43 protein-coding genes (1 of these 43 only partly in view) are annotated in these 57,671 nt (G+C 47.6%); 13 read left to right on the top strand and 30 right to left on the bottom strand.

Annotated features, from left to right (window positions below):
• The 5 genes from AB4Z29_RS23690 to rpsN all read right to left on the bottom strand — a co-directional run.
• A protein-coding gene (locus AB4Z29_RS23690) for a carbohydrate ABC transporter permease (protein ID WP_441945448.1) crosses the window boundary here: on the bottom strand, nucleotides 1-501 show its 5' portion. It extends 342 nt beyond the left edge of the window; the window shows 501 of its 843 coding nt (coding positions 1-501); its start codon is at nucleotides 499-501; its stop codon lies beyond the left edge, outside the window.
• A 12-nt stretch (nucleotides 502-513) separates the two neighbouring features.
• The gene (locus AB4Z29_RS23685) at nucleotides 514-1,407 is read right to left on the bottom strand and encodes a carbohydrate ABC transporter permease (RefSeq protein WP_441945447.1); all 894 of its coding nucleotides are present in this window, start codon (nucleotides 1,405-1,407) and stop codon (nucleotides 514-516) included.
• 8 nt (nucleotides 1,408-1,415) lie between these two features.
• Complete coding sequence (locus AB4Z29_RS23680; RefSeq protein WP_441945446.1) at nucleotides 1,416-2,516, bottom strand: Gfo/Idh/MocA family protein; 1,101 nt, start codon at nucleotides 2,514-2,516, stop codon at nucleotides 1,416-1,418.
• A 468-nt stretch (nucleotides 2,517-2,984) separates the two neighbouring features.
• Nucleotides 2,985-3,320, bottom strand: coding sequence for a DUF3024 domain-containing protein (locus tag AB4Z29_RS23675; protein WP_441945445.1), 336 nt, complete (start codon nucleotides 3,318-3,320; stop codon nucleotides 2,985-2,987).
• 31 nt (nucleotides 3,321-3,351) lie between these two features.
• Nucleotides 3,352-3,621, bottom strand: a complete 270-nt coding sequence (rpsN, locus tag AB4Z29_RS23670; RefSeq protein WP_441945486.1) for a 30S ribosomal protein S14 — start codon at nucleotides 3,619-3,621, stop codon at nucleotides 3,352-3,354.
• A gap of 228 nt (nucleotides 3,622-3,849) precedes the next feature.
• Here rpsN and AB4Z29_RS23665 point away from each other — a divergent pair, with 228 nt between their 5' ends.
• Nucleotides 3,850-4,839 carry an ABC transporter substrate-binding protein gene (locus AB4Z29_RS23665; protein WP_441945444.1) on the top strand — a complete coding sequence of 330 codons (990 nt, stop codon included), beginning with the start codon at nucleotides 3,850-3,852 and terminating at the stop codon, nucleotides 4,837-4,839.
• Nucleotides 4,840-4,994: 155 nt separating this feature from the next.
• Nucleotides 4,995-6,611 carry a helix-turn-helix domain-containing protein gene (locus AB4Z29_RS23660; RefSeq protein ID WP_441945443.1) on the top strand — a complete coding sequence of 539 codons (1,617 nt, stop codon included), beginning with the start codon at nucleotides 4,995-4,997 and terminating at the stop codon, nucleotides 6,609-6,611.
• Nucleotides 6,612-6,618: 7 nt separating this feature from the next.
• Here the strand turns inward: AB4Z29_RS23660 and AB4Z29_RS23655 are convergent, their stop codons facing one another.
• The gene (locus tag AB4Z29_RS23655; protein ID WP_441945442.1) at nucleotides 6,619-8,334 is read right to left on the bottom strand and encodes an ABC transporter ATP-binding protein; all 1,716 of its coding nucleotides are present in this window, start codon (nucleotides 8,332-8,334) and stop codon (nucleotides 6,619-6,621) included.
• A 251-nt stretch (nucleotides 8,335-8,585) separates the two neighbouring features.
• On the opposite strand from AB4Z29_RS23655, the gene AB4Z29_RS23650 reads away from it, so the two are divergent.
• The gene (locus AB4Z29_RS23650) at nucleotides 8,586-9,668 is read left to right on the top strand and encodes a Gfo/Idh/MocA family protein (RefSeq protein WP_441945441.1); all 1,083 of its coding nucleotides are present in this window, start codon (nucleotides 8,586-8,588) and stop codon (nucleotides 9,666-9,668) included.
• A 221-nt stretch (nucleotides 9,669-9,889) separates the two neighbouring features.
• Here the strand turns inward: AB4Z29_RS23650 and AB4Z29_RS23645 are convergent, their stop codons facing one another.
• From AB4Z29_RS23645 to AB4Z29_RS23630, 4 genes are all read right to left on the bottom strand, one after another.
• Complete coding sequence (locus tag AB4Z29_RS23645) at nucleotides 9,890-10,066, bottom strand: hypothetical protein (RefSeq protein WP_183560276.1); 177 nt, start codon at nucleotides 10,064-10,066, stop codon at nucleotides 9,890-9,892.
• A 103-nt stretch (nucleotides 10,067-10,169) separates the two neighbouring features.
• Nucleotides 10,170-10,712, bottom strand: a complete 543-nt coding sequence (locus AB4Z29_RS23640) for a hypothetical protein (protein ID WP_183560278.1) — start codon at nucleotides 10,710-10,712, stop codon at nucleotides 10,170-10,172.
• A gap of 30 nt (nucleotides 10,713-10,742) precedes the next feature.
• Nucleotides 10,743-11,489, bottom strand: coding sequence for a GTP pyrophosphokinase (locus AB4Z29_RS23635; protein ID WP_441945440.1), 747 nt, complete (start codon nucleotides 11,487-11,489; stop codon nucleotides 10,743-10,745).
• 54 nt (nucleotides 11,490-11,543) lie between these two features.
• A complete protein-coding gene (locus tag AB4Z29_RS23630; protein WP_441945439.1) occupies nucleotides 11,544-11,954 on the bottom strand; it encodes a MarR family winged helix-turn-helix transcriptional regulator in 411 nt (136 codons plus the stop codon).
• Between the two features lie 112 nt (nucleotides 11,955-12,066).
• Here AB4Z29_RS23630 and AB4Z29_RS23625 point away from each other — a divergent pair, with 112 nt between their 5' ends.
• Complete coding sequence (locus AB4Z29_RS23625) at nucleotides 12,067-12,531, top strand: MarR family winged helix-turn-helix transcriptional regulator (protein ID WP_441945438.1); 465 nt, start codon at nucleotides 12,067-12,069, stop codon at nucleotides 12,529-12,531.
• A gap of 72 nt (nucleotides 12,532-12,603) precedes the next feature.
• On the opposite strand, the gene AB4Z29_RS23620 is transcribed toward AB4Z29_RS23625, so the two are convergent.
• The 7 genes from AB4Z29_RS23620 to AB4Z29_RS23590 all read right to left on the bottom strand — a co-directional run bounded on the left by AB4Z29_RS23620 (nucleotide 12,604) and on the right by AB4Z29_RS23590 (nucleotide 22,276).
• Nucleotides 12,604-14,226, bottom strand: coding sequence for an MDR family MFS transporter (locus tag AB4Z29_RS23620; RefSeq protein WP_441945437.1), 1,623 nt, complete (start codon nucleotides 14,224-14,226; stop codon nucleotides 12,604-12,606).
• Between the two features lie 313 nt (nucleotides 14,227-14,539).
• A complete protein-coding gene (locus AB4Z29_RS23615; protein WP_441945436.1) occupies nucleotides 14,540-15,664 on the bottom strand; it encodes an NADH-dependent flavin oxidoreductase in 1,125 nt (374 codons plus the stop codon).
• 152 nt (nucleotides 15,665-15,816) lie between these two features.
• On the bottom strand, nucleotides 15,817-16,482 hold the full coding sequence (locus AB4Z29_RS23610; protein WP_441945435.1) for an SDR family NAD(P)-dependent oxidoreductase: 666 nt from the start codon (nucleotides 16,480-16,482) through the stop codon (nucleotides 15,817-15,819).
• Nucleotides 16,483-16,612: 130 nt separating this feature from the next.
• A complete protein-coding gene (locus AB4Z29_RS23605) occupies nucleotides 16,613-18,025 on the bottom strand; it encodes an MFS transporter (protein ID WP_441945434.1) in 1,413 nt (470 codons plus the stop codon).
• Between the two features lie 84 nt (nucleotides 18,026-18,109).
• Nucleotides 18,110-18,565 carry a MarR family winged helix-turn-helix transcriptional regulator gene (locus AB4Z29_RS23600; RefSeq protein WP_441945433.1) on the bottom strand — a complete coding sequence of 152 codons (456 nt, stop codon included), beginning with the start codon at nucleotides 18,563-18,565 and terminating at the stop codon, nucleotides 18,110-18,112.
• Between the two features lie 493 nt (nucleotides 18,566-19,058).
• Nucleotides 19,059-20,933: a discoidin domain-containing protein gene (locus AB4Z29_RS23595; protein WP_441945485.1), complete on the bottom strand. Its 1,875-nt coding sequence runs from the start codon at nucleotides 20,931-20,933 to the stop codon at nucleotides 19,059-19,061.
• Between the two features lie 563 nt (nucleotides 20,934-21,496).
• A complete protein-coding gene (locus AB4Z29_RS23590) occupies nucleotides 21,497-22,276 on the bottom strand; it encodes a squalene/phytoene synthase family protein (protein ID WP_441945484.1) in 780 nt (259 codons plus the stop codon).
• A gap of 295 nt (nucleotides 22,277-22,571) precedes the next feature.
• Between AB4Z29_RS23590 and AB4Z29_RS23585 the strand changes: the two genes are divergently transcribed.
• On the top strand, nucleotides 22,572-23,579 hold the full coding sequence (locus tag AB4Z29_RS23585) for an ABC transporter substrate-binding protein (RefSeq protein WP_441945432.1): 1,008 nt from the start codon (nucleotides 22,572-22,574) through the stop codon (nucleotides 23,577-23,579).
• A gap of 214 nt (nucleotides 23,580-23,793) precedes the next feature.
• Here AB4Z29_RS23585 and AB4Z29_RS23580 read toward each other — a convergent pair whose 3' ends face one another.
• The gene (locus tag AB4Z29_RS23580) at nucleotides 23,794-24,270 is read right to left on the bottom strand and encodes a UPF0158 family protein (RefSeq protein ID WP_441945431.1); all 477 of its coding nucleotides are present in this window, start codon (nucleotides 24,268-24,270) and stop codon (nucleotides 23,794-23,796) included.
• A 276-nt stretch (nucleotides 24,271-24,546) separates the two neighbouring features.
• Here AB4Z29_RS23580 and AB4Z29_RS23575 point away from each other — a divergent pair, with 276 nt between their 5' ends.
• Nucleotides 24,547-26,682, top strand: a complete 2,136-nt coding sequence (locus AB4Z29_RS23575) for a fibronectin type III domain-containing protein (RefSeq protein ID WP_441945430.1) — start codon at nucleotides 24,547-24,549, stop codon at nucleotides 26,680-26,682.
• 200 nt (nucleotides 26,683-26,882) lie between these two features.
• Here the strand turns inward: AB4Z29_RS23575 and AB4Z29_RS23570 are convergent, their stop codons facing one another.
• Nucleotides 26,883-27,881 (bottom strand): type I glyceraldehyde-3-phosphate dehydrogenase, encoded by a 999-nt coding sequence (locus tag AB4Z29_RS23570; protein WP_441945429.1) that lies wholly within the window; start codon nucleotides 27,879-27,881, stop codon nucleotides 26,883-26,885.
• Between the two features lie 250 nt (nucleotides 27,882-28,131).
• Between AB4Z29_RS23570 and AB4Z29_RS23565 the strand changes: the two genes are divergently transcribed.
• From AB4Z29_RS23565 to AB4Z29_RS23555, 3 genes are read left to right on the top strand one after another with little or no spacing between them, the layout of a single operon-like run.
• Nucleotides 28,132-28,338, top strand: a complete 207-nt coding sequence (locus AB4Z29_RS23565; protein WP_441945428.1) for a helix-turn-helix transcriptional regulator — start codon at nucleotides 28,132-28,134, stop codon at nucleotides 28,336-28,338.
• The gene (locus AB4Z29_RS23560) at nucleotides 28,335-28,766 is read left to right on the top strand and encodes a hypothetical protein (protein ID WP_441945427.1); all 432 of its coding nucleotides are present in this window, start codon (nucleotides 28,335-28,337) and stop codon (nucleotides 28,764-28,766) included. Before AB4Z29_RS23565 ends, AB4Z29_RS23560 begins: the two co-directional genes overlap by 4 nt.
• A 48-nt stretch (nucleotides 28,767-28,814) precedes the next feature.
• A complete protein-coding gene (locus AB4Z29_RS23555) occupies nucleotides 28,815-29,189 on the top strand; it encodes a winged helix-turn-helix transcriptional regulator (RefSeq protein WP_441945426.1) in 375 nt (124 codons plus the stop codon).
• Between the two features lie 62 nt (nucleotides 29,190-29,251).
• On the opposite strand, the gene AB4Z29_RS23550 is transcribed toward AB4Z29_RS23555, so the two are convergent.
• The 7 genes from AB4Z29_RS23550 to AB4Z29_RS23520 form a co-directional block, all read right to left on the bottom strand.
• A complete protein-coding gene (locus AB4Z29_RS23550; protein WP_441945425.1) occupies nucleotides 29,252-30,328 on the bottom strand; it encodes an SDR family oxidoreductase in 1,077 nt (358 codons plus the stop codon).
• A 253-nt stretch (nucleotides 30,329-30,581) separates the two neighbouring features.
• On the bottom strand, nucleotides 30,582-31,205 hold the full coding sequence (locus tag AB4Z29_RS23545; RefSeq protein WP_441945424.1) for a hypothetical protein: 624 nt from the start codon (nucleotides 31,203-31,205) through the stop codon (nucleotides 30,582-30,584).
• Between the two features lie 144 nt (nucleotides 31,206-31,349).
• Complete coding sequence (locus AB4Z29_RS23540) at nucleotides 31,350-33,032, bottom strand: glycoside hydrolase family 2 protein (RefSeq protein WP_441945423.1); 1,683 nt, start codon at nucleotides 33,030-33,032, stop codon at nucleotides 31,350-31,352.
• A gap of 11 nt (nucleotides 33,033-33,043) precedes the next feature.
• Nucleotides 33,044-35,362 (bottom strand): AraC family transcriptional regulator, encoded by a 2,319-nt coding sequence (locus AB4Z29_RS23535; RefSeq protein ID WP_441945422.1) that lies wholly within the window; start codon nucleotides 35,360-35,362, stop codon nucleotides 33,044-33,046.
• 94 nt (nucleotides 35,363-35,456) lie between these two features.
• On the bottom strand, nucleotides 35,457-36,986 hold the full coding sequence (locus AB4Z29_RS23530; protein ID WP_441945421.1) for an extracellular solute-binding protein: 1,530 nt from the start codon (nucleotides 36,984-36,986) through the stop codon (nucleotides 35,457-35,459).
• Between the two features lie 39 nt (nucleotides 36,987-37,025).
• Nucleotides 37,026-37,925, bottom strand: coding sequence for a carbohydrate ABC transporter permease (locus tag AB4Z29_RS23525; RefSeq protein ID WP_441945420.1), 900 nt, complete (start codon nucleotides 37,923-37,925; stop codon nucleotides 37,026-37,028).
• A complete protein-coding gene (locus AB4Z29_RS23520) occupies nucleotides 37,925-38,890 on the bottom strand; it encodes an ABC transporter permease (RefSeq protein ID WP_441945483.1) in 966 nt (321 codons plus the stop codon). The genes AB4Z29_RS23525 and AB4Z29_RS23520 overlap by 1 nt, the downstream gene beginning before the upstream one ends.
• Before the next feature lie 278 nt (nucleotides 38,891-39,168).
• Here AB4Z29_RS23520 and AB4Z29_RS23515 point away from each other — a divergent pair, with 278 nt between their 5' ends.
• Nucleotides 39,169-39,615, top strand: a complete 447-nt coding sequence (locus AB4Z29_RS23515) for a MarR family winged helix-turn-helix transcriptional regulator (RefSeq protein ID WP_441945419.1) — start codon at nucleotides 39,169-39,171, stop codon at nucleotides 39,613-39,615.
• A gap of 66 nt (nucleotides 39,616-39,681) precedes the next feature.
• On the top strand, nucleotides 39,682-40,497 hold the full coding sequence (locus AB4Z29_RS23510; RefSeq protein WP_441945418.1) for an NmrA family NAD(P)-binding protein: 816 nt from the start codon (nucleotides 39,682-39,684) through the stop codon (nucleotides 40,495-40,497).
• Between the two features lie 295 nt (nucleotides 40,498-40,792).
• Here the strand turns inward: AB4Z29_RS23510 and AB4Z29_RS23505 are convergent, their stop codons facing one another.
• The 4 genes from AB4Z29_RS23505 to galA all read right to left on the bottom strand — a co-directional run bounded on the left by AB4Z29_RS23505 (nucleotide 40,793) and on the right by galA (nucleotide 52,824).
• The gene (locus tag AB4Z29_RS23505) at nucleotides 40,793-44,461 is read right to left on the bottom strand and encodes an NPCBM/NEW2 domain-containing protein (protein WP_441945417.1); all 3,669 of its coding nucleotides are present in this window, start codon (nucleotides 44,459-44,461) and stop codon (nucleotides 40,793-40,795) included.
• Nucleotides 44,462-44,770: 309 nt separating this feature from the next.
• Nucleotides 44,771-47,896 carry an S-layer homology domain-containing protein gene (locus AB4Z29_RS23500; protein ID WP_441945416.1) on the bottom strand — a complete coding sequence of 1,042 codons (3,126 nt, stop codon included), beginning with the start codon at nucleotides 47,894-47,896 and terminating at the stop codon, nucleotides 44,771-44,773.
• Between the two features lie 249 nt (nucleotides 47,897-48,145).
• Nucleotides 48,146-50,407, bottom strand: coding sequence for a hypothetical protein (locus AB4Z29_RS23495; protein ID WP_441945415.1), 2,262 nt, complete (start codon nucleotides 50,405-50,407; stop codon nucleotides 48,146-48,148).
• A gap of 47 nt (nucleotides 50,408-50,454) precedes the next feature.
• On the bottom strand, nucleotides 50,455-52,824 hold the full coding sequence (gene galA, locus AB4Z29_RS23490) for a beta-galactosidase GalA (RefSeq protein WP_441945414.1): 2,370 nt from the start codon (nucleotides 52,822-52,824) through the stop codon (nucleotides 50,455-50,457).
• A 203-nt stretch (nucleotides 52,825-53,027) separates the two neighbouring features.
• Between galA and AB4Z29_RS23485 the strand changes: the two genes are divergently transcribed.
• Both AB4Z29_RS23485 and AB4Z29_RS23480 read left to right on the top strand, forming a co-directional pair.
• Entirely contained in the window at nucleotides 53,028-55,100 is a 2,073-nt protein-coding gene (locus AB4Z29_RS23485; RefSeq protein ID WP_441945413.1) for a right-handed parallel beta-helix repeat-containing protein, read from the top strand.
• A 31-nt stretch (nucleotides 55,101-55,131) separates the two neighbouring features.
• On the top strand, nucleotides 55,132-57,468 hold the full coding sequence (locus AB4Z29_RS23480; RefSeq protein WP_441945412.1) for a helix-turn-helix domain-containing protein: 2,337 nt from the start codon (nucleotides 55,132-55,134) through the stop codon (nucleotides 57,466-57,468).
• Nucleotides 57,469-57,671 lie beyond the last annotated feature (203 nt).

Below are 57,671 nucleotides of genomic sequence, written 5' to 3'. Positions count from 1 at the left end.
CGTGAGGAAAAACTGCCGGAACAAGAAAATGTAATAAGCTCCGCCAAGCCATGCCGGTACGATAAGCGGCAGCCATGTATCGATCCAATGCAGCTTTGCAAAAAGCACATAGGATGGAATCATCATTATAGATGGAGGAATCATCAAAGTAAGCAATACAATCGGAAATAGCTTGTCTCTGTATTTGGTTGCAAAACGCGAGAAGCCATAGGCAACAATAGAGCTTGATATCACTGCTCCAAGTGCGACAAAAATCGATATCGTGAATGAGTTTTGTATCCATTTCCACATGAGCGGCTGTACGGTAAACAGTCGATCGAACGCTTCGAAGGTCAGTTGCTCCGGAAACAAGGATGGAGGAATCTTATAGGTTTCCATCTTCGTCTTCATCATCGTGGAGAGCATCCAGACGAGAGGCCCTGCAAATACCATCAGCGTTGCGCACAGCAAGAAATATTTCAGCGCGGTACCGCCTAGGCTCGTTTTTTGTCCGCCATTCATATATGTTCCCCCCTATTTCTCGCCTTCGTAATACACAAAGCGGTTTGATAGCTTCATGAGGACAAAAGTGACCAGCGCAATTAACGCGAATAAAAAGATAGACTGCGACATGGCCATGCTAAACTTCAAATCCGTAAAAGCCGACTTGTAAATGTTATACACGAACGTATATGCCGCGTAGTTAGGGCCGCCTTTTGAAAGCAGCAATGCCTCGGTAAACATTTGAAAATTGTACATCGTCTGAATAATGATAACGAAGAGGATTGATGGACTGATCATCGGCAGTGTAATGGAGAAAAATCGTCTCAATCGGCTGGCCCCGTCAATATCTGCCGCTTCATAAAGGTGCATCGGAACGTTCTTGAGCGCCGCTAGAAAAATGAGGACGCCACTGCCGGATATCCAAACCTGCAGTAATATAATAACCGGCTTAATCGTATGCTCGCCGCCGATCCAATCCGTCTTCCCCATTCCGAGCAGGCTGAGACCTGCATTCAGAATGCCGAACTCCGAGTTGAATACAAGCCTCCATATAATGACCGTTGCAACGATTGGCACTAAGGTCGGCAAGTAATAAAAGGTACGAAATATGGCAATGCCCCGTACATTGAAATTGAGCAAGAGCGCTAGAATCAGCATGCCTGCCGTTACGATCGGAACGCCGAAGACGACGAAATACATGGTGTTGAGTAAGCTTTTCATAAATATAGGATCATCAATCATATGGATGAAATTGCTGAGACCTACAAAATCATATTCGACTGCTCCTGGCAGCTTCGCATCTGTAAATGAATAAAAGACCGAGGTTCCAAACGGAATTAAGAAAAAGGTAATAAAACCGATGATCCACGGCATTATGAACAGAAAAAATAACAATGTGTCATACTTCCTCAAACTCTTCATCATGACACCCCTTAGCTCATTAGTTCTTCCAAATAGACATACCGTTCTTCAATAATCGATTTCTCCGCGGCTAGGGCAATTAGCAATGCATCCCGCCCAATCTGTGCGGTAGCGAACGGCTGCGTTCCTTCCTTCAAACAAGCAATAAATGCTTTACGCTGGGTTTGTCCACCTGTATGCCCGCCCATGATCGAGTCAGAGGTCACGTCAATCTCGAGATGGTCCTTTGTCAAATCCTCACCGCCGACAATATCAATGGTCTTATCGTTTTTGGCTACCATTTGACCTCCATTTTCCCCGATTAACCCAATTTCAAGTCCGTCTCCCATTAAATTTCTTGGTTTTAAGTACATGCACAAGCCCAAGTTGGCTTTGCTTCCGTTGTCGTAATCGATCGTGATAAAAGCATGGTCGACGATCGATGGGTCAGAAATGCTTTTAGCAGGGTAATGACTGTACGAATTCGTTATCTGATTCTCTTGACCTTGCTTCATTACATGCTGGCCGCCTGAAGCAAATACGCGTACCGGCTTCGCCTTGATCATCCAGTTGAAAATATCAAAGTGATGGCAGTCCTTCTCTACGATTGCCCCGCCTGATTTCGATTTATCATAAAACCAGTCAGCTGGCGGGAACGGATCACGAAACTCCTTGCACCACATCATCTTCACGTCTCCAAGGCGCCCTTGCTCAAGCTCCTTGGCCATTCTGCGGTACAAATTGGAGTAGCGATACACAAGTCCGATTTGCAAAATGCGCTGATTGTCCTCTGCCGCTTTGATGATCGCATCGCAATCCTCCAACGTATGGGCGACCGGCTTCTCCAGAAAAACATGCTTGCCTGCTTCCAAGAACGCAACCGCAACTTCTCTATGCAAATAGTTGGGCACGCTGATTACAACTGCATCCAAATCCTCTTTATGAAGAAGCTCGCGATAGTCCGTATACACGATCGGCTTGCTATTCTTTAGTTCAACCATTGTTCGTGCTACATTGGCTTCATTCATGTCGCATATATACAACACCTCGCACTCTTCCAGCAAATCAAAGCCGATGCAATGATGCGAGCCCATATCGCCTACACCGATAAATGCCATTCTAATCTTACTCATGTCCGCACTCTCCGTTGTCATAATTTTGYGCCAATCCATCTCAAGAAGCATCGATGTCAGATAAGCTAACCAACTTCATTTCATGTTCTGATAGTAATGCAAATTTTTCATGTTGTCAACATTTTTTTGGCTAATTTATCATCATAATTTGCGGCAAATATTCAAAAACCGTTTATATGCGGTTTTACCGACACTTTATCTAGGTTTAATTTCTTTAATCCTTTTACTTTCAACTGTTTGCATGGAACATATTGAAAATGTAAGCTTTTTCATTTGCCGCAATTTTGTCCATGTAATATCCGCGTTACATTTGAGTATTTGTTGTAATTGTTGCAAATAAGCGTCGTATCCAAGCAAAAAAAGCCGGCATCCACGTATAGGATACCGGCTTTTTGCTATATTTCTTTCCTGAACTGGATGTGCTATATTCAGAGCTTACAGTACAATAGCAAGACTGGAACAGATAAACTATGACTTCCAGAAAAGGCCTTCCTGATCCATCTCAACCCATTCTAGCTGCTGCTCGAAATCTTCGCTTGGGGAAATAACTTCAACAAATGACCATTTATTGTCCTCGTTTTTCGCGTAAACCTTCCATTTTTGCGATTCTAGACGAAACTGTACAATGTCGATGCGATCCCACTCGTTCCGTTTAGCTGTGGGACGCTCCTCGGCAAGCGTCAATTGATTGCCTACAATCTCATGCCGCAGCCTGACGGATACGCGCAAATCCCCTGGCACCTTCTGCTCGATATAACCATCCATTATTGAAGCAAGTCGTTTAACTGTAAAAGGATCCAGCATCCTTCACCCACCTCTTAAAACATCATGCTGCCTACCAGCTTGCTTTCTTTACGCCAGGAATTTGCCCGGCATGCGCCAGCTCTCGGAATTTAATCCGGGATACTTTGAATTTGTTTAAGAAGCCATGAGGACGGCCTGTAAGCTCACAGCGATTGTGCAAGCGAGTAGCCGAGGAATCCCTTGGCAGCTTCTGCAGTGCCGCGTAATCGCCTTTTACCTTCAGTTCTCTTCTTAGGTCAGCATATTTGGCGACTAGTGCTTGCCGTTTCCGTTCTTTCACTACCTTCGATTTTTTCGCTATCTTTTTCGCCTCCTTATTCGTAATAATTACTAATTAAATATAACAGAAATGCTCAGCTTTGCAACCCTTACTTTCCTTATTGAAGCATGATGCATGTAAAGCGGCTTGGACAAAACCAAAAGGCTTCCTTTATTTTGTCCATTGAGTCTGATACGGATATCCATTACGATTGTTTTACACCGATAATGATTCTCATTATCTCAAATATTTTTCCGGAGGAGAACAACTATGTATCGAGGATCCAAAACTGTCGCTTTATTGAGCACTTTCGCATTAATGGGGGCATTATTGCTAGGCTGTGGCAGCAGCAACACCAATGAAAGCAACACGGCTAGTCCTACCGCTGAAACGACGGAAGCGCCTGCTGCAACTGAGGAAGCTGCAGCTACGACCCGTATGTTCACCGACTGGTCAAAACATGAGGTCGAAGTTCCCGTAGCACCACAGCGCGTCATTTATCACGGGGAAACGACAGGCGATTTGCTTGCCCTAGGCGTTAAGCCAATTGGCATTATGGTAGATGCCATTAAAGGTACTGTCATGGAAAATCAGCTTCCGGACGTTGAAGATGTCGGCTTTCCGCTAAGCGTAGAGAAATCCTTGTCGCTGAAGCCTGATCTCATTATTTTCTCCAATTCCGACGAACAACAATACGAAGCAATCTCGAAGGTTGCTCCAACTGTAACCTTTAACACGTTCGACAAGCTTGATGTGCGGATGCGCTTTTTAGGCGATCTATTCAATAAAAAGCAAGAAGCTGAGGATTGGCTGGCCGCACATGCAGTCAAAATGTCCGAGATGTGGGCAGAGCTGCACGCGAACGGAGTGAAAGAAGGCGAGACAGCTTCTGTGTTCACCATGTATCCAGGCAACCGTCTATTTATTATGGCAGGTGCAGGACTTCCGCAATTCTTGTATGAGGAAGGCGGCTTCAAGCCAACGCCGATCATTCAAGATTTAATCGATAAAGAAACAGGGTTCGCCGAAATTTCCGCCGAGCTGCTGCCTCAATACGCCGCTGATCGCATCTTTATTCTTAATCCTGTTGATCCTGCAGCTCAGGAATCCACTAGCGATCTGCTCAAAAGCGAAATTTGGCAAAAGCTCCCGGCCGTTCAAAGCGGTCAAGTATACAACTTTGATATTTTGAAAGCAGGCAGCGACGCTATGTCCAGGGAATGGTTAACGGGAGAGTTGCCGAACGTTCTATTAAAATAGTAAATAATAATGAACCGAAAAATGAATTGAAAAAGTAAGTTCTGTTTTAAACAAAATCCAGAAGAAGCTCTTCAGCTCTTGTTGAAAAGCTTCTTTTTTTTGTTTATAATGAATTTAATTGATAATAATTCTCATTACCGAAAAGAGGCTACATCATGTCTACAGCATCGCTAGCTCGTCTTCCACTCCGCTCCTTGCTCTTTCACTATATAAATGTTGACTTGCTCGACTATGCTTCAGACGCAGTTCTAGCCGAAGAGACGACTTCCAGCTATATGCTGTTTGTATTCAAAAGCGGCAGCGGCACGCTTTATACGGATACATACAGTGCTTTCTTCTCGCCTGACAGCACTTTCCTGCTCTCGCCTTCCACAGCTTATCAGCTCGAGAGCATGGAAGATTGCAAGATCGAATATTACCGAGTCTCCTTTCGCATCTTCCATATTGAAGGCGGCCAGGCAGCCCCTTATGTGAAACCGCTTTTTCCGGAACGCCAAGAGCTGCGCATATACCCGCAAACACAGTGGAATGATCTGCTCAACCAGCTGTATGTAGGACAGACAAGCCAGGATGACCTAGAAGCGCACCGTCAGCAGCTTCAATTCCAAAAGATCATTGCATTTCTGCTCGAGCATAATTTGCAGGTTGACCAGCTGCAAAGCTCTGCGCAAACGGTCGAGCAAACGATTCAATACATGCAAACCAACTTCCAAGATCATATAACCGTCAAGCAGCTCGCTCACATGGCCAATGTTCCTTCTTGGCAGTTTACGTCTATATTCAAAGAGCTGACCGGCAAAAAACCGCTCGATTATTTGACAGAGCTGCGGATCAATAGGGCGAAGGAGTGGTTAACGCATACGGAAAGCACGCTCAGGGAAATAGCCGAGCGCGTCGGCTTCACAGACGAATATTATTTCAGCCGTCGCTTTCGGTTTATGACGGGCTTCTCGCCAAGGCAATATGCCATCTCCATGAGCCAAAACATTCTCGTCAAAGATTGGAACGGCCATGAAGTCCGTATCCCTTCGCAACCGAGCCGGGTTCTCTATTGCGGTGAGACGATTGGCGACATGAACATGCTGGGCATCCCCATAATCGAGAACCATACTTTCTGCAAGGAAAAGCCGCTCAGTCAAGAGCTGGCATCCAAGCTATCGCCGGACTTGATCATTTTCGATCATTATGACGAAACGCTATATTCGCAAATCTCGCAAATTGCGCCAACCCTTTCCTATAATTCCCGCGGTTCGCTGGATGACAGGCTGTTAATGCTCGGCGAGTGGTTTGGCAAAAAAAAAGAAGCCCAACAATGGCTTCTTCATCATAATAGCAATACTTTACTGATGTGGCAGCAGCTACGGACGCTTATACGTCCAGAGGAGACCGCTTCTGTGTTTGTTTTCCACAGGGGGAAACGCTTATTCGTTATGGGCAATATCGGTCTATCCTCGATCCTCTATCATCCTGATGGCTTCCGTCCTGCCGGAAAGGTCCAACAGATTATGAAGTCAGGCAGACCCTACAAGGAAATTACGTCCAAAACCATTCATCAATATGCGGGTGACCGGGTGTTCATGATGCTTCCGCAAAGTCCTGACTCCAAAGCAGCTATGGAGGAGCTGATGAACAGCCCCGTTTGGCTTAATCTCCCTGCAGTGAAAAATGGTTTCAGCTATTTGCTTGATGAGCAGGATTGGAACATTGAGGATGCTGCAGCCAAAGACAAACTGCTCTCCCTTCTTCCACAGATTCTTACTCAATCCTCTTAGCTTCCTGCTAAGTACCGAACTGTGCTTGATGCAATCGGCTGTATGCGCCGCGCTCTGCAAGCAGCTCTTCATGCTTGCCCTGCTCGGCAATGCCTTGGTCAGCGACGACTACGATGCGGTCAGCATTTTTAATGGTCGCGAGCCTGTGAGCGATGACAAGTGTTGTCCGTCCGCGTGAGAGCTCCGCCAGCGCTAGCTGAATAGCTGCTTCCGTCTCCGTATCCAGCGCGGATGTCGCCTCATCCAGAATCAGTATCGGCGGATTTTTCAAGAACATGCGGGCAATGGACAGCCGCTGCTTTTGGCCTCCAGAGAGTTTGACGCCCCTCTCGCCAATTAGGGTATCCAGCCCTTCAGGCTGCGAATGGACAAGCTCCTCCAGCTGTGCCTGACGCGCTGCCTGCATGACCTCCTCGTCAGAAGCCCCAAGCTTGCCGTATGCAATATTCTCCCTAATTGATCCGTCGAACAAGAATACATCCTGCTGAACGATTCCGATGTTAGAGCGCAGCGACTCCAGCGTCATATGACGAATATCAATGTTGTCAATTAGAATGGAGCCTTCCTCCACGTCATAGAATCGCGGCAGCAGACTGCAAAGCGTCGTTTTCCCTGCACCCGACGGTCCGACCAGCGCTACCGTCTCGCCTGCACGAATGGATAGGTTAAGGCCTGTTAGAACCTTGTCCTTGTTCTCATAACCGAAAGTTACCTGATTAAACTGAATATCGCCCTTCAGGTGGTTAACGGCAACGGCATCCGGTGCATCGTCGATATCAGGTGCCGTTTCGAGCAGCTCCAAATAACGTTTGAAGCCAGCGATACCTTTGGGATACGTTTCAATGACGGAATTGATTTGCTGAATAGGGCTTAGAAATACGTTGGAAAGCATCACGAAAGCAATGAATTCGCCATAGCTCATGTCGCCTTGGATGACAAACCATGTGCCGCATACGAGCACGAACAAGGAAATCAGTCTCATTAGAATGAAGCTGATTGAGGAATTCCAAGCCATGACGCGGTAAGCGATCAGCTTCGTCAAGCGGAAGCGGCCGTTGTTTTCGGCAAAACGAGCCATTTCATGCTTCTCGTTCGCGAAAGCTTGAACGACGCGAATGCCGCTGACGTTGTTCTCAACGCGTGCGTTGTAATCGGCAATATCGGAGAACATCCGTTTGAAGGCTGCCGACATTTTGCGACTGAAATACAGCGACAAATAAATCATAAGCGGAATGATGACAAAGGTCATAAGCGCAAGCTGCCAGTTGATGCTCAGCATGATCACGAATGCGCCGGTCAGCGTCATCAATGCGATAAACAAATCCTCAGGACCATGATGCGCGATCTCGCCAATATCCATCAGGTCATTGGTCATCCGCGAAACAAGATGCCCCGTCTTGTTATTGTCGAAGAAGCGGAAGCTTAGCTTCTGCACGCGGTCAAACAGCTGCTTGCGCATATCCGATTCAATATTGATACCGAGCTTATGTCCCCAATATGTGACTACATAATGCAGCGCGGCGCTGAATACATAAATCCCCAGCAAGCCGACGCAAGAGTATAATATCCACTTCCAGTTGCCGCTTGGCAGCAAATCATCGACAACCCGATTAACCGCAAGCGGGAAAGCAAGCTCAAGCAACGCGGCCAGTATGGCGCAGCTGAAATCCAAAATAAACAGCTTCTTGTAGGGCTTGTAATACGCGAAAAAACGGCGAAGCATACACAACTTCCTCTCTAACCTAATCTTGGTAAAGCCTTAATGAAAATCGTTATCAATTGCAGCCCATTCATCGTAAAACAAAGCTGCCGCTCGCACAATGGACAAACGTGAGCATTTGTTTGTACAAAATGAAACACGTGTGGAGCCGATACATGTCATAATTTTAGAGAAGCCATGTCCTTTTCTCATCATTTCATGCATGAATAAGCTGTGCTAAAGTAAGAGCATATTGACGAAATGAGGGACATACCATGACCACACCTATCCGAATCGGAATTATAGGAAGCGGCGGCATCGCAAGAGCCCATGCTTCCGCTTATAAGAAAATGCCTTTGCACGTTGAGATTGTCGCGGTAGCCGACAGCCTGCCCGGCAGAGCGCAGGCTTTCATCGAGCAGGAAGAGCTCGTCCATGCCGCTGCATTCGAGGATCACAGAAAGCTTCTGGAGCTGGACCTTGACGGAGTAAGCATTTGCACGCCGAACTTTGCCCACCACGAGACATCTGTAAACGCTTTAAATGCAGGCAAGCATGTTTTGGTCGAAAAGCCGATGTCCGTGACGCTTCAGCAATCCATTGAAATGGTTGAAGCCGCTGAACGCAGCGGCAAGATGCTGACGGTAGGCTTCCAGCCGAGATATGATCCGAATATGTCCCTCATCCAAGAAATCGTGCAATCCGGAAAGCTCGGAAAGGTTTATTTCGTAGAAACCGGCGGCGGCAGAAGGCGCGGCATGCCTGGAGGCACCTTTATCCGTCAGGAGCTTGCAGGCGCAGGCGCAATGGCTGACATCGGCTGCTACTCGCTGGATATGGCGCTTAATGCGCTCGGTTATCCGAAGCCGCTTACAGTATCGGCTTATACCTCGAACCACTTTGGCACGAATCCACTCTACCACCGCGAAGCCGCTAATTTCGACGTTGAGGACTTTGGGGTTGCCATGATCCGGCTTGAGGGAGACATTATATTAAATTACAAAACCAGCTGGGCGATGCATATGGATTCGCTTGGCGCGACGATGTTCCTCGGTACGGATGCCGGCCTAAAGGTAACGCCCGCCGGCTCAGGTCCATGGAGCGGCGTGTGGGACGGAAGCGTTGGCAGCATGACTCTCTATCACGATGTAGTTAACCAGCACATTCAATCCTCCATTCCGGTCATCGACCATGGACTTAATTTGTTTGACGAGAAGGTGCGGGACTTTGTCGCCGCCATCAGAGAGAATCGCCCTGCACCGATTCCCGGCGCGGAGATCCTTTATAACCAAGCGATCATTGACGGTGTGCTCCGGTCCGCAGCAAGCAAGCGCGAAGTAACGATTGAACTTCCTTAGATGACATGAGCATGAGAGACTACAACCCGAAGAAGCAGCTCCGCACGGACCATGTCCGTCTGAGCTGCTTCTTCGTTTATGCCGAGCTAAGCCCAGAAACGGTTCTTTTTCAGAAATTCGTTTGATTGCCGCAGCATGACCCATTCCATACGATACTGACACAACGTCCCCAAATAAAAGAAGCCGCCCCGCAGGAGCCGCTTCAAGTCATGCCATTTTCTTTAAACAGAAGATATAATGCCGCGGTTGCTGTTCTTCGCAAAGTTGATGATCGACTCATACTGAGTCTTAGCGATCCGGCGGTCAGACATCGGAAGGTGAGGGTTTTTGACAATCTCGGCTAACTTCTTGAGCTCCTGCATTTCATCAGGGGTCACTTTGACCGTTATTTTCCCCACGTGCTCCACCCTCCTTACCATGGTTTGATCAGAAAACGATTCATAATCGCTTCAGGGTTACCAGCTATGGTCATTATACGCAAAACATTGATAAACTTGCATGTTATTTTGGAGGCGTTCGCGGATTTGGATCATCCATTTCCTCCGGGAACAAATCCGCGAACTCTTTGTTCTGTTTGCCCTTCAAATAGGCTAAGCCTGCATAACCTGCAAGCAGGGAGCTGCTGACAACAGCAAAGTTATCGGACGTGTCCGCCATCGACAATGCTGTTTTCGCCAGAATCCCTGTCCCAATGGCAATTAGAAGATCACCTAAAAACCCAAGATCGAAAAAAATCTTTTTTTTCGCATTGCTGTGATCCCGGAAGCCGATGACGAAAATGACAAAATAATAAAGTCGCTGGATCCATCTGATCAACCAGTTCGTTGATAGCGAAAGTCCGATCTCATCATATTCAATGACGAGCTTAGGCATTTCGATAATGCCATTTTTCACAAAATGTCCAATCAGTCCACCCACTAAGCTCATGGAAATCGATAAACCAAACACCTGGATGAAGGCTTGAAAGCTTGCAATGACCATCTCCGCATGACCACCCTTCAACAACGCATTACGCTTGGCAGCACGATAACGCACTACTTTCACTTTATGACGCTGTTTAGGGGTTCACGACTATTATTTTCGCATAACGTCCTTTGTGAGCTCCTGCAGCAATTGCGGAATCGAACCATTCTGATTGCCCATTAGCAGACGTATCATTTCCTCGCCAAGATCATTTTCGTGTTCATCCTTGATTTCCGCAATTTCGTTATGCAGCCTCTCCATCTTCTTATCGAGCGCAGCGGCGGAATCAGCGGCTTCCTTCAGCTCGTTCAGTAAATGAGGCGGTATCGCATGCTTATATTTGTAATAGATTTTGTGCTCCAGACTCGCCCAGAAATCCATCGCAATGGTGCGAATCTGTACTTCCACACATACATTCTCGCGGCGGTCGGATATAAACACCGGTACCTCAATCAGGAGGTGAAGGCTCTGATAGCCATTCGGCTTAGGATTTTTAATATAGTCTTTCACGGACAGCAATTTCAAATCACTCTGATTTTGCAGCATGTCGCTAATCCTGTAAATATCCGAAATAAAGGAGCAGTTGATACGCAAACCTGCAATATCTTTAATTTCCTTGCGGATGCTCGTGAAATTAAACTCGCATTGCTTGCGAACCAGCTTTTCGATGATGCTCTTCGGTGACTTTAATCGCGAGCTCGTATGCTCAATCGGGTTATACTCATGCAGTAATTGAAATTCTTCTTTTAAAATATCTATCTTCGTTTCAAGCTCCTGCAGAGCAAATTTGTACATCATCATGAAACGTGTGATTTGCTGCTTGAAATCTTTGACCATATGCATCTGTTCCATCGACATGCTGCTTAGTTCCCCTTCCGCTCCGAGCGGGTTATTCATTGCTGGATCGTTCTACTATTGATCAAGAAGCTTAAAAATACGTCTTAAATGATGCAAATCCTCGTTAGAGATTCGTTCACTTATATAAGCAATTATAGCAGAATCTCTTTCATTAAAGGACTCCATATAGTTCTTGCCTTCATCCGTTATCGCGATTTGCACAACCCGTCGATCCGAATCGCAGCGCACTCGCTCAATTAATCCTCTCTCAAGCAGCTTGTCCCCCATCAGCGTGACCCCGCCAGCTGTGATTAGCAGCATTTCTGCTAATTCCGTTGATTTCATCGGGCTTTTCCGATTCAAATACTGAAGCATTCTGGTTTGGTTAACGGAAAAGCTGCAATCGAGCCCTTTGTGCCATTCTGTTTTCATTTTTTTGTAAACACTCTTTAATAATGGGTACAACTCCTTCCATTCCTCTTCCATATGCATATCCATCCTCATTTCTTATATGGCATTGACTTCTGTCGTCAAACGTTACTATAATTGCATAGGCTACCTAATCAATCTATTAAATATGTTCACCGAGGTGAATCGAATGGGCGAAAATAAATACGAGAACGTATCCGAGCTTATCGCTGTTTTCCAACGATTCGCGCGAGCCGACTGGCGTAAAAAAACGATGTGGGACGGGCTAAAAGCGAGTGAAATTCGAATGCTTGTCAGTATAAAGCAAAATAATGATAAAGGCTCTACGGCTACGACTGTCACCGAAATCAGCAAAATATTAGAGGTAACTTCGCCTACAGTTACTCAAATGCTCAACCGTCTGATTGCTGAGGGCTGCGCCATCCGAACGGCCGATCAAACGGATCGCAGAATTACGGAAATTACATTAACGGATAAAGGAAATCGGCTGGCAGCCAAAGCCATCGACAGATTCCATTCGATTTTCATGGGCATCATTGACGAGCTCGGCAAAGAGCAGTCCGATCAGCTTATCCTGATGCTGAATCAAGTATTTCAGTTTTTGGAATACGCGAACAAAACGGATGACCTGTAGATATAGAAAGAGGATTTCGCCAGCTGCAGCTGCCGCTAGCGAAATCCTTATTGTTTAGAGCCGCTCTTGCATTTATTGCAGAGCCGGCTCTTTTTTGATTAGATCAGTTGTTTCAGGTTCCGCCTTAGCTTTCGAATCATTCGAGGAGCGAAGCGGAATTTCTTTCAGGAATAAAACGAGTACAAACGCTACGATCAACAATGACATACCGAATAAAAATACGACAGTGAGCGAGTCGCTTAACACGGATCGAACCATCTCGATAATGTGAGTAAATAACGGCTGTACCTGTTCGGGCAGCGTTGCATGCAGCTCTTTGAGCTTAGGCTGATCAAGCAGCATTTGCGGGTTAAGGAAGCTGGACAGCTGATTTGCCGTTTCAGCATCGACCTGCGTCAAATCCGGACCCTCGCCTGCCTTCACAGCAGCCTCAAGCTTGCTCGACATCGTGGAGTTCATAACCGTACCCATTACAGCAATACCGATCGTACCGCCTAAGTTGCGGAACAAGGTTGCCGTAGCGGTTGCTACGCCTAGCTGCGTTGGCGCTACAGCATTCTGAACCGTAAGTGTGAATACCGGCATTGAGATACCGAGTCCTATTCCAAAAACAATCATGGCAGCAACCGCAACAGCGACATTGCTCATAAAGGCCATCATAAGCATACCGACTACCATGAACGGCATGCCTGCCAATGCGAAACGTTTGTATTTGCCCGATTTGGAAATCCAACGTCCGGACAGTGTGCTAAGAAAGATCATTGCGATCGACATCGGCATATTGACGAAGCCCGAATAGGTCGGGGAAATGCCAAGCACGCCTTGAACGAAGAAGGGAAGATACATCATCGCGCCCATCATGCCGGCATTCATCAAGAACCCAATCGAATTCGAAATCGTCACGATGCTGTTCTTGAACATGGATAATGGCAGTACCGGACTTTTAGCCTTGCGCTCTACAAGCAGCAGAATGATTAGGAATACGATCGATGCCGCGAACAATCCGACAATTTGCGTTGATCCCCAATCATATTTCGTTCCCGCCCATGAGAAGCCAAGCAGCAGGGCAATCAACATCAATGACAAGAATAATGAACCCAGGTAATCAATTGATTCCGTCGTTTTCCTTGCTGTTTTAGGAAACATGGACCATATCATTCCGAATGCCACAACACCAAGCGGAAGGAAGATCCAGAAAATCCATTTCCACGCGATATGATCGACAAGGAAACCGCCAAGTGTCGGTCCAATTACGCTGGAGAAACCGAACACGGCCATCATGATGCCCGTCCATTTCGCTCTCTCCCGCGGCGCGAACAAATCACCAACAGCCGTAACCGTAGCCGACATTAGAATACCGCCGCCTAAGCCTTGAATGCCTCGATACGTAATGAGTTGAAAGACGGTCGTAGAAGTTCCGCATAAAAAGGCACCTATGATAAAAAACACGATACCTACTAACAGAAATGGCTTGCGCCCGTAAATATCGGACAGCTTGCCGACAAGCACGGTGGCAATCGTCGAGGTAAGCATGTAGATCGTGATTACCCACGTGTAATACTCAATGCCTCCCAGAATCGCAATAATTCTCGGCATGGCTGTACTTACAATTGTCTGATTAATAGCTGCGAAAAACATCGCTGCCATCAGCGCAATCATAATGGTTAACTTCTTCTTTTGTGTCAAATGCTCCATATGCGCTGCACTCCTAAACCTTTTTATTTAGTATGACCTGTTAGCTGCCAAACTACTTCAAACCTTTAGGTAGGTTGCCTACCTATTTGATAATGATACAATAACTTTAGTACTAAAACAACTGCGAATTTCAATGTAGACGCTGCCATCAAAAAGCAATATTTGCATGCGACGTGAAACGGCTTCGCCGTCCTATAGCAGCGTGGCGCGTTTCATTCCGAGAAATATAGAGAATATATCGTCTTAGGATATGCTTTCCTATACGACAAAAAACAGGCCGGTGCTAGCTCCGGCCTGTCTCCACTCATCTATATTAATCGCCCAAAGGAAACCAGCCTGGCGTGTGAACAATGGCTTGCCACAGCGGATCCGGCACGACCAAACGATCTTGGTCGCTTTTATTGAGCGTTGTTTTAATTTCATTTTCACGTCCTTGCGCAACCTTCTCTACCCAGTCAGGCTCAATGATTAGCTCACGGCCGATTGCCACTAGTGGTATTCCGGTCTCCAATGCCTTCACAGCCTCATCAGGTGTGTGGATGGAGCCTACGCCGATAACGGGCACAAGATGCCCCACCCGCTCTTGAATCCATTCCATGCGGGTTTTTGTTTCCTCTGCCCCTCGCTTCGGAAGAGACCAGAAATCCATTAAGGAAACATGAAGATAATCAAGCTCCTTCCGTGCCAATTCGTCAAGGAGTGCAAAGGTGTCCTCCATCGTTATGCCGGGAGTAGTAGCCTCCTCTGGGGAAAAACGGTAGCCGACCAAAAATGGCTGCTGCGCATGAGTGCGAATGACACGTTTCACTTCATCCACGACTGCCAGCGGGAAACGCATCCGGTTCTCGATGCTCCCACCCCAGCGATCGTTGCGTGTATTCGAATGCGCGGAGAAGAATTGCTGAATAAGATAACCGTTTGCACCGTGAATTTCTACGCCATCAAATCCTGCTTCGATCGCTCTTCGCGTCGCTTCTCCGAAATCAGCGATAATCTGTTCAATTTCAGATTCCGATAGTGCCCGCGGCACTACTCCTGCGCTCTGTTCCGAAGCAACCGCGCTTGCACTCACGACGTCTCCATTAGGAACCAAACTTGGCGGGCACTCTCTTCCCCCGTGAAAAATCTGCAGGACAGCCTTTGAGCCTTTTTCTTTGATGGTCGCAGCCAGCTTGCTCAAGCTCGGTACCATGCCATTATGATCGCTGGCAAATTCGCCTTGGAACCCTTTCCCATTTGGTGATACATACACGCAAGCTGTCACTACCAAGCTGACTCCGCCAGATCGGCGTCCGTAGTACGCAAGCTCGGCTTCCGACACCGTTCCGTCTTCATTCGAGGAGAAATTCGTCATCGGCGCCATAATAATGCGGTTCTTTAATTGCACGCCGCTTTTCAAGGACACTTTTTCAAATAAAGGCATATAGCTCTGTTTCATTATGTTCAACACTCCCGATATCTATTTGCGGAATTCAGCCAAAGTCCACCGTTTAACTGTAACTTTTTCTAATACTGTAATATTAGTTTATACAGTTGTAGTTGTCAAGCGACAAAAAAACAGCTATACCATTTGGTATAGCTGCTCTACGTCTATATATTTTCGTTTTCTTTAAACACATATTCAACATCATTCTTTTCAATATGCAGCTTCCAATAACTTTCGGCAATCGCATCTGGATCATAAAAGGTCCCTTTGGCGACGTATCCACAGATCGTGACGGTTCCGACAAAAATACCCTGAGGCCGCAATTCCTCTGACAGCGTATAGGCCAGAGAGCGAATACCCGCTTTCCCAATCGACAAAGACGATACAGCTGCTGAAGGAGCAAGTGCCAAACCTCCACCTGTAAACAATATCGTGCCTTTTCCATTTTCCAGCAGATCGGCTATGACTTGTTGCACGCTCGATAAAGCTCCTGCCACATTGACTTTGAATTCTTCGATAAGCCGCTCATCCGTAAGCTCTGTTGGCTTAACCATGCTAATAACAGCCGCATTGTACACGAGTACTTCTGGAGCGCCATATTGCTGTTTGATTTGTACAAATGCCGCTTTCACTGAAACAGGCAGTGAGGCGTCAACTTCAACACGATAAGCCTCAATTCCCAAGCCTTCAAGCTCCTTAACATAAGAATCAAGCGATTGCGTGTTTCTTGCGCCAAGCACGACCCGATACCCTTCATTGCCGAACTTTCTTGCAACGCCTAAGCTAACACCAGGACCTGCACCAATAATGACGATAAGCGGTTTGCTCATATTCTAGTCTCCTTACTATTCAAATGATAAGAAACGTTTGAGAACAAGCAGGAATGCCTACTCAAACGTTATCATGAATCATTCTGAATGACTAATAGAATATGACCATGCTCTTATAGCTTTGAGACGTTTAAGCAGTGGTAGATGTCGTTTCACGCTTTTTCAGCTTTGATTTTAGTGATGTTTTACCGCCTTTAGCACTGAATGAAAAATAGTAAATGCCCACAATAACCGCAGCCAGAATAGCGAGCGCAAAGAAAATATTGCTATAAAGGAATGCTCCTTTATGAATGGCAAATGGGTTTAAGTGAAAGCTTGTTTCCTTCGCGTCCAGCAGCTTGCCCATAACGCTTGTGGTCATAGCGCCGGAAATAAAATTCAGCAGCGACATCAGCCCCATGCCAACCCCGATTTGCTCTTTCGTAAGCGTCCGCGAGATCGTATTCGACATTGCGATTTGCATAAAGGTTTGACCCATATTGCCGAACAACAGCAGAAACAGGATCAAATAAGGCGAGGCTCCGACAAAGATGGATAGCAGCACAAAGCAGGTAAAGCTTAACGAGATTGCTGTATACACGAGAAACGAATTGCCTTTCTCATCAGCAAGCCTTCCCCCTCGGCGGCCCATAAGCGCAGAAGTAATCGCAGCTGGGAACATGACAAGACCGATTACGGCAGGCGACAATTGGTTAAGATTCGAAAGAAACTGTGGTGTGACAAACGGCATTCCGAAGCTAAGCATTGTCGCAAGAAAAGTAATAAACAATCCGAAGGAGTATTTTTTATTCTGAAATAGCTGCGGCTGAATAAATGGCTCTGCTGCTGTCCGTATCCGAATGACGAATAGGATAAGCAGGACGATCCCGCCTACAGCAAACCAGAGATTGGCTTGAGAAATTCCGAGCAGCAGCAGCGCGACTGCACCGCCGAGCAGGATGCCCCCAAGAAAGTCGATTTTCTGAGCCTTGCCTCGCTGATTATCCAAGTATTTGCGGAAGAAAGGCAATGCCAGCAGCGGGATAATCGATAGCAGGAACAGAAATCTCCAGCTGGCAAAGCTCGTTACCAAGCCTGCCACAATCGGAGCGAGAGCAGTTCCTAGCGCAAGTCCGGCCGCTACCGTTCCAAGTGCTCTTCCCCGTTTCTCAGGTGAGAAATAGCGAACGGGCACAATCATTGCAGTAGCCGGAATGACTGCAGCTCCGCTAGCTTGCAGAATACGACCCAATACAATCATCCAATATTCTGACGCCAAAAGTCCTACAATTGAACCGAGCGCAAAGAAAATAAGCCCGAATGTTAATAAATCTTTCAAGCGGTATTTATCGGCTAGCTTTCCGTATGTAACGGATCCTACGGCGTATACAATCATATAACCGGTGAGCAGCCAGCTTACCTGCGAAGGCGTTATGCCGAACTCCTTGCTGATTACGGGCATGACCACGTTGAACATCGAGGCATTCATAATTGAAAATACTAATGTAAAAGCTAAAATAGGCATCAGCTTTTCGCCATTGTTAGTCGTGCTTGCAGCTTCCATAGCTTGGATACACCCTTCCTAATTCTATTGTCCTATTTCGTTTGAATTCAAACGAAATGCTTAAAAAATAAAGCTAACCACGCTTTATTGCTCGTACGCTTTAATGATTTTTTTCAATAAATCCTGTAGTACAGCCGTTTCATCTTTCGTGAGCAGATTGCTTGATTTATTTTTTGCTTGCTGGACCGCCTCTTCCGATTGCTTATATTTCGCCAGTCCTGCGTCGGTCAAATATATGCGCTTCATTCTGGCATCCTGATCATGCTCGCGGCGAATGACCCATCCACGCTTCACCATGCCGTTGATGAGACTCGTTACGCTCGACTTGTCGATAAAAAGCAGCTGCTCGAAATCCGCATTCATGGCCCCTGGCTTGATCGCCAGCAAATGTAGCGACTGCGATTGCTGCGGGGTTAATCCAAGCGGACGAAGGGCAGAGTCAATCTCTCGCCGAATGTTGGTAAATGCAAGCTTAATCAATAACGTATTGCTATCCTCATGCTCCCAAGGAAAACGAGCGATAAAGGTTTCTTTTCCCATTTAGGGCCCACTCCTAATTAGTTTGAATTCAAACTAATAGTAAAAGCCAGCTGCCCTTTTGTCAAGAACAATTCTCACGGAAAAGCAAATCTATTGTTTCAAAATAATATGAATAGGTTATAAACAATAGAAATAGATACATATACTCATATAAACGGGTCTTTAACCAAGGAGGATATATCAAATGGAATATATAACGAACAAAGCTTATCGTAACGAGGATGTTTACTTTGATGGGTCGCATTATATTGGCTGTTCATTTACGAACTGCACCATCCATATACAGTCTCTGCGGTTCAATTATGACCGCTGCACGTTTCCCGGCTCTTCATTCAAGCTCAGTCCCAATCTATCCATGCTCCAAAATGTATATTCGCTTCTACCCTCTGCATTAACTAGCCAAACCGCATGAATAATCATATGAAGCGAAAAAGCAGCATTGGCCTATGCTAACGAGCATAAGCCGATGCTGCTTTTCTTTCGCTGCCTCCACCTAATTTGAAGGTCCGTATACCTCAAACTCATAGATTCTTGCTGCAGTGTTCTTGGTTTGCGTAGGCGTCGTAACGTTTAACTTGATATATCGAGCCGATACTGCAGTAATTTTGTCTACTGTAATACCACCCGTATTGTTGGTTACGTTTACTACCTGATTCCAATTTACACCATCAGTGCTGACCTGAATATTGTAAGCCTTTGTGTTGTAGGAGGCGGTCTCTCCACCTTCCGATGCATGCTTGATGACAAATTGGTTCACTTGCTTCACGGAGCCGAGATCGACCTGCAGCCAACGGCTGCTGGACAGAGAGCACCATTTGCCGTCATTGCTCAAGATACCGTCCACGGCCTTGGCAGCAGTTTGCGAGGGGTTGCACGTACTGTCAACCTTTGCTGGCTTATTTAAAGCCAAATTTGATGGTCCAAATACTTGAAACTCATAGATTCTTGCAGCAAGGTTTGTGGTTTGCGTAGGTGTCGTAACGTTCAGCTTGATATATCTTGCTGATACTGGAGCGATATCATCTACGGTCAGGCTTTTCGTATTATTGGTCACTTTGACTACTGTGCTCCAATCCTTGCCGTTATTACTGACTTGGATATGATAAGCCTTCGTGTTATATGCGGTCGCCTCTCCTCCTTCTGCTGCATGCTTGATCATAAATTGGTTCACTTGCTTCACGGAGCCAAGATCGAGCTGCAGCCAACGGTTGCTGGATAGTGAGCACCATTTGCTATCATTCATTTCGCTGCCGTCTACGGCTTTGGCCGCGGTCTGCGTGACGTTGCACACGCTGTCAGCTGTCGCGGGTTTATTCAATGCCAAATTTTGCTGCTCGAATACCGCGAATTCATATATTCTTGCCGCAGAATTTGAAGTTTGTGTAGGTGTCGTTACATTCAACCTGATATATCGGGCCTGCGTATCCGGTATATTGTCAACCGTAACGCCACTCGTATTATTATTTACAGTAACTACCGTGTTCCAACTAGTACCATTGCTGCTAACTTGGATGTTGTAAGCCTTTGTGTTATATGCGGTTGCCTCTCCACCTTCTGCTGCATGCTTGATCATAAATTGGCTCACTTGCTTCACAGAGCCGAGGTCAATCTGCAGCCAACGGTTGCTAGACAAGGAGCACCATTTGCTGTCATTGGTCACGCTGCCGTCGACGGCTTTGGCCGCATTCTGTGAGGCGATGCACGCGCTGTCAGCCGATGCGGGTCTATTTAATGCCAAATTCGGCGAGCTCACCGTTATCGTATACGTCACCTGGCTCGTTCCAGCTTGCGGGCTGACGATGATCTTCATGCCCGTCTCTAGCGTCGTTGCTTTCGTTATACCGTCTGCATTGTAAATTTCGAACGTCGCATTCGCTGACGGCGTGATCGCTGCCTTCAGCGCAGCTAACTTAATGCCATTCGAGACAGTGATGGTCTCATTTACCGTCCCGCCAGTACTTACTGTACCGATCGTCGAGGTTAATGCAGCATTGCCGCACTGTGCATTTGTACTCGAGGCCACCCATTTCGCATACAACGTTATGTTTTTAGTGATTGCAGCGGAAGCATTGTAACGTTGCGTCAGCGCACTGTCGTAATACCAGCCTTCGAAGTTGAAGCACTCCTTTGTCGGCATGCTCTGAAAAAACACTGTACCTCCAGATTTCACAAATTCAGGTGGGACTACTGAGCCACCGTTTGTGTTATAGGTCACCACCAGTGAAGGACTAACGCTTCCATCATCGAGACCGGCATACGCAGGAACTCCAGCTGTTATTAACGATAGGATGATAGCTAGCGCAATTATAAAACCTCTTGTCTTGGCTGTAATTCTTTTACTTCCCTTACGTAGTGCTGAACCTTCCATCACTCGTTCCCCTTTCTCCTACCTGACGATTAATACTTTCGATACAGCATGCTCTCCCACAAAATGGCCCTTACACTTCCGTTCGTACAACATCGTATAGTCGCATCAACTGGCATGGCATGGAGAGGCTGGAGCGTTTCAGAAGAATACGGACTGTTGCATCATTCATCATGTTATTCACAAAACGCGGAATCATGCTTGGTTATCTCAGATCTAGAACCCTTATGTTTTGGCAGATGACGGCTTGTCATATGAAGTGCAACAGCTAGAAACTTAGAAGCTTGAACAAATAAGTGCAAAGTAAAATAACTACAACATTCTATTTTATGCAAAAAAAACCATATGGAGCTAGCCCCATCTTATCATACTTAAACGTGGACAACTAGAGACAAATCATGAGCTTAAAATGGTGGTGTGGTATGGTAACTTCCGTTTTACCCGAAGCCTTCATGGGCCTTTTATTTTTCTAGGTGTCGCACTTCATATGACAATCCGTCTCATAAAAAAGGGGCGGTCACCTAAGGTCATAACTAACCTTAAGAGACCGCCCATTTAACTCGTTCTTAATTAATGCTGCCGACTAGCTTCATAACAGCATCCCTTGTAAGCTTGTTTCCGCCAGCGGCAATCAGGTTAACCGTAGCATGAGCAAGCGTTAAAGGAATTTTGCAGAAATCAAGAGCAGGACCGCCCTTTAAGTCCGCAATATAGGAATCAGCGATTTTTAAATTGCGACGCGTGTATTTGATCATTTCCTTCGATCCCCAGCCATCCGGATAAAAGTCTACGCCCCGCTCCAAATCCTCCGTGCGATTGCGTAGAATATTAACGGCCTGAAGCCCTCTGCCAAAGGCGACTGCTTTGTGCTGATCAGTCTTCGTGCCGTCGAACCACAGCCAAATCTCCGATAGCATCTCGCCGACCATGCCTGCTACGCTATATGTATAGTTGTCCAAGTCCTCTTCTGTTTTAATGATCCAGTGGACATGGACCCATTCCGACATTTGTTTGGACATCTTGGCAATATGGCGATAGACGACTTCATTAACTGTTGGCGGGCAAAGCTGAGCCCATTCATGAATCCGCATGGTCACGTCCGCAAGGACATCACCGTACGGGGCAAGCACCTTCTGAGATTCGTTTATAACGTCCGAAGACTGAAATGCTTCATGGATGCCCTGGAGCAGGTCCACTTTCAAATCGTCGGATATCGTCTCGTGATCTTCGATTTCATCAATTGCCCTCATGCACAGATAGGCGGATGCGACGGCTTCTTTCAAACTTGCTTTCAATCGGCTGATGGGAATATAAAAAGTTCGACTCGTTTTCTTCAACATGATCATCGCATCATTCAAGATAAAAACTCCTTCATTATGGCAGYTTTGCTTTAGGCCTGTTTTAATCGTTACTTCTATCATACCATACATGTATTTGGATGTGCACCGTTACAACAATATACTACCCATTTCACATAGATTTGTATCATAAATACACCTCAAACTCAAAAAATCAGTCCTATTATATCTTTAATAATACTCCAAACTCCATTCAAAAATTCACAAAAGCATTGCCAACCCCATTCCATCATGCTATATTGATAACGATTATCAATATCAAACAATTAGGAGTGGAATTTCATTGAAAACGTCCAAATCATTTTACCCTTTGCTCGTCCTCACCTTAGCGCTAACCTTGCTATTGGGAGCTTGTGGACAAGCAGCCGGGAACAACGCGTCAGAGAGCAATGCATCAGAGAATACATCCTCGCAAGCCCCGGCTTCAACAACAGAAGCTGAACCGGCAGGCGATGGTGAGCTGGTTACGTTCCAGGCTGGCAACGGAGACATACAAGTTCCCAAAAATCCGAAGCGGATTGTCGACACAACCGCTTTCTATACTGGTTATTTTTTAGCGCTTGGAGCCACTCCGGTTGGCATCCAGGAAAAAGCGATGAACAATCCTTACTTTGAAGGAATGCTCGATGGCGTCGAGAACTTGGGCGAAGTACCCACTCCTGAAAAAATTCTTTCATTAAATCCTGACCTCATCATTGTCTTTAACGGCACCGAGGGCATTGAAAAGCTGGAAGAGATCGCGCCAGTAGTCGCTATTGATTATGGGAAGAAAAACTATAAAGAACAAATGCTCGACTTCGGTAAGCTCACAGGCAAAGAAACAGAGGCAAAAGCTTGGGTTGAGCAATGGGAGAAAAAAATCAGCGACATAAAACCGCAAATCCAAGCGGCCGTTGGCGAAAAAACCGTTTCGATTCTAAATCCCTATGCAAAAGGACTTTATGTTTTTGGGCATAACTACGGCCGCGGAGGCGATATTATTTATGGTGAATTTGACCTCAAGGCCCCACCTGAAGCACAGAAGGAAGCTATAGACAGCGGAACTGGCTGGGCATCTATTTCACTTGAGAAACTACCAGAGTTCTCTGGGGACATTATCTTTACTTCCCCGTGGTCGGGTGATAAGAGCGATCCACAAATCGTGTATGACAGCGCTATTTGGAAAGCCCTCCCTGCGGTCAAAGCAGGAAACGTATTTCAATTGAATGCTGAAGCAGATACGTACAATGATCCGGTTACGTTTGAAGCACAATTTAAATTCATTACGGAAAGCTTGCTATCCGTGAAATAAGTACAAGAAAGACGCTCTCGTTAACCGCCGGTAACTGGCCGTTTTTTAAGGGCCCTTCTAAAAAATGAATATCAGGCCACACCTAAGAGATGATTCCCGTGCAGAACGGGAGTCATCATTTTTTATTTCCCTCACTCTCCATTAACTCCCGTCCGCTTGTGTAATAAAAAGCAGCCGATCGATTGTCGGCTGCCATCATGTCTGGTTCAGCTACTCATTCTATTATTACAAGCTCCTTCTCTTTACACCATTCAACAACTAATTCCTTTACCTTTTTTTCTTTGAATTCATACCATTGTTTATCAACGTCATGTTCAATGATTACTTCTTTAAATCTTCTAAATGCCCCTCTTCCTTGAATAGCACCAAACCATTTTTCTCGAACCTCTGCTATGGCTAATGTTTTGATAAATTCTTCAACTATTTCATACTCATGGAACTCGTTTCTTAAGGTGAACTCGAGGTAAACCTCATATTCATCCTCTATCACTTTTATTGCTTGTTCAATGTTCTCTCGCTGCCAATCCGGATAATTTTCAAGCGGCTCTTCCTCTTCTGCCGCACTCATCTCATCTCTCGATAATGTTATCACTTCTCCTGTCTGGGTGTTTATATATGTAAGGGTATCATCCATTTGAATTTCAATTACAGTAATAAGGTCATCTAATTTGACCGCAGCTTTTCTCTTCATTTCACATCTGTCCTTTCATAAATATTCCTTCTACTAATCAGTTTATTCAAATGACCAGAATAAATCAAAGAGGAGCTGCTTTTAAAAATGCAACTCCTCCTCAACTAGTGCCAGCCTTTTCAAATTTAGTCCGTAGCAACAGTACTAACCTCGTCTCTATTTAAACGATCCTGCCAGTTGTCAGTTAGCTTGATATTGAAATAAAAAGTTATTCAAAACGAGAACTTTAATGGTATGTTATTACAAGATACAAAAAATGGGATTGAGGAGGAAATTATGAGAACTTTTTCAAAGAGGCTTTCTTATTTACTTGTAGCAGCCATATTCATCCTGCTTAGCGTTTCCCCGTTTGCCCATGCAGTGGAGACTGGGGAAACAGGACAATCAACTGCATCTACATCCATTATCGGAAATGTTAGCCCGCCTGACGGCACGTTGCTTACTGAGGGCTTTGCACTCATCCAATTTGTTTTAGGCATTCCGCTGGTAGATACGGGCGACATCATCATTAGCGTTGATGGTCAGCCTATTGATCCGATTCAGATCAATTACATGCATGGTATGGTGTTTACTTATGTCTCCGATTTGAAGGATGGCGCCCATTCCTTAGTTATTCGTGTATTAGGTCGCGATATGAATCAATTACAGGAGTACAATGGAAGCTTCAACGTCCAGCTTTCGATTTGGAAAGAAAGCAGCATGAAAGCGGAGAATATCGATGCGGCGTCACTTCGTTTAACCTGGACGCCAGCCGCTCAGAGCTTGGGCTATCGCATTTATGGCAATAGCCTGCTCATTGGGTCTGTTGATGGTAACACCACCTCTTTGGATGCAACGGGTCTAATGCCACAAACGACATACAACTTCAAAGTCGAAGCACAGCGTTCCGACGGCAGCTGGACGACGGATGGACCTGCAGCTTCGGCAACAACATTGCCTCAGGATCGAGAAAGCCCGATTATCGAATATGTGACTCCTGCCGATGGAGACTTATTAACGACGGCTTGGCCGAAAATCACGGCTCATGTGAATGATAAAGAATCCGGCATTAATCCAATCATGACTGGGATCGCAGTAAACAATAGGCTTGTAACGTCCAGCTATGACGAGTCAACGGGGATGCTGACCGCGGTAGCCCCTAGATTGCCAAGCGGCACTCATTCCCTCCTAGTCTACGCCAGGGATATGGACGGGAATGTTGTTCGGCATACCAGCAGTTTTACCGTGGATTATGAGGCGGGAGCACCGTTTCTGGAATGGAACGGCAAGCTTCGTGCTGCTCTTGAAGCAGGCGATCCTACTGATCGTGAGGATGTACGAAGATTGAGCGCCGAGATTGCAGAGCTGGACCATAAAGAAGACTTATCCTTAATTGACCCGATATGGAACAAAATCAAGTTGAAGCTGCCTGCATCTGTTGATCAGGCCCAGTTGAAAAAAAAGCTGTTTGATATCATGCTGGCGATTGGTTCGCTCCCAGGCAATGAGCAAGGGACTGGGCTAGTAGAGATCTTGTCGGACTCCGAAATGCTGGAGGCACTGAATACGATCGCGGCGGCAGGCGGCGTAACGAACCTGACAGCCGAGGATGTTCTGACGTTTTTTTTCGGGGATGGCAACGATTATAGGGGGATCGAAGGTCAAATCCTTTATTTTGCATCAAGATTGTCTCCGTTGGAACAGTTAGGACTACTACATGATAAACAAAAAATGATGGACGTCCTCGTGGATGCAATCAATAATCAGCTGTTGCAAACAACCTATTATAAAATCAGCAAGATGCTGTGGAATTTAAATGTCTACACCTATGATGTTCAGCTGACTTTGCAAAACTTCCAACGCAGGCTGGAACATGACGTACCGGCCGTTCAGGCGATGAAAATTGCTTATATTCGGTTAAAGGCGCAGGAATCAGTGAAGGTAAGCAATGGCGGTTATCAGCATAATTACAGATTACAGGTAGATTCTTTGGACGTTCCGCCTCAATCACTACTATGGAAGAAGGTATCCGGAAGCCCTGATATCCGTGTAACGCCAGACGGTACCGTCTCCATCCCTGAAGGAACGTATAATGCAACCGCAGTCATTCAAGCAGCGCTTGTGAATCCTTATGGCGGAAATAAAGTTCTCTTCGAGAAAGAAGTAATCTTAATGCCTGAAAAAGACACGGCCATCATCCTCCAGAGCATTATGAGTGCATTTGAAAACGAGCTAGACGAGGTGCAAAGTAAGTTTAACGACGCAACCACGTACGCAGAGCAGAACCAGTTGATCATGGACATGATGAATACGGGGAAAGAGGCAATCAAGCAGATCGAATCGTTAAAGATATCCAAAACAGCCATAACAGATGCCACTGAGAGGATCATAAATATTCTTGTACAAGCAGCCAGTGATCTACCGCCATTCTAAACGGCTACCCTCCTCTTTCTAAAATGAAGAAACAGAAGCCCCTTGATTAACTTTAGACCACTAAAAAAATCTAGGTCTCAGAAAAGGAAATAGAGAATTATCTCCCAAAAGTGCAAAAAGGAGCCGCTCACATGAGCGGCTCTCTCTCGTCTATCGTGGGGAGGAAATTCCCCCGTCACCGGCATGCCGGGCAGTATCCGTTATTTATTAGCCAAAAACGCGGCAACCTCCGCCAAACGCGTAGCGAAGCCCCATTCATTGTCGTACCATGTCGCGACGGACAGGAGTTCTCCTTCCACGTGCGTGAGCGGCAGATCGATGATCGACGTATGCGGGTCGCCGACGATGCGCGATGACGCCCATTCGCCTTCGAGCACGTCCATAACGCCTTTCAGGTCGCCTTCCCGCGAGGCGCGGCGGAACATATCGTTCACTTCCTGCACCGAGCACGGCTTCTCCGTGATTAGGTTTAGCTCGGCAATGCTGCCTGTGCGGGTCGGTATGCGGTACGCTTTGCCCGTGATCTGCAGGTCCGGCCAGATGAACTTAAGTGCCTTTGCAGCGCCAGACGAAGACGGAATGATGTTCTCGGCAGCCGCCCAGGAGTCCCGGCGGTCGCGCATCGGCTGATCCGTCAACGACTGCGTGTTGGTATAGGAATGGACCGTGGAGAACAGTCCAAATTTAATCCCGTAGTTTTCTTTGACCAGCTTGACGACTGCGGCCAAGGCGTTAGTCGTGCAGCTAGCCATGCTGATGATCCGGTGCTTGTCTGGATCGAAGCTGTCGAGGTTGATGCCTTTCAGCAGCACTGCGTCGCAATCGTCGAGGGATTTGCTCGGCCCGCTGATCAGAACCCGCTTCGCGCCGCGGTCCAGATGCACCTGCGCGACGGAACGGACGACGGCGCGGCCCGTGCAATCAACGACAAGATCCACGCCAAGYGCCTTCCAGTCCGGCACTTCCTGCGAGGCATTCAAATAAAGAATCTCTCGTCCGCCAATGACCATTGCGCCTTCTTGGGCGGATACGTCCTCGTGCCAACGCTTATAGTTGGAATCCACTTCGAACAACGCGGCAAGTGTACCCACGTCCTTGATATCCGATACCGAAACCGGAACAAAAAGCTTGTCTTGAAGCGCGACGCGCAGCAGTATTCTGCCTATGCGGCCAAATCCGAAAATCGCAATTTTACCCAAATTTCTCAACCTCCATTTGCATGATGTTATCGACGGGTATAGTGTACGCTATTTGGCCGCCAAAAGTCCAACGACGGCCTATTTCCTGTCAGTCCGGCGTATGAAGCTATTGTAACCTGTCCTTATTGAGCTCTGATTACCCGATTGCTTACGCATAAAAAGCTAAATGGAAAGCATGCTTTACATTCCTTGCGTTGTGCGATATACTTTCCACATGGAAAGCTAGCTTTCCGTATGGAGGGTGAGCACATTGAACAACCGTTTAGAAGAAATCCGCAAGAATCGCGGAATTAAACAAGAAGAATTAGCAATGGCGCTTGAGGTGTCAAGGCAAACTATCGGTTCGCTGGAAAACGGACGATATAACCCCTCGATCCTTTTAGCGTTCAAGATTGCTCGTTTTTTCGGTTTGAGTATCGAAGAAATCTTTATTTATGAGGAGGATGAACATGTATGAAAAATACTATTCCGTCTTATTTTCTAACCGTTGCAGGCGTAATTCTACTAGCAGGTGGTCTGTACTTCATTAAAACAATTGAAGAATCACAAGGTATGCTGCGAGCGTTGCCTTATATCTGTTTTGGGCTTGGCTGTGGTATCTTCGGTCACGGTATGGGAGAAATAATCGTCAGTCGCGCTATGAAGAATATTCCCGCCGCCGTAAAGCAGCTAGAGATTGACAAGAAAGATGAGCGTAATTTGGCTATCGCTAATCGGGCAAAAGCGAAAGCATTTGACATGATGGTTTTTATGTTTGTACCCTTACTTACAGCATTTTCCATGATGGCAATTGATTTAGTAGTGTTATTGCTGTTGGTTTTTTCTTTTCTGTTTATCCTTGTTTATAACAGTTATTACCGTTTCAAGTACTATAAAGAGATGTAATAAAATTTCAAGACGATATCGCAGAGGTCAGGGAGGCGAAGTGAACCTATGCTGGAGCCGGGGAAAACATACAATACGGCAGTGGAGGTAACGCTCGAGGTCATCGGTGGCAAATGGAAGCAGGTCATCCTTTTCCATCTGACATTCGGCAAGAAACGCAACGGCGAGCTGAGGAGCTTGCTGCCAGCGGTAACGCAAAAAGTGCTAACCCAGCAGTTGAAGGAACTGGAAGAGGATGGCATTATTAACCGAATATCATACAATCAAGTGCCGCCCAAGGTCGAGTATGAGCTGACGGAGTACGGTTCGAGCCTAAAAGAGATTCTTCATCTCATGTGCAGATGGGGAGATCGGCATGCCGAGCGCGCTTATGGCGATAAGATCAAGATTTTGTCTGGAGCGCCTCGATTAGATGGGAATTAATTCGTTAAAATAGAAACCGGCCGCTGGCTGACAGCGACCGGTTTGTTGTATGCAGCATTGTTTCAAGGAATGACCTTGCGCTGCCGCAAATCCTCAAAGATATTCAGAAACATTGCTTCTGTATCCATAAATTCATGAAAGCCGAAACGGCGAGCTTTCGTGCCGTCTGCAAAAAAATCATAATCCCAGGAAAAGACAAAGTCCCCAAACCGCCAGGAAGAAACGTCCTTGTAGGCGTTTTCCACTAAGCCATGCTTCTTCACCATGGCATTCCATAGCTCCTCTTTATCGGTCATAACCACATCCAAAGACATCTGCAGTGGAGGCGCTGTCTCAAGGCCAAAGCTTGCAGCAATCTTTGGCCAAAGCTCATTCCATCGGAACAGGTCGCCGTTCGTGATGTTGAATGCTTGATTGGCGCAGCGTTCATCCGTGGCTGCCCAGACGGTGGCTTTTGCCAGCAAGCCGGCATCGGTCATTTCAAGCAGGCTGTTATAGGCACCTGGTTTTCCGGGAAACCGAAGCGGCAGTCCAAGCTCCTTCGAAATGGATGCATAAATGCCAATGACCATCGCAAGGTTCATGGGATTGCCCAATGCGAACCCGCATACGACGGATGGGCGGAGCGCTGACCAGGTCCAGCTGCTTCCCCGTTGCCGCTGCTCGAGAAACTGCTGTTGGTCGACATTAAACTCAGGCGGCATATGGTAGGCGTCCGTTTCACGGGCGGGTGTCTTGAAGGGACCCAGGTGTGCGCCGTATACTTTGTAGCCCTGCATTAGGCTGATATGCTGAAGATCAGAAGCGACCTTCTCGATTGCATCGACGACGTTGATGAGCATAGTGAGGTTTGGGGCGACCAGCTCAGCCCAAGTAGGCCGATCCTGATAGGCTGCGTAAAAGATATGGGTAACTTCCGTTAATCGACCGAGCTTCTCGCGCGTATCACTCTCGTTTAGCAGATCGACAGCTTCGTATCGCGTTCGGCCGTCACCTCTTGAGTCCCCGCCACGCCGCGATACGCCGATAATATCCCAATCGGGAAGCTGCTCGAGATATTCAATCAGATTCCTTCCAATAACTCCGTTAGCTCCAACGACGAGTGCCGTTTTGCGCGGCAGCGTTTCTTGTACTTTCATACGTTTTTCTCTCCTCTTCCGTTATGGTCTCTACCTCATTGTGAATGCTGCGGAGAGAAATAAAAAGTACGCACTTCGGAGTAATATAGTTACTTGAAAGTAATATAAGCCATGAAATCCTCCCACTGTTTACTCTAATATATAAAAGGGTACCCGTACGCTAAACACTTTACAAAGTGTCCAGCGTATAGGTACCCTTCTATGGCTTATCGAACTTTCTTTTACCTTGTATCGCTAATGCGCGTTCTACCAATCAGTCCTCGAATCTCAGAGTAAAAATGATAGCGGATTCAAGCCCTTTCAAAGAATCCGGCGATAAATCCGCTGTACTAATCATACGATTACTCGTTGCCTGCATGCCCCATACAGGAATGGAATCATCTGCTTTGAATGTTAGCGGATCGCTCGGAAAAATGAGGCCTTTTGACGTTAATGCTTTGTCCCACGGAACGGTGAACGTAGATAGACTCGATCCCGAATCGTTTCCGGTTCTAACTTTAATAATATTAAATTCGTTTTGCCCATCCATGGTCACGGTTTCGATAGATATGATGACTTCCACTTTATGATTCTTTTGAAGATCAGGATGAAAAAACAAATCGCCAAGGGAGCCAGCCGATGATACTTTTTTGCCCTGCTTCCAAATATCGATATCCAACCATACATTTGGTTTTGTTCCTTTATAGCTCAGCTCAAACGCACCGGACATTGGACCTAGGAAAGGTTGAAACTTTGCTCCAACGCCCTTAAAAAGGTCAACGTGGTTTAATTCCATGTCAGCTGCCACATTCCCCTGTTCAAGCGTTGTCGTTTTCGATTCAAATAACGGCCTGCAGCCTGACGTCAGAAGTACCAGCATACCTATGAATAGAACCATACAGTAAACTTTTAATTTAAGAATACGTATTCCCCTCTTCCAGCCATCCATTCTTCGCATCTCTCAAGCCATATCAGGCAAAGAAAACGATCCATTGAACATACCATTATAGGGTAAATTTGTAAATGAAATAAACTATACCGATTACCTTTTAAAATACTTCTGTACGGTCGCATAAGCCAGCTTCGGCCTCCGGTAACGGTCAACGATCCCTTTGCTATTCTGCGTTCCCGCTCTCGTAATGAGCCAATCCGTTCCTTCCGTTACCCTGCAATCGCAATATTGCCAGATGAACATTCCCGAAATGTACCCTCTCGATGTATAGGCAGATAAATTAGCTTCCAAAATATCGGATTGACGCTCTTCCGTTCCTCGTACCCTGCTGGCATCGCGATGTCCGTAATAGCCGTCCCCTCCAAACTCGCTCATGATCATCGGTTTACCTAAACCGCCGCTTGCGTCCGCCCAGCCTCTGGCAAGATCGCAGAGCTCGCCCGGATCTTCATCTCCGTACCACCCCGGATATAAATTGAATGAAACGATATCCGCCAAATCAAAACAAAGCTCCTTGTCCCGATGATGGGATGCAAAGGTAAGCGGACGGCTGGCATCAAGCCCTCGAATTTGCTCCAGCTGCTCCTTATACATTTCCCGCCCCTCCGGGGTATCGCTCGCACATTCATTTAGGATCGCCCAGATGACAATGGATGGGTGGTTGTAATGCTGCTCCACCATTTCGCGGTTTACCTGCTTGCATTGCCAGCGAAAATTCGGATTTTGCATTTGGCTCAGACTTAGCCCTCTTGCATGATTCTCCTCCCACACAAGAATGCCTCGTTCGTCGCATAAGTCTAGAAACCGCTCATCGTTTGGATAATGGCTTGTCCGTACCGAATTGCAGCCCATATTTGTTATCAAATCAGCATCTAACGCCATTAGCTGAAGCGGCAAAGCCGAACCGACCATCGGATGGTCCTCATGCCGATTAACTCCTTTAAAAACAATATCCTTGCCGTTAAGCTGTATTTTTCCATTCTCCGTTGTCACGACTCGGAATCCGACACGCTCAATCAGGTCATCGACAACGGCATCGTCCACGACGAGCCGCGACTTCAGTTCATATAGGACCGGACTTTCCTGTGACCATGCCTCGGCTTTATCAAAATCAAACGTCCCTGCCATACAGGATATGCCAGCTTCGTTAGGCGAACTTGCGACCAGCTCAAGCTCCATGCCGCAAAGCTCGATTTGCAATCGGTATGGTTTACCCCCATCGCGCAAATGACGGACAAAGCCTTGAATGCGTGCTTTCCACTTACCATCCTCCCAAATCGGCGTGAATGCGAGCCTCTCTATATAAAGCTCGTCTAGCTGCTCCATTGTAACGGGTCTATTAATTCCTCCATACGTGTAATAATCATTCGGAATATGAAGAGCAGAATCAGGCCCAAACCGATTGTCTGCGATGACGATAAGCTCATGATCGCCTGGCTCAACGTCTTTTGCGATGGCATCAAAAGCCGTATATGCGTTATAATGCTCCGTCAGAATCTGTCCGTCTAAATAGACATGCGCCGTATGGCTCACGCCTTTGAACACGAAGCGGAGCGATGTTTTTTTCTTTAGGCTAATTCGCTTCCGATAAGCGCCTCTTCCTCTATAGGTCAAGAAATCGGGATGCATCTCCCAGCAGCCTGGAACAATAAGCGTATTCGTATAAGTAAGCTGCCCCAAATTCAACTCATCCTCACCGATTATTGCAAAATCCCAACTGCCATCCAGAGAGTGCACCTCTCGAAGCTCGTTTGTTTGGAAAAGTCTAGTCATTGGCTAATCTCCTATTCGATATGGCTGTATTTTTTTCGGTATTCGGTAGGGGTCATGCCTGTTTCGCCTTTGAAAATTTTATTGAAATACGAATGCTGGTACCCTACGCTTTCCGCAATCTCATTGATTTTTAGCGGCGTAGTTGAAATAAGCTCCTTTGCTTTGTCGATTCTTAGCCGCATAATATAATCGATGTAATGGAAGCCTGTCACTTGCTTGAACGATCTGCTCAGCATAAAAGGACTCGTATGGCACCGCTCCGAGCATTCTTCAAGGGATATATCCCGCATATATTCATTTTTTAGCAACTGAACAGCTTCTTCAACAACCCGTCTAGCACCTATATTTTGAGCTTGGTTGAACTCGTTCAAGTACGGGGTAATGATTCTGTCCATAAACCAGCCGCGCATGGCGAGTATATCCGGCAACGCCAACAGGTCGCCATACAAATTCCCTTCCTTGAACAGTGGATGTGACACGAAACCTAGCTCAATGAGCATATGTCTTACGCTGCCGAGCAGCTGCAGAAGCCCTTGCCTTACGGTCAACTCACGCATGCTGATCCGCTCCAGCTCATTCATATAATCCGTGAAAAGCAGTGCCGATTCCTCGGTCAAACCAAGCCGCATAACATGCAGCAGCTCCTTCTCTTGTGCGAATGGGTACTGGGCATCATGCATTGGCGAGGGGACAAGATCCTCCATTGTGATGATTTGGTGTGTTTCCTGCAAGGCACGGTAGCTGATCGCTTGCTTCGTCTGCTCCAGCAGCTCCGGAATGCGGCCGATTTCCTCGGACCACCTACAGATGATAACCGTTACGCGAAGCCTCAACACTTCGGAAAGCGTTGAGATTAAAGCCTGCGACATACCCTGCAGCATGTCTTGGCGTTCCTTCGCAGTCAAATGGATGCTGGCTGCGCACAGCAGGCCGACGGACATATCCTGGAAATTAATAAGATTCGCTTCGATGCCTCTGCTGGAGGCCAGCTCTTCGGAGATGTTGCCGGCTGCGAAGGAAATAAGCTGCCGGTCATCCTCCCGGAACCGAGCTCCGTTTTCATGGAGGCCCGATAATTGAATTAAGAGCAGTGAGAATTGCCGGTCCTCGGATGGCCAACCTAGTTGATCCATTCTTTGCCTCAAGCTTGCTTCATTGCTCGCATACAAATGGCCTTGGACAAGCTGTAGGAGAAATCCCTCGCGCAGGGACGGCACTGATTGCTGAAGCCTCTCCTTTAACGTTCTCGTCTCATTCATGACCGTCATCCACTTCTGTTCCAAAAACTCCATTTCGCGCTCGACTGCAGGCTCAGCGTTTTTATCTGTGCCAAGCAAAGCGARCAGCCTGCCAATTGGCTTATATAGCCGAAGCGATGCATACCATGACAACAGCAAAGCAAGCATTAAGCCAGCGAGGCTGCATTTTAATATCCATCTAGACGAGAGGACAACCGGTTCCGTCAATTCGCTTAAAGGCGTTGCTGTTACGTAGGTCCATCCAGCAAGCTCAACCTCGCCAAATGAGACGATATACGTTTCTTTTTTCCATTTGAAGGGGAACGTTCCCTGATCAGGATGATGCTCAAGCACATGCTGCTTCAAAGCAGCCGATAATCCTGCTTGGCCCGCTGAGGGCTCAAGTACAAATTCTCCTGATCTCTGCAGCAGAAATGACGTTCCTTTATCGCCCGCCTGCAAATAAGCTACGTTTCTTTCGATTTCGGCCGGATTGATCGCAAGGACAAATGCCCCGAACGGATGCTTGGAATGCCAAGGCAGCTTAAATATAATCGAGACCGGCGATGTATTGCCCCGAGCACTAATCGCAAGGTTATACGATAAGAACAGACCTGTGTTTTGGCTAAGGTCATCGTGATAAGCCTCTAAGCTGCTCGGCTCCAAGTATTCAATGCCATCTGCTGACAATAGCGCCTGCTGCTCATTTAGGAACAGATAGGCATCGTTCACTAGAAGGCTTGAGCTGCCTACGACCGTCATCGTCTGCATGAGCTCCTGGATTTCATTGATATGGTCCAGGAATCTATAATTTTCCAAATAGCTCCCGAACATCGGATTGTTCGACCAACGGCTCATTACGATGGAAATCTGGTCGAACTGACTGTTCATCATATCGGCAAATTGCGCAATCCGGAGCGTATGTGTCTTAAATACCTGCTTCTCGATTTGATTCTTGCCGATCACATAGTTGCTCGCCGCGATAATAATAGAAGGAATACATGTAATCAACAGGACGAGCACTAAGCTTTTACGAAAATATTCCCCCCGCAGCATCCCCGTTATAGCCCGCAACGTCCATCTCTTGCTCAATGTCATACCCCCGAAAACAAATCCATTTTGCATTCATGTTAATCAAATGCAGCATACCCTCAGCTTCTCCTGGGAGCAGTTGAGGGCGCTGTCATTATTTTGCGTTATTTCTTGCTTGATAAGCTGCATTCATTTCCGTTATGATTTGTTGATAGGTTTGATCCGCTTGGAGCTCGGCTGTGAAAGCATCCCAATCCTCAAGCGTAGCTTTGCCCATCATGATCTTTGTCTTCAAGTCTTGAATCTTTTTATCATAATCGCTGCCTAGCTTGGAACCCGTCTCCGTTATTAATCCCGATGCAGGGTTCGATACGCTCGCATCAGCCGCTTGATCGATCAGCGTTCGTTCATGCTTCAGCTTATCCGCAGGCAAGCCAGTGCCCAAATTCCCGTATTTATCATATTTCATGAATATGTTCTGCATGAACTGGAAGCTCAGATCGTTAGTAGCGGCCTCAGTCAGCACATAATTATCGCCGTCTTTCGTAAAATCCTCGCCTTCCATGCCATACGCCGCAAGCTCATGCCCTTCATCGGACGCACCGTAATCGAGGAATGCAAGCAGCTTTTTCACTTTCTCCTCTTTCACGCTTTTTGAAATGACGAACATCCCGAAGTGACCGGTTCCCTTTGCTGCATACTTACCATTATCTCCTTCCAAATAAGGAGTCCATTCCAAATCGGCATCCGCTTTGCCAGCAGCTTGAAGCTCCTTGACCATCGTCGGTATTTGATTCGGCTTATCCGGAAAAATGCCCGCTTTGCCTGCATACACTAAATCCTTGGCCTGATCATGCTTAAGCAATGCAAAATCCTTCGGAATGAGATTTTCATGGTATGCATTCTTCAGCCATTCCAGCGCATCACGCATGGATGGGTCAAACGTCATATCGACGAGCGTGCCGTCAACAGCTTTATACTTGCCGCCCGTACCCGTAAATGCTTCCTGAATAAAAGTAAACTGCCCCATGTCGGCTTGATTGACGTAACCGGACAACCCTACTGTATCCTTCTGGCCGTCAGGAGCATTGTCTTTGAATGCTTTCATAACCGCATATAATTCGTCCATCGTTGTTGGAACTGTTAGGTTCAGCTTCTCTAGCCAATCCGTCCGTATTAGCGGCTGAGCATTTCCTTCAGTCGGCCGAACGCGCGGCACGCCATATAGCTTTCCTTCAACAAGATTATTGGTAAACGTAATCGTTGGAAATTTCATTAAATTCGGATAATCCTTAATCAGTTCCGTCAAATCCCAAAACGCACCCTGCTTGGCCATGTTCTGAAATGCGGCATTGCTTGTATCCGTAACAAGCATGAGATCCGGGAGCTTGCCGGAAGCCAGCGTTACGTTTACCTTTTCATTGAAATTGTTTGGCGTTACCCACGTAATGTCCAGCTTCGTATTCGTGCGCTTCTCAACTTCCTTCAGAATCCGATTGTCTGGTGCGGGCGGTTCCTTCTGATAATAGATTGTCAGCACGCTCAAGTCAGTCGGTCCCTTGTCTGCTCCCTCGCCGCCCGCGTTGTTCTGACCTGAGTTGCCATTGCCCCCGCAGCCGGACATAACGAGTGTTAAAGCAAGAACGGCCGTAAAACTCGCAAACCAATTTCTCTTTCTAATCATTTAATTCTGCCTCCCTGATCGGTCTTTTTATTATATCTCTCATTCCTTGACAGAGCCAACCATGGCCCCTTTTGCAAAATGCTTCTGCAGGAATGGATATACCAGAAGAATAGGAATGGTGGAAATGATGACAGCCGCCATTTTTTTCGTTTCGGACGGGATGCTTGCCATGCCGGTTTCGCTGGCAGCCGCCCCTCCCATTGCCGTTGAGGAATCTATCAGCATGTTTTGCAGCAATATCTGCAGCGGCCATTTGGCTGTATCATTAATGAACAGCACCGCATTAAAAAACGTGTTCCAATACGATACAGCGTAAAATAAACCAAATGCGGCGAGTGAAGGAAGTGATAGCGGAAGAATGATGCGAAACCATACGCTCATATCGTTGCAGCCGTCAATACGGGCAGCCTCCTCCAAGCCGACAGGGATTGAATCGAAAAACCCCTTCATAAGCAGAACATACCAGCCGCTCGTTATAACCGGTATGATTAGCGACCATAGACTGTCGATCATTCCAAGCTCTTTTACCACTAAATAGCCCGGAATAATGCCTGGGTTAAAAAGCGTAGTCAGCAGGATTAGAAACATGAGTGGTTTCCTGCCCCTCATTCGCTTTCGCGAAAGACCATAGGACAAAGAAGATGTAATAATTAAGCTGCACATTGTACCGACAACCGCCAGAAACGCACTGATGCCTGTTGCCCTCAAAAACGTCGAGGTTGACAGCAAATACTCGTAGGAAATTAGCGTCCACGTTTTTGGGAATAGCAGCAAGCCTCCCTGACGATACTCTTCCGGCGTCGTGAACGAAATAACGAAAACATAATAGAACGGGAACAAACATAAAGCGCCTACCAGCAGCAGTATAGTTACGTTTATTGCACCAAACATACGGTCAAAACCGCTTTCCCTAATTGCCGTTTTTGGAACCTTGCTCATTAATACACGCCCTCCTCGCCGAATTTTTTCGCAAGCCAATTCGCAAATATGACCAATGCCACGCCGATAAAGGATTTAAACAGCCCGACTGCCGTACTGTAGCTGAATTGGGCCTGCAGGATGCCTACTCGGTAGACATAGGTGTCGAACACCTCGGCAACCTCCGACACCGCCCCATTCATCATGAGGTATACCTCCTCAAAACCCACATCCATGATATGGCCGATACGAAGAATCAATAGAATGATAATGACGTTGCGGATTGCAGGCAAAGTAACATGCCACATTTGGCGCAATCTGCCTGCACCGTCCAGCTTCGCCGCTTCATATTGCTGCGTGTCCACGCTTGCAATCGCTGCCAGAAACAGAACCGTTCCCCACCCTACTTCCTTCCAGATCGACTGCAAAGTAAGAAGGACCCAGAAATAATCAGGATTGGTCAGAAAATCGATTTTCTCATGCCCGAAAGCAGCAAGCAGCTGGTTAATAATCCCTTCCGATTGCGACAGCATAAGAAAGCTCATCCCTACAATGACTACCCATGACAAGAAATGAGGCAGATACACGATCGATTGAATCGTCTTCTTGAACCATTGAAGCCTCAGCTCATTCATCATTAAAGAAAGCACGACCGGCAATGGGAAGAAGAAGATTAGGCTTAAAGCGTTAATTGCCATCGTATTTCTGAATATTCGGTAAAATTCAGGATTAGCGAATAATCGCTGGAAATGCTCCCCCCCTACCCACTCACTGTGAAGAAATCCGAGATAAGGAGAATACTCTTGGAAGGCAATAAGCACTCCCCACATCGGGATGTACTTAAAAACTAGAAAATATAATAGCCCGGGAAATACTAATAGATACAAAAATAAATCCCTGCGCAGCAGCTTGCCTTCATTCCTAAGCCTAGCCTTAAAGCGATGCCCTAAGCTTGCTGCTTCCTTCTGCGGTTGAACAATCTCCATGTTCGTATTCACTGGTTAGCCACTCCTCTATCTGCTTGACTGCTATGGTTTGGTGCTCGGCAACTTCCTCTACTATAGGCTCGTCACAGCTTGAACGCTTTAACAAATACTTGCAAAATGGCTTGATTGAGCTAACAAAATCTTGTTTTAGGGTCAATTAACACTGATTTTGAATCTACTCTCCTTCTATTTGATATTGGATTGACAGTAACTACCCTTGTGTAGTACATTTATTTTAGTTAAGGACTTAACTACTTATCGGCGGTGATAGAAATACGATGAAAGACCTTCAAGATTACGTACATGATTTGCCTCTGCCCACACAGGTTTTTTTCTCATTGGTGGAAGCAACCGCCAAGCTGGTGGATGTTTCAGAGAAATATTGGCAATCCAAAGGGCAAAACGGCGCAAGAATTCGTATTCTGGTCGAAATCATGAAGGAAGGCGGCTCGATTTTGCCCTCCATGCTTGCCCAGAAAATTGGTGTGACCAAATCCAACATTACGCTATTGCTTACTCCGCTTGAGAATGAAGGCTTCATACTCAGAGCGAGCCACCCCAGTGACGGCAGAAAAACCATCATTTCCATTACGCCTGAGGGACAAACACTTTTGTTGAATCATTTGCCCGAGAACCGGGCAGGCATTACGGACAAAATGAGCAAACTGAGTGAACAGGAATTAGCCATGCTGCTGAGCTTGCTGTCAAAATTAAATAAGCCCTGAAGGGGCTTTCTGCCAATATGGTTCAGGACTTAACTAAATAGTCCAAAGAGGAAAGGATGAGTATTAATGAAAATAGCCATTACAGGCGCGAATGGACGATTGGGTCGATTCATTATAGATGAGCTTATCCGTTTCATGCCTGCGGAGCATATCGTCGCCTGCGTTCGTCAACCAGCAAATGCGGCTGGCTATGCCGAGAAAGGCGTACACGTCAGATATGCCGACTATGATCAGCCGGCATCCTTAGATCAAGCTTTCTCAGGGGTTACCAAGCTCCTACTCATCTCCAGCTCGAATCAGGATGATGCTGTACGGCTTCGCCAGCATCGGAATGTCATTGATGCGGCCAAAAAAGCCGGCGTACAATATTTAGCCTATACGAGCTTTGCGTTTATTGGTGAAGCTGCAATCTCGCTGACACAGCTTCATTTGGCTACAGAGCTAGCGGTAATAGAAGCTGGCATCCCGTACACCTTTCTGCGAAATGCGCTCTATACTGACTTTGTCATCGCGCTCGGGCTGCATGAAGCTATCGCGACTGGGAAGCTTCGTTACCCGCCGGGCGAATGGTCGTTTAACTCAGCGGTGCGCGAGGATCTCGCAGTCGCGGCAGCTGCAGTTCTGACCGGAGACGGACACGCGAATAAAACCTATGAGCTTGCTGCTCCAGCAACTTGGACCTTTCATGAGCTCGGTACCGTTTTGCAGGAGCTGTCTGGAAAAACGATATCCCTTCGCCCCGATCCCGAAGTACAGCATTGGATCTACCCCTTCTTACGAAAAATCGACACCGCTTCTACTTCGGATGATTTAGTCCACTTGCTAGGCAGGCCGGTTACCCCATTAATAGAAAGCATTAAACCCTTCATTCAAACCGACTAACTGGAAGCTACAAATGTGGCATGCACTGGGATTGTCCCACAGCGATATACTTGAGCAGGTTAATCCCATAAAATGAAAAAGAAACGACTTCGCCGTCCTCTGCAAGAGGAGGGTATCCGTTTCTCGTAGACATAGAAGAATAATTATCGCATGAAACATATAAAATCTTATATTTGCACAAAGAACCTTCAGCACCACTATAAAAGTGGGACTGAAGGTTCTAGTTCAACCATATGTTACATGCTTAATGGTAGCTGCCATCTTCAGAATGACTATTGAAAAATTCCGCTGCCATTTAGCTCAGGAACAATCTCGCATTCGGTACAATTTGCTTCGTTTGGGAAGCACTTGACCAAGAAAGCGACGCATGTGCGTTTCCTCCATTTTCCAAATATTCCATCTTAATGTCATATTTCACTCCTGCAGTTAGGGAAACCGTTGCACTTAGCTCGCCATTCATAGACTGCCATTGGTTAATGACTTGCACGCCGTTAATCCAAAGGCGCACACCGTCATCCGTATGCGTGTAGAACGTATACGTTTCTGAATATTGCGGCTGTACTTTACCTGTCCAGCGAACAGTGAACCATTCTCCAGGAACGTTGACGGTCGGTCGGTCACCGCCCCAATCGAAATCGATCGTGGCATCCGTACGCTCCATCTCCAAGCTTCCGAAGTTGCCTGCATAATATTGACCAAGCAAGCCATTGCCTGTACCGCCTCCAGAGCCGGCATTCGTCGTTACGCTTAAAGCGCTGCTCGCAGCGGATAAGTTATTGGCCGCATCCTTCGCTTTCACCGTGAAGCTGTATGCCGTGCTGGCAGCCAAGCCTGTGACCGTGATAGAGGTTGCGCTCGCACCTGTTGTCGTTCCCGCAAGGGTGCTGCCGTTGTATACGTTGTAGCCCGTGACGCCGACATTATCGGTAGACGCGCTCCAAGTCAGACTCACACTCGTGTCTGTTTTACTAGGAGATGCTAGATTGGCAGGCGCACTTGGCGCAGTCGTATCTCCCGCAGCCGCGTTAGTCGTAACGCTAAGCGCATTGCTTGCAGCTGACAAGTTGTTGGCCGCATCCTTCGCTCTCACCGTGAAGCTGTATGCCGTACTTGCGGTCAAACCTGATATCGTGATCGATGTCGCGCTCGCTCCCGTTGTTGTTCCTGCAAGAGTGCTTCCGTTATAAACGTTATAGCCGGTTACGGCCACGTTATCGGTGGACGTGCCCCACGTCAGGTTCACGCTCGTTGCTGTCTTGCTTGGCGATGCAAGATTCGCCGGCGTGCTTGGCGCAGTCGTATCACCCGGATTCGGGTTACCGCCGGAAGCGGACGATAATCTCGCGTTGGCCCAGTCCGCATGATCGTAGCCAGTGCCGTCACCTGCATCTCCAACGACTAATTTCAGTACAGAGACGCCAGTCACATCAAGATCAATGCTTTTGGTAGCCGTATTGGCATTCATGATTCCGCTGTCGTACGATTTAACGCCGTCCAGCCATACCTCAAACGTTACGGTTCCGTTATTTACAGCCAGCACCTCATCGTCAATTCCAACATCGGATTGGAAACGATAATAGTTGCCGTTCAGGTTATAAGTGATTTCGGAATTCGCATGCGTGCCGATACCTTTGGCATAAGTAACGCCGTTTAATGTAATCGTACGCGACTCATTGCTCTTATCCTTTTGCACGTTGCCCCAGCCTGTTGTTGCCGATGACCAAGTCAAATCACTGATGTACGTATTTACGGCTGGAGGATTCGTCGTGACGCTAAGCGCGCTGCTTGCAGCGGATAGATTGCCTGCCGCATCCTTCGCTTTGACCGTGAAGCTGTATGCCGTACTTGGCGTAAGCCCTGTTAACGTCAAGCTAGTCGAGCCCGCGCCTAACGTTGTTCCTGCCAGTACGCCGCCGCGGTAAATCTCATAGCCAGTCACACCTAGATTATCGGTAGATTGCGACCAAGTTAAGCTGACGCTTACGTCCGTATGGGACGGTGATGCTAGATTGGCCGGTACTGAAGGAGCCGTCGTGTCAGGCGCATTCGTAGTAACATTCAGCGTGTTGCTTGCTGCCGAAAGATTGCCTGCCGCATCCTTCGCTTTGACCGTGAAGCTGTAAGCCGTGCTTGGTGTCAAGCCTGCTGCGGTATAAGCTGTGCTTCCAACTCCTGTTGTTGTTCCAATCAACGTGCCGTTACGGTAAACTTCGTAGCCGTACACCCCTAGGTTATCCGTTGAAGCGGACCATGTTAGGTTGACGGAAACGTCAGTCTTCGATGGGGAAGCTAGGCTTGCCGGTGCGCTCGGTGCCGTTGTATCCGGCGGCCCTGCATTTACATTAACCGTTTGCTCCTTCAAGCTTGCTCTTCCTTCGTTATCCCAAACAACGAGTGTAACGCGGTATGTGCCTGCTTTCTGGTACGTGTAGCTAGGGCTAACTGTCGTGCTAGGAATACCTTCGCCGAAATCCCATAGATTCTCAGAAATAGAACCGTTGTCTGTTGACGTGTTCGTAAACGTAATCGGTGATCCCAATTGAACGGTTACCGGTGCTGTGAAATTTGCTACCGGCTTCGGATTCGAGAAGCCGCGGCTTGTGAGCTGTGTATTCGTGCCGTTGCCGCTGACAATATTTCCGCTCCACTCGAGATTCGCAGCGCTTGACGGGTATTGGTCAATGGACTCCCCCGTGTTGCCTGTAATCGTGTTATTAATGAAGCTTAAACGGTCGACGCCAGAAGCCGTCGTAATTTCGATGCCTTTTCGGCCATTGTTGATGATCTGATTGCTGTCGAACGTCAGGTTCTGCGAGTTGCCGTGAACACGGATCGCATTTCCGCCGTAGCCGGAATAAGCAGCCTGCGGATTGTCACGCGGTCCGTCTTTGAACGTGTTTTTATAAAAATATTGATATTGCTCCGTTTGCCCCGTTCCTTCGCCTTGGAGCTGCATGCCCCACATGACCATATTTTGAATCGTATTGTAGCCCCAATACTGGTAGCCGGTTCCCGGCGATTGCTGCATGCCGACCTGTTGTCCGCCATCTACGAGGTTGCCTGTCGTAACGCCATGCTCGACCATAACCTCAAGACCCATGTATCCCACCGAGCCGTCGGTTGCTTTTACCACATTGTTGCGGACCGCGATGTATTTGGAGCGTACGGCGCTGATCCAGTGATCGACATGATTATCCTCGATTAATGAATAATCGCAATCCGTGTGAAGCTCGATACCGAGACCCTCCGTATGATGGCCTGTTCCCGTAATGTTATTGCCGCGAACCTCAACGTATAAGCAGCCGTCATTCGCGAATATGCCGCCTCGTCCGGTATCATGGATCGTGTTGTTTAGTATTTTCGCGTAATTGGAGCCCCAGCCCGCTCTCACTGCGCCGCCCCAAGCCGAGTTTACGCCGATGTTTGTAATGATATTATCGCTGATCTCGATATTCGGCGAACCGATCGCATACAGGGCAAACGGACCAAATCCCGCCGAAGCGGTAAAATCCTTTACGCGCAGCTGGCTCATTTTGTTATTGCTGCCGCCTTCGGAAACGACCGCGGACAATACGGAATTGTTGCTGTTGCCGTCAAGCGTCAGATCGGAGATTTCGACATTCGATAGATTATAGAAGCTGAACATTCTTTCTTGCCCGGTAGAGGTGGATTTAATAATGGTCGTATCGCGGTTTTCACCTTTGATCTTTACGCCCGTTTTACCGGTAACCGCACCGCTCAGATGATAAGTCCCAGCAGGTATATATACCGTATCTCCGGATACAGCAGCATTGATCGCATTCTGGAAAGCTGTTTTATCGTCAGCTCCATCTGACCCACTTGCCCCGTAAGCGGTTACATTTAGATTCGCTGCAAAAGCACCTGGCAATGGAATAATAGAAAGCACCAACGCAATAGATAAAGATATACCGAGCAGCTTCGATTTCATCGTTTTGAAATTCATCTTAAAACATCCTCTCCCTTATCGAATGGTATAGCGGTATCTTACAAAAAGCGACCTATTGCATCAACCAGCCTCCCCCTTCTAACAATGTACAGTAAGGCATCACTCCTGCATCTTTCTACAGCAATCATGCCAAATCCATTCCGTAATTGAAACTGTACAATTGGCTAATCCATGCAATTAAACGCTATATAATTTACGTATTAGTGGATAAAGTAGGAATGGACCCAATGTCATCTCCTAATTATTAGTAGAATCATACAAATCCCGTCCCTCAGATAAAGGACGGGATTTGTATTCGTTACGATGCTATTCGGAATAATTCAGTAGGTTAGCGATAATGGCGGCTGCTTCGGCGCGTGTCAACGCTGCTGATGGTGCAAATTCACCGTTTGCACGCCCTTTAATTAACCCTTTACTCGCCAAATTGTTCGCCGCGTCACTCGCCCATTGCGGAATAGCATCGTTATCGGTAAATGGCGTTGCTTGCTCCGTTACGGGCTGCAGCGCAAGTGCTTTAGCTACGATAACGGCCATTTCTGCTCGTGTAATGGCTGCCTGCGGACGGAAGCTTCCATCCTCAAAGCCGTTAATCCAGCCTTTTTGTGTGGCTTGCGTAACCGCTTTAATCGCCCAACCACCTATTTTCTGCTCATCGGTAAAAGAAGGCGGAAGCACGTCGTTATCCTGTGTCAGCTGTGCTTGCATAGCATGAACAAGCATGACCGTAAACTCTGCTCGCGTAATTTCGCGGCTTGGCTCAAAGGAAGCATCGCTCGTGCCTTTAATCATCATTTTGGATGCAAGCGCCTGAATCGCATCGAAAGCCCAGTGGGAATTCGGTACGTCAGTAAAATTTTTGGATACCGTTAGTACTGCATATTTGCTGAAATGGTTCGTATTCCCTGCCAGCTCGCCATTTATTGACTCTCCGCCTACATAGGACAAGCTGCCGTCATCAGCAATTCTGTAAATCCCTGGCTTGCTGCCGTTTTGTTCCTGAGCGGTCTTGAAACGAATGCCAATTGGACTCGAGAATGAGGATAGCTCTGACAATTGGCCGTCACGCTTACGCAATGCAAATGTGAGGTCAAATATCGAACCGTCGGCCTCTACTGTCAAATAGGCAGTGCCATTTGCTTTCGCCAATAATGCATCAGCTTCGGCCTTCGGCAGTTCTTTGACCGAAAGCACGATCTTGCCGTCAGCCCGGTCCGCCGCTGCAACGGATTCTGCAAGCTGCTTCAGTACATCCGCTGGTACGGTGAACGTAATCTGTTCCCATTGGAGCTCGAGCTTATTGCTGCCTAACCGTTCGTTTGCATCAACGGGCAGGATAAGATCCTGAATGCCTTTCTCCACCTTTATCGTAACCGTACCATTGCCGTTTGACGAAGCAAGCTCATCATTTTTGACGGCATATGAGGCTGGATGAGGATTAAACGGAGGAATCGTCGGCGTAGTCGTAACCGGCGATGAACCGTTAGTTGTGACGCTTAGCGGTTCGCTTGGCTCAGATCGATTCCCGGCAGCGTCTTTGGCAATAACCGTGAAGCTGTAATTCGTGTAAGCCGTTAGGCCAGAAGCCGTGAAAGCTACGGCATCTGTCGTGGAGCCTATAAGCTGCCCGCCTGTCATAATATCATAGCCGGTCACGCCGACATTATCGGTCGATGCCGCCCAAGCAATGCTGATGCTTGTGTCAGACTTTGAAGAAACCGTTAGTCCGGTTGGTGCATTCGGCGCTTCCTTCTCAAGCGGAGCACTGACCGTAATCATTTGCTCCTTCAAGCTCGCACGGCCTAGGTCGCTCCATACGACAAGCGTTACACGGTATGTGCCAGGCTCGTTATACTTATGTGTGGGGTTAATGTCCGTTGTAGGCAGACCATCGCCAAAGTCCCAAAGATTCTCAACAATCGTGCCGCCGTTTGGCAGTGATGCATTGGCGAATGAGACCGTTTCTCCCGTCTCGGCTGTAAGCGGTGCTTCGAAGTCAGCAGTCGGCTTCGGATCTGTGAATCCACGGGACTCCAGCTGTGTATCCGTCCCATTGCCGCTAACCGTATTGCCGCTCCACTCCAAGTCTGCTGCCGCTTCAGGATAGGTTTCGATCGTAGGACCGGCGTTGTCTGTAATCGTATTATTAATGAAGCTAATGCGGTCGACGCCTGCCGCGCCTGTAATATCTATCGCTTTCCCGCCATTATTGCGAATGATATTGCTATCAAACGTAATGTTCCGCGAGTTCCCATGTATGCGAACGCCGTAGCCGTCGTAACCTGGATAAGCGACCGATGGATGGCCGGTTTGCGTATTTTGGAACGTATTTTTATAGAAGTATTGAGTTTGCTCAATCTGCCCCGTACCTTCGCCTTGCAGCTGCATGCCCCACATCACAAGGTTTTGAATCGTGTTGAAGCCCCAGTATTGATAACCGGTACCCGGCGATTGCTGCATGCCGACCTGCTGGCCTCCATCAACGAGATTATCCGTTGTAATCGAATGATTGGACATGATTTCTAGGCCCATGCCTTTAACGGTATCGCCAGCGGTTTGTATCGTATTGCGGCGAATCGCATTATATTCAGACCTTACTACGCTTAGCCAGTGGTCGACCACGTTATCCTCGACCAAAGAATGGTTTACATTCGTGTGAAGCTCAATCGATAAGCCGTGATCCGTATGCCCAGAACCGGTCACAACGTTGTTTCTAACGACTGCGCCTTCCACGCCGTCATTCAGGAAGATGCCGCCACGTCCGGTATCAGCAATCTTATTTCGAAGAATCGTCGGATAGTTGGAATCATAGCCAACCCGCATTCCCGCTCCCCACATCGAGTCTACGCCAATATGATTGAACTCGTTGTCCGTAATGACAGCATAATCGTTATGAGCTACGAGAATACCGAATGGGCCAAAACCTTCGGCTCGAGTCATATTCATAATGCGATTGTGATGCAGGTAATGTCCCCCATTGCCTTCTGACACCGTATCGTCGGCGATGATGCCGCCCTCGGTATTAGCGTTCCCATTGCCATCGAGCGTCAATTGCGCTACTTCTACATGGCTCCGGCCATTTAACGAAATCAAATAACCAACGGAATCACCCGTATATTTGATAATTGTCGTATCGCGGTTTTCCCCGATCAGCTTAATATCCGACTTGCTTTCGATTGTATCGGATATGTAGTAGGTGCCTGACGGAATAACTACGGTATCGCCAGCCTCTGCGCCGTCAATGGCTGCCTGAATGCCAGCCAAATCATCGAGCTCATCGCTCCCATTCGCTCCGTAAGCGGTTACATTTAATGACGAAGCATAAGCGGTAGAGATTGGCAATGCAGGCAGCAGCAATGTTGCCGTACATAACAAGCTGATGATTCGCTTGTTATTTTTGGTCATACGTTTACCTTTGGACTTGCTTGGCATCATTCATCTTCCTTTCTCATTTGAGATTGCATGCGCTCACAGGACATGGCTGATTTCAGGCAGGATGCTTGCTCATGATGCAGCCGGCTTAGCCGGATCCCCTTTCATGTGAAAGGCTTCCAGCTAAAAGCCGACTCGCCGAGTGAATGCTGCAGTTACTCTCAGCATGACCATTACCTACAGAAAATCAAAGTGTACAATTCGCCAAATGATGTATAATCCAGCTGTACATTTTTCGAATAACCGCAAATATTACAAGATAAACGCTAATGTTTCTCCTGCAGGCACAGCAATCCGTTTCCATGCAACGGAAGCGCACGGGCCCAGCGGCTGCTTAGCCTCATCCTCTGATTCCACCAGCAGTTTAATGTGCGCAGGGAACTTCGTATTATTGTGAATGGTAAGCTTTGATCCATCCTTTCCTGCAGCCTCCAGACTGCAATCCACTTGATCAATGACAGTCATATCGCCGCTTTTCTTGTTCACATAGATACCGGGCAGCTCAGCATAAGAAAGCATGAGGGATACCTCGCACCAGCATGAATACGGTATCACCTCTCCCACGTATGCCTGTCCTTCCCAGTCGCTCATATTGACCCGCTCGCTCATATAGCCAGCCGGCATGTCATCGCCATCCCATCCCCTAACCGGACGATCTTCCCGCGACAAATATTGTGCCATGTTGCCGGCAATTTCTCTAAGCAGCTCCATATAAAGCCCGTTTCCGGTAGCCCGGTACAGCTTAAATAACGAATCGCCGGATAATGTACAAATGCCTGGAGCACTGTGCTTGTTCTGAACGTTGGCAATGACGGAGCCCGTTGTGCGGATGCCGAGCCGATCGAAGGTTGAGCCTTGCGGAAAACGGAAATCATACGAGACACACCAGCTCATGCACTGCAGCGCTGCCTCCTCCGCACGCGTGAGCCATGCCTGATCACCACTCTCATCGAACAGCACCATATAGGACTCCAGAAGCGCGAATGCGGACTCGCTGTCCGGGCACTGCAATATTTCACCAGGACCGCCGGTCGTGACGCCCTGCTTCGTGAATTGAAGGTAGAAATATTCAGCAGCCTGCTCGGCAACGGTTATATACGTCTTGTCCTTGAAATATGCACCGAACAGCGCCAAACCTGCCGGAGCTATTCCAGCGCCTGCCGATCCGCCGACCAAAATATCCCCTGTTTTGGAATGAACCCACTGGCCGAATTGCCCGTAGCTGCGCCAGAGCTTTACAAAGGCATCAGCTAGCCGTCTAGTTCCTGCAAGCCAGCTCTCAGGTATAACAAATGCAGGCATCACCTGCTCCAGTGCTATGAAATGCTTCATGATGAAATACAAAGCATCCGCGCTCTTCCGCAAAATATGCCACTGCTCGGGATGGTCCCGGTCCGGAGCATCGCTGAATTCGTCCCCGTACCATTGCCCTTTGTAACATACGCCATGGAAGAAGCCCGACTCCGTCTGGCTGCTGAACATGAACCGCAGCGTGTCCAGCGCCCGCTGCGCGGAAAGCTCACTGCCCTCCAGAAGCAGCGCATAGCTCGACATACCGCCGCCTACCCATCCAATCTGCCAATCCTGATGCTTCATATCGATGGTTCCGACCGCGTAATAGCCTAGCTGATCATTCCAGTTCAGCGCATTATATTTCTGCTCCTGAACTTCCCACGCTGCAGAGAGCGGCAAACTTGGCGCTAGCGGGGAGCTCGGCATGCCCTGCTGCCTAACCTTTGCAAATTGCTCGAACAAGCCATTTACGGAATCGCATGGAAACCGATAAATCTTGGTTTTCAATACGACGGTTTCGCCTGGCTTGAAATCATGCCCGCTGTCCGTGCTAGTCACGCTTGTTGTCGTCATTTCGTACTTCCTATCAGGCCGCACTCCCGGCGCTTGAAACGAAATTTGGGCAGTGCGCCTGTCATCGTCCTCCTCCATGTGCATGGAGGTGTCTCCAAGGTTCGTCGCTTGCTCGGTTATAAACAACCAGCCATTGCCGGACTTCTCGTCGAATGCGCCGATTGCGGGTGTCGCGGCATCACCGGTCAGCAAGTGAAAAGCAGATGCATGGTCACGCTCAATCGATAACCTTGGAACATCCGTAATGGTCGTTGGTATATTAGGACCGCGCTCCGTAAGCTTGGTCCAGCATGGCGCATAAGGCAGCTTGCGCACGTTGAAACGGTTGCCGTTATACACGGCTCCGGGAACAAGCACATAGTTATGCTCTGACCATTCGCTGAAGCGGAAAGACAGCGAGGCAGACGTCTGCTCCGAATAGCCGGTTGATTGGAATACAGCAGTCAGCTCTAGTCCCTCCAACCGATCAGGATCGCCTTTTGTATCCAGCCTTACACTCCATTCGGCGCCTACGGCCGTTGTTGTTTTCCCGTTTGCTCCCCCAAAGGTCATCTTGCACTGCTCCAGCTGTACAGCATTCTCGTATCTTCTTATGAAAGCCTCAACCTGTACGTTTGGTAACACACTTTCTATCGCTTCAACCGCCAATTTCCATTCCCCTTTCTTTTGCTGCACCCATATTCTTACGTTTTCAATTACTCGGCGCTGACCTCAATGACTACTTTCGATGAATGCAAACCCGCAGCCGTTGCCTTAAGCGTTATGCTTCCATGGCCAAGACCCGCCTGCACAAGAGCCAACGCATGGCCATTAAAAGCTCTTCGGCTGCTTGCTTTGTCTGATTCATGGCTGCTTGGGTTGCCGTTGCCTACACCGAGCAGCGTACCCGCACCTTCTACCTGGAAATGCACCAATGAATCCGCATAGGGAACCACGTTGCCGCTCATATCCAAAATACTTACTCTCACGGCCGCTACGTCCGCGCCATCCCCGCTAATGGCAATACGATTCGCTTCTAAACGGATCGCATGCGGTTTGCCAGCCGTTATTCGCTTGCTCTGTGCCGCTGCCGCTCCGCCTATTTTACCAATAGCCGTAAGCTCCCCAGGCTCGTACGCAACCGCCCACTCCATGCTGTAATGCGGCTTCACCGCGTGCTCGCCAAGCGATCTCCCGTTCAAAAACAGCTCCACGGAATCGCAATTGGTATACACTACTGCCTTTATCTGCTCCCCTTCGCGCTCAGGCCAGTTCCAATGGGGCAGCAAATGGACGATTGGCTCGTCGACCCATAACGCTTTCATCAGATAATAGACATCCTTAGGAAATCCGCAAGTATCCATCATGCCGTAATGCGAGCTTATGCACGGCCATTCGTACGGCGTAGGCTCGCCTCTGTAATCAAAGCCCGTCCAGATAAAAATACCGGTAAGGTACGGATTGCGAAGCACATCGGTCCATGATTTCTCTGGACTGCAGCCCCAGGATGGAATATTCGTACCATATTCCGTGCAATAGCCCTTAACCGGGTCATCCTCGTATATGCCCCTAGTCGTTGTATAGCTTGCGGATTCGCTGCCAAGTATAAGCCGATCCGGATTTTTTCTCCGCCCGTCCACGTCCGCTCCACGATGCCCGTAATTATAGCCCACAATGTCGATCGCTTCCGCATAACCGCCGCTGCTCCAGCCATGGTTCATTGCCGCCATAGTCGGTCTCGTGGGATCCAGCTTATGTGCAAGCTGCGACATCGACCGCAGTATGCGAGCTCCCATGACCGTACCTTCGAGCACCTCTTCATTCTCCAAGCTCCATAGGATGACGGAAGGGTGATTGCGATCGCGCAGAATCATCGCTTTTAATTCATCCATGCCTCTTGCAGAGCTGTCCAGCTTCCGATTCTCATCCATGACGAGCATGCCCAGCTCATCGCACAAATCAAGCAGCTCTGGTGATGGCGGATGGTGGGCACTGCGGTAAGCATTGCACCCCATCTCCTTCAAGAGGTTTAGCTTGTAAGCAATCAATGCCTTAGGCATTGCAACGCCGACCCCTGCAAAGTCCTGATGATTGCTCGTGCCTTTGATCGGATAATGATTTCCGTTTAATAAAAAGCCTTGATCTTTATCAAAAACAATCGTTCTTACCCCGAATCGCGTCTCAACCCGATCGACCAGCTTATCATCTTCGTATAGTTCGGTCATCGCTATATATAGGAAGGGATGCTCTGGCGTCCACAGCTCAGGCGCATCCATATGGAGTGCAAGTACTATCGTTAGTTCCTCTAGTCCAATAAGAGCGGCATGACTAGATTGCTCTGCAACCTTCCGCCCGCCTACGCGCTCGCGAATAACGGTATGGCAGGTGAATACGCGCTTGCCTTCCCCTTCATTCATTACCTTTGTTTCTAGGGAAACGACGGCTGCGCCGTCTTGACCAATAGTTGTTGTTACATAGATTCCATACGGTGCAATATGGAGCAAATCGGTCGTTTGCAGCCACACATGGCGGTATATACCGCTGCCTTCATACCACCAGCCTTCATGATCGGTGGCATCCACCTTCACGAGCACGATATTGTCCCCTTCCTCGCCGTAACGAAGCACATCGGTTATATCGTACGCAAAACTGGTATAACCGCCAAAACGCTCGCCGATCAGATGACCGTTCACCCATACGGTGCTTCTGCCCGTAACGCCATCGAAGCTGAGTTCTATTCTTTCCCCTAGCTGCTCCGCTGGGATGGTGAACCGTTTGCGATAAAAACCGATTCCTGCCTGTAAATAGCCATGGCTGCCTGCTCTCGAACCCATGTCGGGATCATTGATGAACTGTCCTTCCGGACACCAGTCATGCGGCAAACGGACACTCTCCCATCCTTCCTGCATATGCTGGGCTTCCTTATCTACATAGGCGATATCCAGCCATTCGCCTTCCTCCCGCTTCCCGCAATCGGTCAAGCCGCCCGTCATCCCCCCTTTTACCGCATAAGGAATGAACAGGTCACCTTTGTGAAAATACCAGCCTTCATCGAAATTTTGTCTGCTTCTTGCTCCATCTGTCATTTCCGATTCCTCCATTCGCAAGCTACTCCGGCATAAGCGAAATCCTTCTTTTCTATCGATCGAAGGTTAAGTTAACACGGGAGCCGACACCAGTCTACTGTGAAAAAAACGATTAAGTGTACTTTATTTGAAAGCACTTGCACCCAGTGCTGCATCGGTTTTATAACTATAATGTACAGTTTCTAAATAGGGGGTTTTTAAGGATGAGCATCATGTATTATGTAGCGGTAAACGGAGACGATAACGCGCAGGGAACAAGAGAGGAACCATTCCTTACGATAAGAAAAGCACAGGAAGAGACGCGCCGGCTTATCCAAAATGGAATGGACCAAGACGTAGAAGTATTGATTAGGGGCGGGCTATACGAGTTAGATACTCCGCTCCGGTTTGACCATAGAGATTCCGGGAGAGACGGCTGTCTTATCCGCTACGCGTCTTTCCCGGGAGAAGAAGCCGTTTTAGCTGGCGGCAAACGTTTAACCGGATGGATCCCATATAAAGGAAGCGTTTGGTCAACGAAGCTGGATGCGGGCTTCCGTTTCCACACGCTGTATGCTGACGGCAAGCGTATTCAGCAGGCTAGGCTGCCAGCGGTCGGTTATTTTGAAACGGCTAGCCTAATTGCCATTGATGATGAAAAGGCTAACAAAAGCGGCATCCGCTATCGCTCGGAAGATCTTCCTGCACACTATGACTTGGCGAGAGCGCAGGTGTTTGTCTGGCCGGGGGAAGGCGAATGGAATTGGTTCTCTGAGACGAAGCCCATCGCTTCGGTTCATGCCGATGAACAGCTAGTACTATTCGAAAGTCCCTCTATATGGCCAATCGGTGCTGGTTCCCGGTATTATATGCAAGGCTCTCTGGACTTCCTACAGGCGCCAGGGCAATTCCATCTGGATTCAGCTTCAAACACGCTGTACTACTTTGTTCAAGATGGCGTCACAGATCCAAACGAGCAGATCATTATCGCTCCAAAAATTACGCGCCTGCTCGAAATCAATGGCAAAAGTGCCAATGAGCCGGTACGTTATCTGCAATTGGCTGGGCTTCGCCTCACCTGCACCGATTTCTTCCGCGAATACCGCATGATGGACGACAATGTGGAGCAGGAGGCGCATCGCGAGGGCTTGATTTATTGCAATCATGCCCAGCATATTCAAATCGCAGGCTGCAGGATTGAGCAATCCGGAAGCTGCGGCATCTATCTGGACCGCTACGTTAGAAACGTAACGATCGACAGGAACGTCATAAGCCATTTCGGCTATATGGGCATCAGCATGAATGGATTTGCGCCAGGCGCTGGACCCTTCGACAGCGCAGACGCTTCCTTCACGAATGGTTATCATACGATTACGAATAACCGAATCGAGAATGGCGGCCAGCTCGTCGGACATGGCTGCGGGATTCTCCTCTATCAGAGCGGACATAACCAAATCAAACACAATAGCATTGCCGATATGCCTAGGTACGGCATATCCATGAAGGGGCTTCGACATAAAGCGATGCCAGCCGAGCTTTATGGTATTCCGGTTACTTGGGAGAACCATTGGAATTTCCTGCACAGCAAAAACAATTTCATTGCTTACAACGATATTTCGGAGGTTATGACAGACAGTCAGGACGGCGGCTTGATTGAGGCTTGGGGAGTTGGGAGAGGCAACGTCATTCACAGCAATTACCTGCATGACAGCGGCATCCATTTCTCCTTTGGATTTGGAATCTATTTGGATGATGCAGCCGATGATTTCACTGTGACTAACAATGTCATAACCCGCTTATACAGCACAGGCGAGGGCAAGCTTTGGATGCTTATTTTCTCGAAGGGAATAGGGAATCGAATCTTTAACAATCTGCTTGCCCAGAATCCTGCTGCAATCTCTGCGATCGGGTCACAGGAAATGGCTGACGAAGAAAACAAGGATATCGAAATTGCGCGCAATATCATTTACAATTCAGGTTATCTATATTATTTTGTTAACTATAGCGATGTGAGATTCACAGCCGCAGACCGCAACCTTTATTGGAATAACGGCGCACCCTGCAAAGTAGCGGGCTGCCTGCCGCTTGCCGCTAGCGGGGAAGACGTTCTTGGCAGAGAGGAATACGACTGGGCGCAGTGGCGGTCACTCGCAAACGGCAAATACGACGAAGAAACATTGCATGAGGACCCTTCGTTCCTGCTTGCCGATAAGGCTGATTACCGTCTGCAGCCGAAGTCACCCGCCTATCTTCTTGGCTGGAGCGATATCGAATTCGATAAGTTCGGTCCGCAATAAACAGATCGTTGACACAGGGGGCTTGGATCAGATGAAGGTATTCGGATTCTATAAATCCAAAAAATATTTGCAGCGGGTCATGTTCTCCATCATGGCGTCCATGGTGGTCGTACTCGTTGCATCATCGGTATCCAATACGTATATTCTAGAGAAATCGGTCAAAAGCATCCAAGAGGAATCCAACCTGAAGGTGCTCTCGCAAATTCAATACAATCTTTCCTATATGAACGACATCATTACGAGGCTTTCAAATTTCGTATACCGTGACCATTTTCTAATCCCGCTTATGTTTAATGATGATTTGCCCAAAATGGATCTGATCCGCGGCCATCGTCAAATGTCGAATATTATGGAGAGCTCTTCCTTTCTGCATTCTATGGTCATTTACAACAAATCACAGTCGAAGCTGTATGGAACGAGCAGCAGCCTGCTGCTCGACGGCGGCGAAACGGATCAGCGAATTAGGAGCCTGCTTCTAGATGCCAAAAATCCGCAGCCAACGAATCGACTCATTCCGATGAGCCTCGGACAACAAAAAGGGCGCATCGATACCTTTGCTTTTATCGTAACGGATTCCTTGAAACCGTTCACAAGCACGCAATCTGCCATTATTTTGTTCATTAAGTCCGACTGGGTATTCGAAAGTTTGAAAAAAATGAATGTAGCCAGCGACCGGGATCAAGGCGAAATCTATATTCAAACACAGGATGGAAAACTGCTATCGTCTGATCCTCAAGCCACTTTTGTATCCGATCAGGCTCAAACGCAGGTTAAAGAGCTTGTAGAGGCTCATAAAGCAGAAGAAAGCCGCTCTTCCGGATTTTTTATTGGCCAGCTTTCCGGCGAGAAGGAAATGGTTACCTTCATGGATGACGGCCTTGGCGCCTGGACTATTCTTTATATCCAGTCCTATGACAAGCTGATGGGAGCAGTGACCCATACGCGCAATCAATCCTTGCTGATCTCTGGCCTTTTCCTTCTGCTTGCGATCGGATTGTCGGTGGGATTGTCCTATAAGCTTTACAATCCAATTGAAAATATGCTGAAACGAATCCGGCCCCATCTGCCTGACGGCAAGCAAGACGGCAATGGCGCGGATGATGAGCTTCTGCTTATGAGCGACAATTATATGAAGCTGTCAGAGCAGCTAAGCGAAATCAGCTCCGAGCAAATTGTAAGCAAATATTATATTCGAAGGTTTTTGTCCGACAGCCAGCTGTTCTCCGACCATGACATGCAGCATCTGATCGAAAAGCATCATCTTAATATATCGGTCAAGGATCATTTGCTCGTCTGCGTACTCAAGATCGACCAGTTCTCAGCCTTCGGCAGCGGTATGGCAGGAGCGTCCAACAAGCTGTACAATTTTGCCATTATCAACATCGCGCAAGAGATTATGGGCAGCCACTATCCATGCGAAGCTGTCGAGATTAGAGGCGACCATGCCGTTCTTATTTTGTCGCCAAACGAGTCCGATTCGGGCAGTCGATTCGAGCAAGTCATATCAAAGCTTCAAGAGATTCAAGACACGATCGAGCGCTTCTACAGCATTTCATTGTCCTGTGGCATTAGCGACGTCATTTCCAACTATTCATTTCTGTCGACGGCTTATACGCAGGCATTGCGTTACAGCCAATATATGATCGTAAAGGGGAATAAAGCTATCATTTCGTCGGAGGATATTAAAGGCAATCTGACTAGCAAGCAGGTCTCACTGCCGGATGCAACGGAGAAGAAGCTGGCTGAAGCGCTTAAAAAAGGACAGCTGACGAATGCGGGCAATGAGCTGGAGAAAGCTTTTTCATTGATCGCAGGCTTCCAGTATGACGATATGATTCGCGCGGTATCCAATCTTGCCTGGGTCATTAAAAACGCTGCCAGTGAAATAAACGAGAATCGCGTCGTGAATTTCTCTGTCGATCTGGATTATATTCATCTCATTACGCAGGAGAAGGAAACGCTAGAGGAAATGTATCTCTCCCTCCTGTCGCTATGCGCCAAAATTTGCGAAGGTCAGCGCCCAGCCAACATGGAACGAAACGAGATGATGCTTGAAACGGTGAAAGAGCTTATCGAGCAGAAGTTTTCCGACATCAATCTAAGCCAGCAATCCATCGCGATGAGCGTCAAGCTATCCTCCGCCTATATCGGCAAGCTGTTCAAAGAGAACTATAAGCTGTCCATTACGGAGTATATTAATGAGGTTCGCCTCACTCATGCTCAAGTGCTGCTTGAGCAGAACAACTATACGATAACCGAAATTATGGACAAATGCGGATATGCCAACCAAAGCTACTTCTTCCGTCTTTTCAAAGGCAAGGTCGGAAGCACGCCGAAGGAATACCGGATGAAGAAATCGATCTCATAAGCTGTTATTTATAGCCGAATAGACCCTTTGCACACTGCCTGCAGTGAGCGAAGGGTCTTTGTATTTGGCGCCATATCTACGAATATTCACAAATTCGAATATTTTACACCTTTGGAATACAGTTATTCGCAAAACCTATTCTACCCACAGCCTTAGCTTCATGGCATGATTGGCATCATAACAGGAACGCATCAGATGGAGGA

Source organism: Paenibacillus sp. 2TAB23, from assembly GCF_052115165.1.
Taxonomy (GTDB): domain Bacteria; phylum Bacillota; class Bacilli; order Paenibacillales; family Paenibacillaceae; genus Pristimantibacillus.
The sequence above is the reverse complement of the archived record's forward strand: the minus strand, read 5'-3'. Positions and strand labels throughout refer to the sequence as shown.

Coding starts and splice junctions, on each gene's coding strand:
- AB4Z29_RS23540 (WP_441945423.1), bottom strand. CDS start 33,032: ATGACTAGACTTTTCCAAACAAACGAGCTTCGAGAGGTGCACTCTCTG.
- AB4Z29_RS23610 (WP_441945435.1), bottom strand. CDS start 16,482: ATGAGCAAACCGCTTATCGTCATTATTGGTGCAGGTCCTGGTGTTAGC.
- galA (WP_441945414.1), bottom strand. CDS start 52,824: ATGACAGATGGAGCAAGAAGCAGACAAAATTTCGATGAAGGCTGGTAT.
- AB4Z29_RS23545 (WP_441945424.1), bottom strand. CDS start 31,205: ATGGTTCTATTCATAGGTATGCTGGTACTTCTGACGTCAGGCTGCAGG.
- AB4Z29_RS23520 (WP_441945483.1), bottom strand. CDS start 38,890: ATGGAGATTGTTCAACCGCAGAAGGAAGCAGCAAGCTTAGGGCATCGC.
- AB4Z29_RS23680 (WP_441945446.1), bottom strand. CDS start 2,516: ATGAGTAAGATTAGAATGGCATTTATCGGTGTAGGCGATATGGGCTCG.
- AB4Z29_RS23605 (WP_441945434.1), bottom strand. CDS start 18,025: ATGGAAGCTGCAAGCACGACTAACAATGGCGAAAAGCTGATGCCTATT.
- AB4Z29_RS23530 (WP_441945421.1), bottom strand. CDS start 36,986: ATGATTAGAAAGAGAAATTGGTTTGCGAGTTTTACGGCCGTTCTTGCT.
- AB4Z29_RS23480 (WP_441945412.1), top strand. CDS start 55,132: ATGAAGGTATTCGGATTCTATAAATCCAAAAAATATTTGCAGCGGGTC.
- AB4Z29_RS23510 (WP_441945418.1), top strand. CDS start 39,682: ATGAAAATAGCCATTACAGGCGCGAATGGACGATTGGGTCGATTCATT.
- AB4Z29_RS23580 (WP_441945431.1), bottom strand. CDS start 24,270: ATGAAGAGAAAAGCTGCGGTCAAATTAGATGACCTTATTACTGTAATT.
- AB4Z29_RS23515 (WP_441945419.1), top strand. CDS start 39,169: ATGAAAGACCTTCAAGATTACGTACATGATTTGCCTCTGCCCACACAG.
- AB4Z29_RS23630 (WP_441945439.1), bottom strand. CDS start 11,954: ATGGAAGAGGAATGGAAGGAGTTGTACCCATTATTAAAGAGTGTTTAC.
- AB4Z29_RS23590 (WP_441945484.1), bottom strand. CDS start 22,276: ATGATCATGTTGAAGAAAACGAGTCGAACTTTTTATATTCCCATCAGC.
- AB4Z29_RS23505 (WP_441945417.1), bottom strand. CDS start 44,461: ATGAATTTCAAAACGATGAAATCGAAGCTGCTCGGTATATCTTTATCT.
- AB4Z29_RS23660 (WP_441945443.1), top strand. CDS start 4,995: ATGTCTACAGCATCGCTAGCTCGTCTTCCACTCCGCTCCTTGCTCTTT.
- AB4Z29_RS23650 (WP_441945441.1), top strand. CDS start 8,586: ATGACCACACCTATCCGAATCGGAATTATAGGAAGCGGCGGCATCGCA.
- AB4Z29_RS23685 (WP_441945447.1), bottom strand. CDS start 1,407: ATGATGAAGAGTTTGAGGAAGTATGACACATTGTTATTTTTTCTGTTC.
- AB4Z29_RS23525 (WP_441945420.1), bottom strand. CDS start 37,925: ATGAGCAAGGTTCCAAAAACGGCAATTAGGGAAAGCGGTTTTGACCGT.
- AB4Z29_RS23550 (WP_441945425.1), bottom strand. CDS start 30,328: ATGAAAGTACAAGAAACGCTGCCGCGCAAAACGGCACTCGTCGTTGGA.
- AB4Z29_RS23655 (WP_441945442.1), bottom strand. CDS start 8,334: ATGCTTCGCCGTTTTTTCGCGTATTACAAGCCCTACAAGAAGCTGTTT.
- AB4Z29_RS23675 (WP_441945445.1), bottom strand. CDS start 3,320: ATGCTGGATCCTTTTACAGTTAAACGACTTGCTTCAATAATGGATGGT.
- AB4Z29_RS23485 (WP_441945413.1), top strand. CDS start 53,028: ATGAGCATCATGTATTATGTAGCGGTAAACGGAGACGATAACGCGCAG.
- AB4Z29_RS23625 (WP_441945438.1), top strand. CDS start 12,067: ATGGGCGAAAATAAATACGAGAACGTATCCGAGCTTATCGCTGTTTTC.
- AB4Z29_RS23555 (WP_441945426.1), top strand. CDS start 28,815: ATGCTGGAGCCGGGGAAAACATACAATACGGCAGTGGAGGTAACGCTC.
- AB4Z29_RS23615 (WP_441945436.1), bottom strand. CDS start 15,664: ATGAAACAGAGCTATATGCCTTTATTTGAAAAAGTGTCCTTGAAAAGC.
- AB4Z29_RS23575 (WP_441945430.1), top strand. CDS start 24,547: ATGAGAACTTTTTCAAAGAGGCTTTCTTATTTACTTGTAGCAGCCATA.
- AB4Z29_RS23560 (WP_441945427.1), top strand. CDS start 28,335: ATGAAAAATACTATTCCGTCTTATTTTCTAACCGTTGCAGGCGTAATT.
- AB4Z29_RS23595 (WP_441945485.1), bottom strand. CDS start 20,933: ATGGAAGGTTCAGCACTACGTAAGGGAAGTAAAAGAATTACAGCCAAG.
- AB4Z29_RS23635 (WP_441945440.1), bottom strand. CDS start 11,489: ATGTCGATGGAACAGATGCATATGGTCAAAGATTTCAAGCAGCAAATC.
- AB4Z29_RS23500 (WP_441945416.1), bottom strand. CDS start 47,896: ATGATGCCAAGCAAGTCCAAAGGTAAACGTATGACCAAAAATAACAAG.
- AB4Z29_RS23600 (WP_441945433.1), bottom strand. CDS start 18,565: ATGGGAAAAGAAACCTTTATCGCTCGTTTTCCTTGGGAGCATGAGGAT.
- AB4Z29_RS23620 (WP_441945437.1), bottom strand. CDS start 14,226: ATGGAGCATTTGACACAAAAGAAGAAGTTAACCATTATGATTGCGCTG.
- AB4Z29_RS23665 (WP_441945444.1), top strand. CDS start 3,850: ATGTATCGAGGATCCAAAACTGTCGCTTTATTGAGCACTTTCGCATTA.